The organism is Amycolatopsis halotolerans (genome assembly GCF_042647905.1).
Lineage (GTDB): Bacteria > Actinomycetota > Actinomycetes > Mycobacteriales > Pseudonocardiaceae > Amycolatopsis > Amycolatopsis halotolerans.
The window spans coordinates 172,522-227,374 of sequence record NZ_JBHRWI010000004.1 but is presented as its reverse complement, the minus strand read 5'-3'; the positions used below and the strand labels follow the sequence as shown (position 1 = coordinate 227,374).

57 protein-coding genes (1 of these 57 cut by a window edge) are annotated in these 54,853 nt (G+C 68.6%); 21 read left to right on the top strand and 36 right to left on the bottom strand.

Annotated elements, in window-relative coordinates; translation table 11 throughout:
* Window positions 1-295: 295 nt before the first annotated feature.
* The 6 genes from ACFORO_RS03615 to ACFORO_RS03590 form a co-directional block, all read right to left on the bottom strand.
* The gene (locus ACFORO_RS03615; protein ID WP_354751214.1) at window positions 296-904 is read right to left on the bottom strand and encodes a response regulator transcription factor; all 609 of its coding nucleotides are present in this window, start codon (window positions 902-904) and stop codon (window positions 296-298) included.
* Window positions 901-1,962, bottom strand: coding sequence for a sensor histidine kinase (locus ACFORO_RS03610; RefSeq protein WP_377869466.1), 1,062 nt, complete (start codon window positions 1,960-1,962; stop codon window positions 901-903). The genes ACFORO_RS03615 and ACFORO_RS03610 overlap by 4 nt, the downstream gene beginning before the upstream one ends.
* A 10-nt stretch (window positions 1,963-1,972) precedes the next feature.
* Window positions 1,973-2,380 carry a hypothetical protein gene (locus ACFORO_RS03605; protein ID WP_354751216.1) on the bottom strand — a complete coding sequence of 136 codons (408 nt, stop codon included), beginning with the start codon at window positions 2,378-2,380 and terminating at the stop codon, window positions 1,973-1,975.
* Window positions 2,381-2,523: 143 nt separating this feature from the next.
* Window positions 2,524-3,513 carry a hypothetical protein gene (locus ACFORO_RS03600; RefSeq protein WP_377869465.1) on the bottom strand — a complete coding sequence of 330 codons (990 nt, stop codon included), beginning with the start codon at window positions 3,511-3,513 and terminating at the stop codon, window positions 2,524-2,526.
* Between the two features lie 370 nt (window positions 3,514-3,883).
* A complete protein-coding gene (locus ACFORO_RS03595; protein ID WP_377869464.1) occupies window positions 3,884-4,573 on the bottom strand; it encodes an alpha/beta fold hydrolase in 690 nt (229 codons plus the stop codon).
* Between the two features lie 85 nt (window positions 4,574-4,658).
* Window positions 4,659-5,423: an AraC family transcriptional regulator gene (locus ACFORO_RS03590; protein WP_377869463.1), complete on the bottom strand. Its 765-nt coding sequence runs from the start codon at window positions 5,421-5,423 to the stop codon at window positions 4,659-4,661.
* Window positions 5,424-5,509: 86 nt separating this feature from the next.
* On the opposite strand from ACFORO_RS03590, the gene ACFORO_RS03585 reads away from it, so the two are divergent.
* Window positions 5,510-6,274: a sulfite exporter TauE/SafE family protein gene (locus ACFORO_RS03585; protein WP_377869462.1), complete on the top strand. Its 765-nt coding sequence runs from the start codon at window positions 5,510-5,512 to the stop codon at window positions 6,272-6,274.
* On the opposite strand, the gene ACFORO_RS03580 is transcribed toward ACFORO_RS03585, so the two are convergent.
* Complete coding sequence (locus ACFORO_RS03580; RefSeq protein ID WP_377869461.1) at window positions 6,267-6,623, bottom strand: ArsC/Spx/MgsR family protein; 357 nt, start codon at window positions 6,621-6,623, stop codon at window positions 6,267-6,269. The genes ACFORO_RS03585 and ACFORO_RS03580 overlap by 8 nt on opposite strands.
* Window positions 6,624-6,733: 110 nt before the next feature.
* Between ACFORO_RS03580 and ACFORO_RS03575 the strand changes: the two genes are divergently transcribed.
* Complete coding sequence (locus tag ACFORO_RS03575; RefSeq protein ID WP_354751222.1) at window positions 6,734-7,267, top strand: GNAT family N-acetyltransferase; 534 nt, start codon at window positions 6,734-6,736, stop codon at window positions 7,265-7,267.
* Window positions 7,268-7,761: 494 nt separating this feature from the next.
* Here the strand turns inward: ACFORO_RS03575 and ACFORO_RS03570 are convergent, their stop codons facing one another.
* Complete coding sequence (locus tag ACFORO_RS03570; RefSeq protein WP_377869460.1) at window positions 7,762-8,397, bottom strand: FMN-dependent NADH-azoreductase; 636 nt, start codon at window positions 8,395-8,397, stop codon at window positions 7,762-7,764.
* Window positions 8,398-8,481: 84 nt separating this feature from the next.
* Between ACFORO_RS03570 and ACFORO_RS03565 the strand changes: the two genes are divergently transcribed.
* Window positions 8,482-8,958: a MarR family winged helix-turn-helix transcriptional regulator gene (locus tag ACFORO_RS03565; protein ID WP_354748503.1), complete on the top strand. Its 477-nt coding sequence runs from the start codon at window positions 8,482-8,484 to the stop codon at window positions 8,956-8,958.
* A gap of 15 nt (window positions 8,959-8,973) precedes the next feature.
* A complete protein-coding gene (gene ligD / locus ACFORO_RS03560; RefSeq protein ID WP_377869459.1) occupies window positions 8,974-10,563 on the top strand; it encodes a non-homologous end-joining DNA ligase LigD in 1,590 nt (529 codons plus the stop codon).
* Here the strand turns inward: ligD and ACFORO_RS03555 are convergent.
* A complete protein-coding gene (locus ACFORO_RS03555; protein WP_377869458.1) occupies window positions 10,454-11,851 on the bottom strand; it encodes an MFS transporter in 1,398 nt (465 codons plus the stop codon). The genes ligD and ACFORO_RS03555 overlap by 110 nt on opposite strands.
* A 92-nt stretch (window positions 11,852-11,943) precedes the next feature.
* On the bottom strand, window positions 11,944-12,504 hold the full coding sequence (locus ACFORO_RS03550) for a helix-turn-helix domain-containing protein (protein ID WP_377869457.1): 561 nt from the start codon (window positions 12,502-12,504) through the stop codon (window positions 11,944-11,946).
* Between the two features lie 42 nt (window positions 12,505-12,546).
* Between ACFORO_RS03550 and ACFORO_RS03545 the strand changes: the two genes are divergently transcribed.
* Complete coding sequence (locus ACFORO_RS03545) at window positions 12,547-13,068, top strand: GNAT family N-acetyltransferase (protein WP_377869456.1); 522 nt, start codon at window positions 12,547-12,549, stop codon at window positions 13,066-13,068.
* On the opposite strand, the gene ACFORO_RS03540 is transcribed toward ACFORO_RS03545, so the two are convergent.
* The 4 genes from ACFORO_RS03540 to ACFORO_RS03525 form a co-directional block, all read right to left on the bottom strand.
* A complete protein-coding gene (locus ACFORO_RS03540) occupies window positions 13,065-14,054 on the bottom strand; it encodes a hypothetical protein (RefSeq protein ID WP_377869455.1) in 990 nt (329 codons plus the stop codon). The two genes, ACFORO_RS03545 and ACFORO_RS03540, sit on opposite strands and share 4 nt — an antisense overlap.
* The gene (locus tag ACFORO_RS03535) at window positions 14,051-14,614 is read right to left on the bottom strand and encodes a hypothetical protein (protein WP_354748513.1); all 564 of its coding nucleotides are present in this window, start codon (window positions 14,612-14,614) and stop codon (window positions 14,051-14,053) included. The genes ACFORO_RS03540 and ACFORO_RS03535 overlap by 4 nt, the downstream gene beginning before the upstream one ends.
* A gap of 63 nt (window positions 14,615-14,677) precedes the next feature.
* Window positions 14,678-15,517, bottom strand: coding sequence for an MBL fold metallo-hydrolase (locus tag ACFORO_RS03530; RefSeq protein ID WP_377869454.1), 840 nt, complete (start codon window positions 15,515-15,517; stop codon window positions 14,678-14,680).
* On the bottom strand, window positions 15,514-16,884 hold the full coding sequence (locus ACFORO_RS03525; RefSeq protein WP_377869453.1) for an APC family permease: 1,371 nt from the start codon (window positions 16,882-16,884) through the stop codon (window positions 15,514-15,516). The genes ACFORO_RS03530 and ACFORO_RS03525 overlap by 4 nt, the downstream gene beginning before the upstream one ends.
* 177 nt (window positions 16,885-17,061) lie before the next feature.
* On the opposite strand from ACFORO_RS03525, the gene kynU reads away from it, so the two are divergent.
* Window positions 17,062-18,348: a kynureninase gene (gene kynU / locus ACFORO_RS03520; protein ID WP_377869452.1), complete on the top strand. Its 1,287-nt coding sequence runs from the start codon at window positions 17,062-17,064 to the stop codon at window positions 18,346-18,348.
* Here the strand turns inward: kynU and ACFORO_RS03515 are convergent.
* Both ACFORO_RS03515 and ACFORO_RS03510 read right to left on the bottom strand, forming a co-directional pair.
* Window positions 18,323-18,619 (bottom strand): DUF6204 family protein, encoded by a 297-nt coding sequence (locus ACFORO_RS03515; protein WP_377869451.1) that lies wholly within the window; start codon window positions 18,617-18,619, stop codon window positions 18,323-18,325. The two genes, kynU and ACFORO_RS03515, sit on opposite strands and share 26 nt — an antisense overlap.
* Window position 18,620: 1 nt before the next feature.
* Window positions 18,621-19,256: a TetR/AcrR family transcriptional regulator gene (locus ACFORO_RS03510; RefSeq protein WP_377869450.1), complete on the bottom strand. Its 636-nt coding sequence runs from the start codon at window positions 19,254-19,256 to the stop codon at window positions 18,621-18,623.
* Between the two features lie 118 nt (window positions 19,257-19,374).
* Between ACFORO_RS03510 and ACFORO_RS03505 the strand changes: the two genes are divergently transcribed.
* Window positions 19,375-22,437, top strand: a complete 3,063-nt coding sequence (locus ACFORO_RS03505) for a BTAD domain-containing putative transcriptional regulator (RefSeq protein WP_377869449.1) — start codon at window positions 19,375-19,377, stop codon at window positions 22,435-22,437.
* Here ACFORO_RS03505 and ACFORO_RS03500 read toward each other — a convergent pair.
* The gene (locus ACFORO_RS03500; protein WP_377869448.1) at window positions 22,387-23,817 is read right to left on the bottom strand and encodes an MFS transporter; all 1,431 of its coding nucleotides are present in this window, start codon (window positions 23,815-23,817) and stop codon (window positions 22,387-22,389) included. The two genes, ACFORO_RS03505 and ACFORO_RS03500, sit on opposite strands and share 51 nt — an antisense overlap.
* A gap of 103 nt (window positions 23,818-23,920) precedes the next feature.
* Between ACFORO_RS03500 and ACFORO_RS03495 the strand changes: the two genes are divergently transcribed.
* The 5 genes from ACFORO_RS03495 to ACFORO_RS03475 all read left to right on the top strand — a co-directional run bounded on the left by ACFORO_RS03495 (window position 23,921) and on the right by ACFORO_RS03475 (window position 28,909).
* Window positions 23,921-24,766, top strand: a complete 846-nt coding sequence (locus tag ACFORO_RS03495; RefSeq protein WP_354748528.1) for a helix-turn-helix domain-containing protein — start codon at window positions 23,921-23,923, stop codon at window positions 24,764-24,766.
* Between the two features lie 39 nt (window positions 24,767-24,805).
* Window positions 24,806-27,067, top strand: a complete 2,262-nt coding sequence (locus ACFORO_RS03490; protein WP_377869447.1) for a hypothetical protein — start codon at window positions 24,806-24,808, stop codon at window positions 27,065-27,067.
* Window positions 27,068-27,136: 69 nt separating this feature from the next.
* Window positions 27,137-27,478: an alpha/beta fold hydrolase gene (locus ACFORO_RS03485; RefSeq protein ID WP_377869446.1), complete on the top strand. Its 342-nt coding sequence runs from the start codon at window positions 27,137-27,139 to the stop codon at window positions 27,476-27,478.
* Window positions 27,475-27,807 (top strand): hypothetical protein, encoded by a 333-nt coding sequence (locus ACFORO_RS03480; RefSeq protein ID WP_377869445.1) that lies wholly within the window; start codon window positions 27,475-27,477, stop codon window positions 27,805-27,807. Before ACFORO_RS03485 ends, ACFORO_RS03480 begins: the two co-directional genes overlap by 4 nt.
* 364 nt (window positions 27,808-28,171) lie before the next feature.
* The gene (locus ACFORO_RS03475) at window positions 28,172-28,909 is read left to right on the top strand and encodes a hypothetical protein (protein WP_377869444.1); all 738 of its coding nucleotides are present in this window, start codon (window positions 28,172-28,174) and stop codon (window positions 28,907-28,909) included.
* A gap of 57 nt (window positions 28,910-28,966) precedes the next feature.
* Here ACFORO_RS03475 and ACFORO_RS03470 read toward each other — a convergent pair whose 3' ends face one another.
* Window positions 28,967-29,956: a glutathione S-transferase family protein gene (locus ACFORO_RS03470; RefSeq protein WP_377869443.1), complete on the bottom strand. Its 990-nt coding sequence runs from the start codon at window positions 29,954-29,956 to the stop codon at window positions 28,967-28,969.
* 25 nt (window positions 29,957-29,981) lie between these two features.
* Window positions 29,982-30,461: a MarR family winged helix-turn-helix transcriptional regulator gene (locus ACFORO_RS03465; protein ID WP_377869442.1), complete on the bottom strand. Its 480-nt coding sequence runs from the start codon at window positions 30,459-30,461 to the stop codon at window positions 29,982-29,984.
* Window positions 30,462-30,561: 100 nt separating this feature from the next.
* Here ACFORO_RS03465 and ACFORO_RS03460 point away from each other — a divergent pair, with 100 nt between their 5' ends.
* Window positions 30,562-31,119, top strand: coding sequence for a YceI family protein (locus ACFORO_RS03460; protein WP_377869441.1), 558 nt, complete (start codon window positions 30,562-30,564; stop codon window positions 31,117-31,119).
* A 66-nt stretch (window positions 31,120-31,185) separates the two neighbouring features.
* Here ACFORO_RS03460 and ACFORO_RS03455 read toward each other — a convergent pair whose 3' ends face one another.
* From ACFORO_RS03455 to ACFORO_RS03435, 5 genes are all read right to left on the bottom strand, one after another.
* Entirely contained in the window at window positions 31,186-31,638 is a 453-nt protein-coding gene (locus ACFORO_RS03455) for a pyridoxamine 5'-phosphate oxidase family protein (RefSeq protein ID WP_377869440.1), read from the bottom strand.
* Between the two features lie 69 nt (window positions 31,639-31,707).
* Window positions 31,708-32,292 carry a TetR/AcrR family transcriptional regulator gene (locus tag ACFORO_RS03450; RefSeq protein ID WP_354748542.1) on the bottom strand — a complete coding sequence of 195 codons (585 nt, stop codon included), beginning with the start codon at window positions 32,290-32,292 and terminating at the stop codon, window positions 31,708-31,710.
* Window positions 32,293-32,325: 33 nt separating this feature from the next.
* Complete coding sequence (locus ACFORO_RS03445; RefSeq protein ID WP_377869439.1) at window positions 32,326-32,868, bottom strand: hypothetical protein; 543 nt, start codon at window positions 32,866-32,868, stop codon at window positions 32,326-32,328.
* Between the two features lie 71 nt (window positions 32,869-32,939).
* On the bottom strand, window positions 32,940-34,439 hold the full coding sequence (locus ACFORO_RS03440) for an alpha/beta hydrolase (protein WP_377869438.1): 1,500 nt from the start codon (window positions 34,437-34,439) through the stop codon (window positions 32,940-32,942).
* Complete coding sequence (locus tag ACFORO_RS03435; protein ID WP_377869437.1) at window positions 34,436-34,729, bottom strand: hypothetical protein; 294 nt, start codon at window positions 34,727-34,729, stop codon at window positions 34,436-34,438. The genes ACFORO_RS03440 and ACFORO_RS03435 overlap by 4 nt, the downstream gene beginning before the upstream one ends.
* A gap of 429 nt (window positions 34,730-35,158) precedes the next feature.
* On the opposite strand from ACFORO_RS03435, the gene ACFORO_RS03430 reads away from it, so the two are divergent.
* Window positions 35,159-36,550 (top strand): sugar porter family MFS transporter, encoded by a 1,392-nt coding sequence (locus ACFORO_RS03430; RefSeq protein WP_354748550.1) that lies wholly within the window; start codon window positions 35,159-35,161, stop codon window positions 36,548-36,550.
* 58 nt (window positions 36,551-36,608) lie between these two features.
* On the opposite strand, the gene ACFORO_RS03425 is transcribed toward ACFORO_RS03430, so the two are convergent.
* A complete protein-coding gene (locus ACFORO_RS03425; RefSeq protein ID WP_377869436.1) occupies window positions 36,609-37,409 on the bottom strand; it encodes an ABC transporter permease in 801 nt (266 codons plus the stop codon).
* On the bottom strand, window positions 37,406-38,239 hold the full coding sequence (locus ACFORO_RS03420) for an ABC transporter ATP-binding protein (RefSeq protein ID WP_377869435.1): 834 nt from the start codon (window positions 38,237-38,239) through the stop codon (window positions 37,406-37,408). Before ACFORO_RS03420 ends, ACFORO_RS03425 begins: the two co-directional genes overlap by 4 nt.
* Before the next feature lie 61 nt (window positions 38,240-38,300).
* On the opposite strand from ACFORO_RS03420, the gene ACFORO_RS03415 reads away from it, so the two are divergent.
* Window positions 38,301-39,071, top strand: a complete 771-nt coding sequence (locus ACFORO_RS03415) for a TetR/AcrR family transcriptional regulator (RefSeq protein WP_377869434.1) — start codon at window positions 38,301-38,303, stop codon at window positions 39,069-39,071.
* Here ACFORO_RS03415 and ACFORO_RS03410 read toward each other — a convergent pair.
* Together ACFORO_RS03410 and dinB are read right to left on the bottom strand one after the other, a co-directional pair.
* Complete coding sequence (locus ACFORO_RS03410) at window positions 39,052-39,234, bottom strand: hypothetical protein (protein WP_377869433.1); 183 nt, start codon at window positions 39,232-39,234, stop codon at window positions 39,052-39,054. The genes ACFORO_RS03415 and ACFORO_RS03410 overlap by 20 nt on opposite strands.
* A gap of 442 nt (window positions 39,235-39,676) precedes the next feature.
* Window positions 39,677-40,894, bottom strand: a complete 1,218-nt coding sequence (gene dinB / locus ACFORO_RS03405) for a DNA polymerase IV (RefSeq protein ID WP_377869432.1) — start codon at window positions 40,892-40,894, stop codon at window positions 39,677-39,679.
* Window positions 40,895-40,981: 87 nt separating this feature from the next.
* Here dinB and ACFORO_RS03400 point away from each other — a divergent pair, with 87 nt between their 5' ends.
* Window positions 40,982-41,572, top strand: coding sequence for an HAD family hydrolase (locus ACFORO_RS03400; protein WP_377869430.1), 591 nt, complete (start codon window positions 40,982-40,984; stop codon window positions 41,570-41,572).
* On the opposite strand, the gene ACFORO_RS03395 is transcribed toward ACFORO_RS03400, so the two are convergent.
* Window positions 41,569-43,065 carry a serine/threonine-protein kinase gene (locus ACFORO_RS03395; protein ID WP_377869429.1) on the bottom strand — a complete coding sequence of 499 codons (1,497 nt, stop codon included), beginning with the start codon at window positions 43,063-43,065 and terminating at the stop codon, window positions 41,569-41,571. The genes ACFORO_RS03400 and ACFORO_RS03395 overlap by 4 nt on opposite strands.
* Window positions 43,066-43,201: 136 nt before the next feature.
* Between ACFORO_RS03395 and ACFORO_RS03390 the strand changes: the two genes are divergently transcribed.
* A complete protein-coding gene (locus ACFORO_RS03390) occupies window positions 43,202-44,452 on the top strand; it encodes an MFS transporter (RefSeq protein WP_377869428.1) in 1,251 nt (416 codons plus the stop codon).
* A gap of 643 nt (window positions 44,453-45,095) precedes the next feature.
* On the opposite strand, the gene ACFORO_RS03385 is transcribed toward ACFORO_RS03390, so the two are convergent.
* Window positions 45,096-45,332 (bottom strand): hypothetical protein, encoded by a 237-nt coding sequence (locus ACFORO_RS03385; RefSeq protein ID WP_377869427.1) that lies wholly within the window; start codon window positions 45,330-45,332, stop codon window positions 45,096-45,098.
* A gap of 414 nt (window positions 45,333-45,746) precedes the next feature.
* On the opposite strand from ACFORO_RS03385, the gene ACFORO_RS03380 reads away from it, so the two are divergent.
* Both ACFORO_RS03380 and ACFORO_RS03375 read left to right on the top strand, forming a co-directional pair.
* Window positions 45,747-47,033 (top strand): GGDEF domain-containing protein, encoded by a 1,287-nt coding sequence (locus ACFORO_RS03380; RefSeq protein WP_354748568.1) that lies wholly within the window; start codon window positions 45,747-45,749, stop codon window positions 47,031-47,033.
* A 33-nt stretch (window positions 47,034-47,066) separates the two neighbouring features.
* The gene (locus tag ACFORO_RS03375; RefSeq protein WP_377869426.1) at window positions 47,067-47,483 is read left to right on the top strand and encodes a VOC family protein; all 417 of its coding nucleotides are present in this window, start codon (window positions 47,067-47,069) and stop codon (window positions 47,481-47,483) included.
* Here the strand turns inward: ACFORO_RS03375 and ACFORO_RS03370 are convergent.
* Window positions 47,480-48,370: a LysR family transcriptional regulator gene (locus ACFORO_RS03370; protein WP_377869425.1), complete on the bottom strand. Its 891-nt coding sequence runs from the start codon at window positions 48,368-48,370 to the stop codon at window positions 47,480-47,482. The two genes, ACFORO_RS03375 and ACFORO_RS03370, sit on opposite strands and share 4 nt — an antisense overlap.
* A gap of 80 nt (window positions 48,371-48,450) precedes the next feature.
* Between ACFORO_RS03370 and ACFORO_RS03365 the strand changes: the two genes are divergently transcribed.
* Window positions 48,451-49,686, top strand: coding sequence for an MFS transporter (locus tag ACFORO_RS03365; protein WP_377869424.1), 1,236 nt, complete (start codon window positions 48,451-48,453; stop codon window positions 49,684-49,686).
* Here ACFORO_RS03365 and ACFORO_RS03360 read toward each other — a convergent pair.
* The 5 genes from ACFORO_RS03360 to ACFORO_RS03340 form a co-directional block, all read right to left on the bottom strand.
* Window positions 49,661-50,416 carry an SDR family NAD(P)-dependent oxidoreductase gene (locus ACFORO_RS03360; RefSeq protein WP_377869423.1) on the bottom strand — a complete coding sequence of 252 codons (756 nt, stop codon included), beginning with the start codon at window positions 50,414-50,416 and terminating at the stop codon, window positions 49,661-49,663. The two genes, ACFORO_RS03365 and ACFORO_RS03360, sit on opposite strands and share 26 nt — an antisense overlap.
* 69 nt (window positions 50,417-50,485) lie before the next feature.
* A complete protein-coding gene (locus tag ACFORO_RS03355) occupies window positions 50,486-51,328 on the bottom strand; it encodes an SCO6745 family protein (protein WP_377869422.1) in 843 nt (280 codons plus the stop codon).
* Between the two features lie 90 nt (window positions 51,329-51,418).
* Window positions 51,419-52,435 carry a S1 family peptidase gene (locus ACFORO_RS03350; protein WP_354748580.1) on the bottom strand — a complete coding sequence of 339 codons (1,017 nt, stop codon included), beginning with the start codon at window positions 52,433-52,435 and terminating at the stop codon, window positions 51,419-51,421.
* Between the two features lie 338 nt (window positions 52,436-52,773).
* Window positions 52,774-53,076: a GNAT family N-acetyltransferase gene (locus ACFORO_RS03345; protein ID WP_101435558.1), complete on the bottom strand. Its 303-nt coding sequence runs from the start codon at window positions 53,074-53,076 to the stop codon at window positions 52,774-52,776.
* Window positions 53,077-53,116: 40 nt separating this feature from the next.
* Window positions 53,117-54,124 (bottom strand): LacI family DNA-binding transcriptional regulator, encoded by a 1,008-nt coding sequence (locus ACFORO_RS03340; RefSeq protein ID WP_377869421.1) that lies wholly within the window; start codon window positions 54,122-54,124, stop codon window positions 53,117-53,119.
* A 136-nt stretch (window positions 54,125-54,260) separates the two neighbouring features.
* Here ACFORO_RS03340 and ACFORO_RS03335 point away from each other — a divergent pair, with 136 nt between their 5' ends.
* A protein-coding gene (locus ACFORO_RS03335; protein WP_377869419.1) for an ABC transporter substrate-binding protein crosses the window boundary here: on the top strand, window positions 54,261-54,853 show its beginning. Its footprint extends 793 nt past the window's final position; the window shows 593 of its 1,386 coding nt (coding positions 1-593); its start codon is at window positions 54,261-54,263; its stop codon lies beyond the right edge, outside the window.

Sequence of the window (54,853 nt, the reverse complement as noted above, 5' to 3'; positions counted from 1 at the left end):
GTTGGTTGCATCGCATGCACCCAATGCCACATTGGGGCGCTACCTCCAGCCGCGAACCCAACGCGACCAGCCGCCCAACCCGCGCGCACCACTCACCCAACCGCCGCCGATGCACCCAACGTTCGAGGCACCCAGCCCCTCCCCCAACCCCGATACGAAGCCTCCCTGCGGTTCGGGGGTGCTTGTCAAGGCATCTTTCCCGCCTTGACAAGCACCCCCGAACCGTCAGCACAATCAACCTTCGGGGTGCCCCACGCACGCCAAGGCCGATGTCGCCGCCAGGCGACGAGCAGAATCACAACCACCCCCGATCATCAGCGACCCGAACCGCCCCCATCCGGTTCCTCGCCCCGGTCTTGGCAATAGCCCCAGACAAATAATTCCGCACCGTCCCCTCGGACAAATACAAACTCCCCGCGATCTCGGCAACCGACCCCCCGCCCCGAGCCGCGATCAACACATCCCGCTCCCGCGCAGTCAACGGCGATTCCCCCGCGGCCAAAGTCGCCACCGCCAGCGCCGGATCCACCACCCGCTCCCCCTGCATCACCCGCCGAATCGCGTCCCCCAACGCCTCAGCCGGAGCATCCTTAACCACAAACCCAACCGCCCCGGCCTCCATGGCCCGCCGCAAATACCCGGCCCGCCCGAACGTCGTCAAAACCACCACCCGGCACCCAGGCACCTGCTCCGCCAAAACAGCGGCCGCGGCCAGTCCGTCCAACCCAGGCATCTCGATATCCAGCAACGCCACATCCGGGGAACACTTCAACGCGGCCCCCACCACCTCGTCCCCCCGCCCCACCTGAGCGACCACCTCGAAGTCGTCCTCAAGATCAAGCAGAGTCCCCAACGCCTGCCGCACCAACACCTGATCATCCGCGAGCAACAACCGAATAGTCACGATTCCCCCACCGTCACCCGCAACCGCCACCCGCGAGGCCGCACTGCCCCCGCCTCCATCCGCCCGCCCGCAGCGAGCACACGATCCCGCAACCCGGACAGCCCATTCCCCGGATTCGCCAAAGAACCAACACCGTCGTCCCGAATCTCCACGGCATCCCCCGAAACGATCACCGCGCAAGCAGTAGCCCGAGAATGCCGAACCACATTAGTCAGCCCCTCCCGAACCACCCACCCGAACAATTCCTGATACGGCCCATCCACGGCAGTAGGAAAATCCGCGCTGATCCCCGCGGCCCGCAACAATTCCCGCCCCCGCGCGAGCTCCCCAGCAAGCGTCACGTCCCGATACCCCGAAACAGCAGCACGAACATCCGCGAGCGCCTGCCGGGACAACTGCTCGACCTCGCCAATCTCCTCGACGGCCCGCTCATCCCCCTTAGCCGCGAGTCGCCGGGCAAGATTGCTCTTCACCGTGATCGCGGTAAGCGAATGCCCCAGCAGATCATGCAAGTCCCGCGAGATCCGCGACCGCTCCGCATCCGCGGCCAACCGCTCCACCTCCGCCCGAGCCTGCACCAACGCCCGATTCGCCCGCAACGCCTCCGCGAACGCGACCACCACCAACACGGTGAACACCAGTGCGGCCGCCTGCGCCCAACCAGGATCCGTGTGCCAGACCACCCAAGGCACCAGCACAGTCACCGCGGCAGCGACCGGAACGACGGCCACGCCCCAACGCGGCAACCGCGGAACAGCGAGCGACACCACCACCGCAAGCAGGTAAAACGCGTTGGCTTGAGCGAGCGGCAGCAGCACGCCGAACAGCGCCGTCAACACCCCGGTCAGGATCCAGAAAGCCCGGCTCCGGAACTGGTACGCAGCGACCGCCGCCCCGATGTAGCAGGCACAGAACGCCAGCAGCACCACCACCGCCACCGACTGGTCGGCAGTCTGGGCGAGAACGATCAGCGGGTACACCAGGAGGCCGGCGTCCAGCACGAGCCGGCGCCAGCCCAGTACCCAGCGTTGCGCGTCGGAATCGGGGCCGCGGTCCACGTCCGGCACGCTACTCGGAGAACAGCGAGCGCACGTGCCGTCCGTTGACCAGGACGACCACCCCCAGCAGAAGCAGCCCGCAGACGCCCTGCTCAAGCCGCACCCACAGCGGCAGGAAGCCCGGAATCGACACGATGACGATGATCGCGACCGTCATCACCGCCGAAACGATCCGGAGCCGCAGCAGCCCTCGTTTCGATCCGCGCGCCGCGCTTCTCGCGAACAGGAAGGTGAGCAGCGCACTGGCGGCCACGATCGTGGCACGGACCCAGACGACGTCGGTGACCATCGACGGGTCGTTGCGGAGGAGGACGATCGCGCCGAGGGTGAGCACGCTCAGCGCCAGGTAGGCCCCGGTGAGGGCGCGGACCGCCCGGATACGAGGTTGTTCGGAAACCGTTGCGGGACGGGAGTTCATGACTGTCCTTTCCGGACCCTTGATCGGCCCGGTGGATCCGGAACCGCTTGCCCGTCCCATGGTGGGCGGACGGGCAAGCGGGCCGTAGTGTCACCGCGCATCGGCGCGCGATGACATTTGTCAGAACCCGGTCATCCGCGACATCAGCGGGCGGCGGTGAGCTTCGGCCCGATCGCCGCGCCGGCGACCACGAGCACGGCGCCGAGGACGAGCAGATACGCGCCGAGGCCGATCTTCGACAGGTCCTCGGAGAACATCGCGACGATCCCCGCGATGTGGAAGACCAGCATGAGGGTGGCCCGGCCCGCGAAGACGGTGCGGTACCACCAGAAGTTCGGCGGAGTGAGTTCCCGGCGGCGGATCCCGCTGAACCAGTACGCGGACCTCTTCGTGCGGAGCACGCCGAGCGTCCACGGGAGAGTGGACAACAACGTCGCGGCGATCAAGATGAAGGCGAGGAACCGCACGTACATCGCGGCGAAGCTGTCCGTGCCGGACGTCAGCTGGCTGAAGATGTCGATGAAGGTGACCGAGACACTTTGGGAGCCCCGGGTGAACGTGACCCAGGGGATGAAGAGGGCGACGATCTCGAGGATGCCTCCGAGAGCCACGGGAATCGCGCCGAGCCCCGGGGTGGTGAGCGGCTGGTGCTGGGGCAGGAAGCCCTGGCCGGGCTGGGGCGCGGCGTAACCGGAGCCCGGCTGCTGCTGGGGCGGGTAGCCCGGCTGTTGTGCCGGATAGCCCTGCTGGCCGGGGTAGGCCGCTTGGCCGGGGTACGGCTGGCCCGGCGGAAACTGACCGGGGTGCGGCTGGCCCGGCTGCCCCGGGTACTGCGCCTGCCCAGGCTGCCCGGGGTACTGCCCCGGCTGCGGCTGCCCGGCCTGGCCGGGGTACGAACCCGGCGCGGGCTGGCCCGGGTACTGCTGCGCGGGCTGCCCGTACTGCGGCGGCTGCCCAGGCTGCGGCGGATAGCCGGGCTGAGTTCCGGGCTGTTGCGGATAACCCGGCTGAACCCCGGGCTGCTGCGGATAACCGGCCCCGGCGCCCGGCGGAGGTGCCTGCCATCCCGGCGGGACCGCGCCCGGCTCCTGCGGCGTGCCCGGCTGCTCCTGTGGACCCCCTGAGGTACTCATGGCCGCCGATGGTAACTGCCCCACCGGCGCGGCGAACGGCGAAAATCCGGCTCGGCTATGACAAGTCCGCACAACGAGATCGGGTGACTCCCCGAGCGCCGCACAACTATGCCGCCGACCAGGCCAATCGCCGAAACCACGCCCGGTGGATCACGCGGCCGGACCGCCAGGCCGAGTCCGCCGCATCGCACCCCCGCACCACGATCTCCGCCCGCCGATCGGCGCAACGCACCCGCATGCGCACCTGCGCCAGGATCGCTCCGCGCGAACCGATGTCGCGCGTCCCGGCACTCCGCGCGATCCAGCGCCATGCGCCCGCGCTGCGCACCTGCCCCGCGCAGCGCGGACCGGCCTCACTCGCCCAAGGTCGTCACCGGGCAGCGCGCAGGATCAGTTCCGCCACGACGTCCGGCTGCGAAACCAGCACCGCATGCGAAGCGTCCGCCACCTCGACTACCTCCGCCTCCGCGCGTTCCGCCATGAAACGCTGCGCCGCGGGCGGGATGTTCTTGTCCGCGGTCGGAATGAGGCTGTACACCGGCAATCCCTTCCACGCCGGTGCGGGCGAAGCCTCGTCCAAGGCAGCCGCGGCGATCGGGCGTTGGCCTGCGGCCATCAGCCGAGCCTGCGCGGCGGGGACGTCCGCGGCGAACTGCTGGTGGAACAGGTCCTGCCGGACATAAAGGTCGACGCCCTCCGGCAGGTTGACCTGCTCCAGCGTCTCGCCGAGGGTCCCGCCGGGGAACTTTCCGGCCAGTTCGCCCGCGCTTTCGCCCTCGTCCGGGACGAAGCCCGCGATGTAGACCAGCGCCTGCACCCCGGGGTGGCCCACGGCGGCGGCCGAGATCACCGAGCCGCCGTAGGAGTGGCCGACCAGGACGATCGGGCCTTCGACGCTGTCCAGCAAAGACCGCACGGAGGCGGCGTCCTCGGCGACTCCGCGCAGCGGGTTCGCCGCGGCGATCACCCGGTGTCCGGCTGCTTGCAGCCGCTCGATCTCCCCGTTCCAGCTGGACGAATCCGCGAACGCGCCGTGCACCAGAACGACAGTGGCAGTCATGGGGTCCTCCTCAGAGAAAGTTCCGAACGAGGACAACAGTACAACTTAGTTGCGCACAATCAAGTTGCACTCAATGAGATCTGGGTCACGGCTCGCGGTAGGACCGGGGCGGGGCGCCGAGCAGGCGGCTGAACATCGTGGTGAACGCAGCCGGGCTTTCGTATCCGAGGGTGACCGCGACGTCCGCCACCGGAAGGTCCGCGGCGAGCAGCGGGAGCGCGTGCAGCACGCAGGCCCGCTCTCGCCAGCGGGCGAAGCTCAGGCCCGTCTCGGCACGGAACAGGCGGTGCAGGGTCCGTTCGCTGACGTGCAACTCCGCCGCCCAGCGCGACGGTGGGTCGTGGACGTCGGGAGCGTCCGAAAAGGACTGACACAGTGCGCGCAAGCCTTCGTGGCGCGGCCAAGGGAGTTCGAGCGGCAGCGGGACGCAGCGGGAGATTTCGTGCAGCAGAAGGGAAACCAGCGCGGCATCGCGGCCGCGGCGAGGGTATTCCGGGACGACGTCAACGGCTTCCCGGAGCAATTCGCGCAGCAGGGGCGAGACGTCGACGGTCTGGCAGCGGCGCGGGAACCACGGCACGGCGGACGGCTCCAGATAGAGACTGCGCGTGGTCACGTTCATCATCACGACGCTGTGGTCGGTCTCCGGCGGGATCAGCACCGCGCGCCGGGTCGGGACGGTCCACGTTCCGTCGGCCGTTCCGACGCGCATGGAGCCGGTGGCGCCGTAGAGGAACTGCGCGCGGCGGTGGCGATGCGGCGGCAGGAAGTGGTCCGGCGGGTAGTCCGTGCTGATCGCGAGCACGGCCCGTGGCAGGGCGTCGACCTCGGACAACGGAACGTTGCGCATGCCTCCAGGGTAGGTGTCCGAAGCTCGAAAGAACCTGGCGAATCTTCGGATGCGCGCCGCACCCGGCACGACCTACCTTGAAGCCAGTGTTGACCTCGATCCTGATTCTTCTGCTCTTCGGCTGCCTGAGCGGCGTGACGACCGTGTTGTTCGGCTTCGGCGGCGGATTCGTCACCGTGCCGGTGGTCGCGGCGGTCACGAGCCGCGGTGACGCGATGCATGTCGCCGTCGCTACGTCCACGGCGGTGATGGTCGTGAACGCGATCAGCGCGACCGTGATGCAAGCCCGGGCCGGACGGCTCCGTCGCGAGTACATCTGGCCGCTCGCCGCGTTCGTCGCAATCGGCGCCGTAGTGGGTTCGGTGGCCGCGACCTATACCGGGGACGGACTGTTGCGCGTCCTGTTCATCGCCTATCTGGCAGTGACCATTGTGGACAGCCTGGTGCGCGGCGGATTCCTTAAGCCGCAAGGGGAATCGAAACCGTTGAGCACGTTCACGACTACCGCAGGCGGGGTCGGAATCGGTGCGGTAGCGAGTTTCCTCGGGGTGGGCGGCAGCGTGATGACGGTGCCGTTGTTGCGCCGCAAGGGGCTTCCGATGGCGGACGCGGCCGCGATGGCGAACCCGCTCAGCGTGCCCGTCGCGGTGGTGGCGACCGCGGTTTACGCGACAGCCGGCGGCGGGCCGTCGGGGTATCTCGACCCGATCGCCGGCGCGGCGCTGCTGGCCGGTTCACTTCCGACGATCGCGCTCGTCCGGCGGGTCGCCGACCGGTTGCCGGACAAGGTGCATGCCGTCGCGTACTTGGTGCTGCTGGCGGCGGCGCTGATCGCCGTGGCGGTCAGCTGAGCACCGACCGCACGGTTTCCTCGTCACGGGCGACCACCGTGGTGCCGTCGTCGGCGGTGATGATCGGACGCTGGATCAGCTCCGGGTGCTTGGCGAGCGCGGCGATCCACCGTGGCCGGTCTTCCGGCGTGCGGGTCCAGGACTTCAGCCCGAGTTCCCCGGCGATTTTCTCGCCGGTGCGGGTGATGTGCCACGGGTCGAGGCCGAGCCGGTCGAGCACCGCGACGAGTTCCGCCTCGGTCGGCGGGTCCTCCAGATAGCGGCGCACGGTGTACTCCGCGCCAGCCTCGTCGAGCAGCGACACCGCCGAGCGGCACTTGGAACACCGCGGGTTCACCCAGATCTCCACGCGCGCAGTCTAACTCGCCCCATATCGGGAGGAGTCCTTGCCGGACAAGAGCCTTCGGTGCGTCCTGCATCACCTGCCCGGACCGGGTGGAACGGGCGTACCGTTCGTACATGACCCTGCCGCTGACCACCGACCGTCTCGTGATCCGGGACTGGACGGCTGACGACGCCGAAGCCGCGTTTCAGATCTACGGCTCTTCCGATGTGACGCATTGGCTGACCCCCGCCATGGACCGCGTCGGCGATGCCGCCGCGATGCGGTCGGTGTTGCAGGCTTGGCAGGAGGCGCAGCCTAATTTGATTCCGCCTCGGGGGAGGTGGGCTGTTGAGTCGCGTTCCGATGGGCGGGTTATCGGCGGACTGGGGATCCGGTTGTTGCCGCCTTATCGGGAGGATTTGGAGCTTAGCTGGCAGTTGCGGCCTGAGGAGTGGGGGCACGGGTACGCGACTGAGGCTGGGCGGGCGTTGGTGGAGTGGGCGTTTTCCCAGGATGGGACTGATGAGTTGTTCGCGGTGGCGCGGCCTAGTAATTCCCGGGCTATTGCTACTGCGGAGCGGATCGGGATGCAGTGGGTCGGGGAGACTACTAAGTATTACGATTTGAGGTTGCAGGTTTATCGGGTTCGGCGGGGGGATGTTGTTTGACTCCCGGCTCGTCGCCTGGCGGCGACATTGCCGTCCTCGGTTGCGTGGGGCACCCCGAAGCTTGATTGTGATGACGGTCTGAGGGTGGTTGTCAAGGCTGGAAAGATGCCTTGACAACCACCCTCAGACCGCATTTTGGCTTCGTATCGGGGGTGCGGGGGTGGTGTGGGTGCACCTCGAGTCGAGTGCATCGGCTGCGGTTCGCGGGTGGCGGGGAACAGCGCCCCAATGTGGCATTGGGTGCATGCGACGCACCCAATGTGGCGTTCGGTGCATGCGACGCACCCAATGTGGCGTTCGGTGCATGCGACGCACCCAATGCCACATTGGGGCGCATCCCGGCGAGTGGCGGGCGGGGTGGGTCGTGAGGGGAACCCTCAGGGAATCTGAGTCCCTCAGGGTTCCCCTCACGGACCATCGCCGTCTCTGAAGTCCGTGAAGGGCTCCTTGCGGGAATCAGATTCCTTCAAGGAGCCCTTCACGGACTTCGGTAGTCAGCGGGTGGCGTTGGCGGGGGTCCAGAGGGAGTCGATTTCTCGTTCCGCCGCTGCCAGGCTTTCCTCGGCGTGGGGGCGGAATTCGGCCAGGCCTGGGTTGACGTCTGCCATGGTGAATTCCGCGGTGATGAAGCGCGGTTCGAGGCCGGTCAGGGAGAGGCCGTGCGGGAGCCAGCCTTCTGCGTGGTCCCAGCCGTGCCGGGGAGTGCCTTCTCCGTAGCCGCCGCCTCGGCTGGCCAAGACCAGGAGTTCTCGGCCGGTGCCCAGCACTGACGGGTCGTCGCCGGCGGAGGCGATGAGGCGGTCTACCCAGGCTTTCACCGAGCTGGGGGCACCGTAGTTGTAGAGCGGCAGGCCCAGCAGGACGGTGTCCGCGGCCAGGACCTCAGCCGCCAATTCCGCGCCGATTTGTGCGGCTTCGAGGTGGGCCGCGGTGTGCTCGGACGACGGGGTGATGCGGGCTTCCCAGGCCAGCGGGTCCAGGTGCGGGACCGGGTTCGCGCCGAGATCTCGGTAGGTCACCGTCCCGTCTGGGTGGGCTGCGCGCCAGGCCTGAGCAGCACGGGCACTGAGTTTGCGGCTTACCGAGCGGTCGCCGTTGATGCTGGAGTCGAGGTGCAGCAGGTGTGCCATGTCGATGACCGTCCGTAGATAGTTTGTGTTGGACAAACCATTTATAGCACGGCAGCTACCCGGCGCGTCTCGTAGACTGGACACATGGCTCCGCTGCCGCTCGTCGCCCAGGCTCCGCGCAGGTCTGGTGCGTTGCTCGAGCACTTCGCGCGACGGATCCGGCTGCGCGCGGAAAGCGTGCTGGCTCCGTTCGGGCTGCGGCCTCGGCATCTGATCGCGCTGACGGTCCTTCAGACGCGCGGGTCCAGCACTCAGCAGTCCCTCGCGCAGATCCTCGAGATGGACAGCACCAACGTCGTCGGCCTGCTCAACGACCTCGAAAACGACCAGTTGATCGAGCGGCGGCGGTCGCCGGAGGACCGTCGACGGCACGTTGTCGTGCTGACTGAGCGCGGGGCGAAGGAGCTGGCTCGCGCGGAGGCGGCGCTCGCGGCGGTCGAGGACGAGGTTTTCGCGGCGCTTGACCCTGACCAGCGCGAACAGCTCTACAACTTGCTGTTGCAGGCGGCTTCGGGAACGGTCGACAGCAGCTCGTGCACGGAGGAACCTCCGGCCTGCTGAACGGGGGGCAGCGAAATGGACGGTGCCGCCGAGCGGCTCGCGAAGTATCGCGCGATGCGCAACTTCGCGAAGACCGACGAGCCGTCCGGTGCGAACGCCCCCAAGGAACCTGGTCACCGGTTCGTCGTGCAGCGGCATCGGGCGCGGCGGAAGCATTACGACTTCCGGCTCGAGCTCGGTGGCGTGCTGGTCAGCTGGGCGGTGCCGAAGGGGCCGACGCTTGACCCGAAGGCGCGGCGGATGGCTGTGCACGTGGAGGACCATCCGCTGGAGTACGCCGATTTCGAGGGCGTGATCCCGCACGGCGAGTACGGCGGCGGCGACGTGATCGTGTGGGATCGCGGACGCTGGGAGCCGGTCGACACCGACGATCCCGAGCAGGCGCTCGCGGACGGGAACCTGCACTTCGATCTGTTCGGCGAGAAGCTGGCCGGGCGCTTCGTGTTGATCCATCCGAAGCGGGACGGCGACGGGAAGCAGTGGTTTCTGCTGCACAAGCAGGACGACCACGCGACGACGGGCTGGGACGCGGAGGATCATCCGAAGTCGGTGAAGAGCGGGCTCACCAATGACGAGATCGCCGCCGCGCCGCCCGCGTTGTGGCGGGGCGATTTGCCTGCGGCCGAGGCGGAAGTGCCGTTGCATCCGGTGTTCGAGCCAGCATCGGAGGACGAACTCAAAGCGCTGAGCGAGCTTGGCAAGCAAGGCGCGTGGACGGTCGCCGGGCGGCAGCTGAAGGTCACCAACCTCGACAAGACATTGATTCCCGGCCGCGACGACGAAGCGCCGATCACCAAACGCGAGCTGATCGAGTACTACACCCGGATCGCGCCGACGATGCTCCCCTACCTCGCCGGCCGCGCGCTCAACACCAACCGGTTTCCCGGCGGCGTCGGCAAACCCGGCTTCTGGCACAAGGAAGTGCCCGACCACGCGCCGGAGTGGCTGCATCGCTGGCATTACGAGGCAGCCGACCCCGGCGACGTGCAGCAGTACCTCGTGCCCTCCGGCGTCGCGGATCTGGCCTGGCTGGCCAATTTCGCCGCGCTGGAGCTGCACGCCTGGACGTCGCGCACGTCCGACGTCGAGCATCCGACCTGGCTGCTGTTCGACATCGATCCCGGTTCCGAGACGTCCTTCGACGACGTGCTCGCGCTCGCCCGGCTGCACCGCGCCGCGCTCGACCACTTCGGGCTCGTCGGGCGGCCGAAGACGACCGGGCAGCGCGGCATTCAGATCTGGGTGCCGGTCGAGCCGCGGTATACGTACGCGGAAACTCGGGCGTGGGCGGAAACCGTGTCGAAGTCGATCGGCAAGACCCTGCCGGACCTGGTGAGCTGGGCGTGGCACAAGGACCGCCGCGGCGGGCTGGCGCGGCTCGACTACACGCAGAACGTGCTGAACAAGACCCTCGTCGCGCCGTACAGCGTGCGGCCGAAGCCGGGGGCGCCGGTGTCCGTCCCGCTGGAATGGGACGAACTCGACGACCCCGATCTCACTCCGGATCGGTGGACGATCCGGACGGTGCTCGATCGCGTGGCGAAGACGGGAGATCCGTTCGCGCAACTGCTCGACGTGCACCAACGCCTGCCGCAGCTGTCGTGAAAATCCCCGCCGCGGCAACGACGGCGAAGCCGATCAGCAGGTAGCGCGCGGACGTCACCATCGACGGTGCGCCCAAGTTCACCAGCAGACCGGCGATCGACGCACCGAACGCGGTCGCCATCGTCAGCACGGTCGCGATCGCGGCCGCCGCTTGCTGACCGCTGGCCATCGCCGCGACCGACAGGTGCGGCATCGCGATGCCGATCCCGGCGCCGCCAACCAGAAGCACAACCAGCCACGCCAAGACCGAAGCGTTTTCCTGCAGCAAGGCAAGCACGACGAACGCGAGAGCCAGCAGCGTCGGTCCGGCCAGGCAGAGCAGACGGACCCGGCGTGCTGACGAACTGACTATCTGACTCACCGACCAGCCGAACGACAGTGCGGCGGAGAAGAATCCCGCTGCGGCAGGCGGTAATCCGCCGAGGTGCTGGCCGAACAGCGGCAGGAACGATTCCACCGACACTCCGGCCGCGAGGCACATGATGGTCAGGTAGATCCACCTCAGCGACGAGCCGGGTTCGTAGGTCGCAGCGGGCAGCACGCGGATCGCAGCGCGCTTCTCGACGAGCAGAAATGCCAGCACGAAGCCAAATCCCAGCACGATGAACGCGGCCATTGCGACGACGTTCGTCAAGATTCCGGCAACGCTCACCGCCCCAACCGCGCCCACGACGGCTACCAGCGCGAAGGCTGGCACGGGGGCCGTCTCGCCGCTTCGCTCACTGCGCGGAAGCGCCCGCGGCACCAACGCCGCGATCACGACAGCCGCGACCGCCAGCACAACGAACGCCACCCGCCACGAACCGAATTGCGCGAACAGCCCGCCGAGCGCTGGGCCGACAAGATTGCCGACGCCGAACATCGCCGAGATCAACGCACTCCCCCGCGCCCACAACTGCTGCGGCAGCGCGGAATGAATCACCGCGAACCCGAGCCCGGTCAGCAATCCCGCGCCCAATCCCTGCACCCCGCGACCGGCCAGCAGCACCGGCATCGCCGGGCTCACCGCGCACACCACCGAGCCCGCCGCGAAAACGCCGAACCCGAGGTAGTACGCGGTCGCGTTGCCGAGCCGGGCGAGCGCCCTGCCGACGAACATCGTCGCGACGACCTGCGCGACCAGGAACGCCGTCATGTTCCACGCGTAGAGCCGTTCCCCGCCGATGTCCGCGACCGCGGTCGGCAAAAGGCTTGCCGCCACGTAGATGGTGACCGCGCCGACGAGCACCCCACCGGCCAGCACGACCGCGGTGCTGAAGTGCGCTCCCAATTCGCGCCACGAACCCACTCTCTTCTCCTCCCGGATGCTTTATGCGGTCGCATCATCTCCGGGCGGGAGACCCCGGTAATCAGACAAATCAGACGTGAACTGTGTCACATTCAGCGTTTGGTGAGCACTACCAGATAGCGGCAGGGCTGGGTGCCGGGATTCTCGTACGCACAGTCGACCGGGCGGCCCAACTGGAGGCAGTCACCTTCCGCGAGTTCGTGCACCACTTCGCCTTCGTGGAAGCGCAGTTGGCCGGACAGCACCCAGATCTGATGGTCGGCGAAGTCGTACGACACCGCCGGGAAACCGGCTTTCGCGCCGGGCGGCAGGTCGACCTCCACGAGTTCGGTCGCCCCGCGCCCCGGCGGCGAGACTGCGCGGCGCACGTAGCCAGTGACCGGGTCCTGCCAGGTCGCTTGGTCCTCGCGGCGAGCGAGGCGACGGTCGTCGTCGCCCTCCGCGCGGGCCACCAGTTCGGACAGCGAGAGCCCGAGCGCGGCGGCGAGCCTGCTCAGCAACACGGCCGTCGGCTGTGCCTCGCCGCGTTCGATTTTCCCGATCATGGCGCGGGAAACACCGGAGCGTTCAGCGAGCGTGCCTGCCGAAAGCTCGCGGTCCTGACGGGCTTCGCGCACCGCCGCGGCGAGTGAGACGGAGAGGGGATCGGTCACAGCGGTCGACTATAGCAGCGGTTCATGTCTACTATCGTGAACATGCTGATTCGACCTGCCGAAGAACGGGACGCCGAAGCCTGCGCGGCGATCTACGCGCCGTACGTCCGGGAAACCGCGATCACCTTCGAGACCGAACCGCCAACGCCGACGGAAATGGCGGCCCGCATCGCGAAAGCGACGAAGTCGTACGCGTGGCTGGTACTGGAAATCGACGGCTCAGTCGTCGGATATGCGTATGGCAGCCCGTACAAGGAGCGCGCCGCCTACCGCTGGTCGTGCGAAGTGAGCGTGTACCTGGCGCAGGATCGCCGACGCGCAGGTGGCGGAAAAGCCTTGTACGAAGCCCTTTTCGCCCGACTCGCCGAACGCGGCTTGCGCACGGCGGTGGCCGGGATGACCCAGCCGAACGAACCCAGCGTCGGGCTGCACAAGGCGATGGGCTTCGAGCTGATCGGAACCTGGCGGCGGATCGGCTGGAAACACGGCGCCTGGCGCGACGTCACCTGGATGCAACGCGAACTCGCCCCCACCACAGACGCCGCACCAGAAGAACCGCGCTAGTCCACCCCGAGGTCGAGTTCCTCGATGTCGTGCTCAAGCCGGGCCCGCCAGGACCACTTCGGTTCCGTCCAGTCCGTGTCCGACGGCGGCGGCTCCCCCAGCGGCAGCGCGGGATCGACCACGCCGTGCGTCACCCGGTAGGCCAGCGCGGACGTCGCCGCGCGGATCCACTTGTCGCCCGCCGCACCGGACGGGGGCGCGACTCCGAACGCGTGCGTGAACCACACCGGCAGCAGCGCGCTCGACCCGATCGCCTCGGTGATCCGCTCGCGCAGCCGGGAATGCAGCTCTTCCCAATCCCGTTCGCACTTCTCGATCTGCGGCAGCACCCGCGTCCGCGTCACCTCGTCCGCGGCCAGAAGTTGTTGCGCCGCTTCGGCGTCCTCCCGCGCGGCAGGCAACTGACGATCCAGCACACCGCGCCGTCGAGCGACCACTTCGGACAGTCGCGACTCCGCGTCGTCCCGTTCCGGCGTGCCGCGCTCGGCGGTCGCCAGCACCTCCAGCACGCCGATCAACGCCACTTCGCACTCCGCCAACGCTTTCTGCGCCTGAGGCAGCCGCGCGACGTCCTCTTCGTGCGGTCGGCGCTTGCTCGGCGTGAGCAGCTGCGCGGCGAGGCTGTGTCGCCGTTCCGCTTCGGCGGCGAGCTGTCGCAGCCGCGGGCCGACGTCGTCCAGATCGACCACCGGAACCTTCTCCGACACCCGCACCGCGCGTTCGAGCACCAGCAGCCGCTGCCGGAGCCGTTCCAGCTGCCGGGCGGTGTGGTCGAGGCGGGTTTCGTGCCGGGAATGCGTTTCGGTGAACGACTCGACGGTCTCGCGCAGCTCGGAAAGGTCGCGGACAGTGCGGCTTTCCAGATCGTCGACGGTCTCTTGCATACCGCCGACAGTGTCGGTGAGAGCAACCAGTTCCGGATCGGCCTCCGGGCCTTCCTCGGCCGGGTAGTACTCGGTGTCGCGGTAGTACTCGGAGTAGGTCACCGCGCCTCCTGCACCAGAAACGCCACGGTCGCGACCATGGCGAGCGCCGCCAGAATGACCATGATCGGCTGGACGGCCGGTCCGGCCCCGATCAGCGCGACCGCGGTGAAGATCGCCGCCAAAGCCCCGCTGTACGCCGCCCGCTGCCGCCGGTTGACCATCAGCGGCGTCGGACCGAGCGGCCCGAACGCGATCCGCAAGCCAGCGCCCAGCAACGGCAACGCGAGCAGCAGCCAGACCGGGTTGAGCGCACCGAACAGCATCATCGCACCGCTCACCATCCCGACCGCGACCGGCGCGACCGCCAGGTACAGCGTCGTCCGCTGGACCTTGCCGCGCTTCGCTTCCAACCGGGCGAGCCGCACCTGCTCGACGGCGGCGTCGACTTCCTTCTCGGTGCTCAGCAGCGTCTCCGCCCGCTCGACCAAGGCGTCGAGCGTCTGCGTGCGTTCGTCGTCCGCCTGGTCCGGCAGCTGCGCCAGACCCGCGCGAATGTCACGGCGGAGCGCGGACGCGCGCGCCATCACGTGGTCGCGCTGGTCCTCTGCGGGCGTAGTCACCTCGCCACTGTAGGTACCAAACGCACCGAAGCCGGGGAACGACGCGACTTCCACCGGATCCAGTCAGAGGCTCAGCAGGTCCTGGCCGACGACCACCTCACCGTCGAACCCGGCCGCGGCGTGCTCGCGCCATACGTCGTCGGGAATGTCCGCATCAGTCGGGACGAAATGCGACAGCACGAGAGTCCGGACGCCCGCTTCCTTGGCGAGCGCACCAACCCGGTCGACGCTCGTATGGCTCGCCAGCAGATGGCCCCGCAGCGTCGTGCCGTTGAACTGGCGCACCATCTCGTCGACTGCGGGGACGTACATGACCTCGTGCACCAGCACATCCGCCCCCTCAGCGAGCCGCACCAGGTTCTCGCACGGCGCGGTGTCGCCGGAGATCACGATGGACCGGTCGGCGGTGTCGACGCGGTAGGCGAACGCGTCGACGATCGGCGGATGGTCCACGCGGGCCGCGGTGATCCGCACGTTCTCGTCCTCGAAGACCACGCCGTCCGCCGCGATCTCGTGTGGATCGAGCAGCTGGTCCAGCGGACGCAGGCCCTCGTCGCCGACTCGGGTGTCGATGTCGAAGCGGTTCATCGCGAGGAAATGCCGGGTCATCTCCGCGAGCGGCGGCGGGCCGAACGCGGGGACTCGACGTTCCAGGTTGGCCGCCCAGGCCAGCAGGTAGAGGTTGCCGTAGTCGGCGTTGTGATCGGAGTGGTGATGGGTGATGCCGACCGCGCGCAGCGAGTCCAGCTTGATTCCCGCATGCACCAGCTGCCGGGCGACGCCGTTGCCGCAATCGATCACGTAGGTCGCGCCGTTGACGACGATCGCCTGCGCCGGAGCGCTCCGGGTGCGTTTCGGCGCGGGACCGCCCGCCGTGCCGAGAAGGATCAGTTGCGTGGTCATCCGCGCTCGCTTTCGAGGTTGAAGGAATCAGTTCGCGACCGGCGCGCCAGCCACACTCCGAACCCCAGCACACTCCAGGCTGCCAGCGCGAGGAGCGCGGGCGGCGTGATCTGCTTGAGCAGCAACCAGGTCTGCCCGCCCAGGATCGCGACGCCGAGCACGGACAAAACGGCGTGCGACGTCCGGCGCATCCGGAACGGGGCCGCCGCGTGCAGTTCCGGCCGCAGCCGGCGCACCCGCCACGACGCGATGATCAGCAGAGTCAGCAACGGCCCGGTGACGATCGACGTCATGGCCGCGATGTTCGCGACGCTGAACCCGGCGAGCACCGGGACTACGCCGATCAGGTAAAGGATCGCCAGCAGCCAGTGCGGAGTGCCGAACCGGCGGTTCACCGCGCCGAGCCCGGCGGGCAGCCAACCGTCCCCGGTCGCGGCGAGCACGGGTTTCGTCGCGGCCAGCAGCAGCGAATTGATGTGCCCGATCACCGACGCCATCGCGCCGCCGAGGATGAAGAACGCGAACCCGCCCGGGGACAGGATGTGGCGGGCGACGTCGGACATCGGCTTGCCCGCCGACGCCTCCGCGCCGAGTACGCCCACCGACGGGATCGCCACGATCACGTAGATCACCGCCGCGACGAGGGTTCCGCCGACAACGGAAAGCGGGAGGTCGCGACCCGGACGCTTCATCTCGCCGCCGATGTCGGCGATGAGGAACGCGCCCGTGGTGGCGAAGGTGAGCATGGCCGCGGCGTTGAGCAAGCCGCCGATGCCGTGCGGAGTCAGGTTCCCGAACTCGCTCCACCGCACCTGCCCGGCACCCGCGATCCCGTACAACAGGAAGGCAGCGAGCATGACGACCGCGAGCACAAGGCCGACTCGGCTGGAGAACGTCGCGCCCGCCAGGTTCGTCAGGAAGAACACCGTGATCAGGGCGATCGCGAGCGGCCGGACCGGAACGCCCGGCACGAGCGCGCTGACGTAGTTCGCCCCGGCCAGCGCCATCAGGCTGAGCTGGATCACCGATACGGCGGACAACCACATCGACGCGAATCCGGCTCCGGGCGAGACCAGTCGCGCGGCGTAGGTGTAGCGGCCGCCGGTGACTGGCATCGCGCTGCCGAGGGACGCGATCGGCAGCGAATAGACGATCACCGCGAGCGCCGCGAGGGCGAAGGCGATCGGCGCGCCGGCCCCGGTCAGCGCGATGGCGGTGCCCATCAATGCGACGACCCCGCCGCCGACTACCTGGTGAAACGAGACTCCGACGGCTTGGAAGAGGGAGATGCTTCGCTTGAGGTTCGCGTCTGCGGGTTCGGTCGGCATCGTGATCACTGCCTTCTGCTGGCCGTTGTCGATCGGCACAGCGTCACCCAATCCGCGGCAGTGCGGAAATGCCGAATGCCTGCCGCGGCATAGCTGTTCGGGAATACCGCTGGGATAGCCGGGCAGGCATGGCAACGAGCGAATCAGGCATTGGACGGGCATGGCGTCCGGCAAGAACGATGAGGGGCCCGCGTTTTCCGATTTTGGGGAGTTCCCATGACTGAGGCCGCTGCCCGCGATCTCGACGCTCAGGACCCGTTGCCGACGTCGCGGGCGCAGTTCCACGTCCCGCCCGCGACCGGCGGCGACTACGCCGAGACGGCCTACTTCGCCGGGAACTCCCTGGGCCTGCAGCCGATCGCGACTCGCGCCGCGCTGGACGCGGAACTCGACGACTGGGCGCGGCTCGGCGTCGAGGGGCATGGCGAGGCCGAGCGTCCGTGGGTCTCCTACCACCAGCAGTTGCGCGATCCGACGGCGCGGCTCGTCGGTGCGCGGCCGGGCGAGGTCGTGATGATGAACTCGCTGACGGTCAACCTGCACCTGATGATGGTCAGCTTCTACCGGCCGACCCCGGAACGGCACGCGATCCTCATCGAGGACACCGCTTTCCCGTCCGACAGCTACGCGGTCCGCAGCCAGGCCGCGTTCCACGGCTACGACCCGGACGAAGCGGTCATCCGGCTTTCGCCGCGTCCCGGGGAATCGACGTTGCGCAGCGAGGACGTCACCGGCTGGCTGGCCGAGCACGGAGACCGGGTCGCGCTCGTCCTGCTGGGCGGGGTCAACTACTACAGCGGGGAATTCCTCGACATCCCGGCGATCACCCGTGCCGGGCACGCCGCCGGAGCGGTCGTGGGCTGGGATCTCGCGCACGCGGCGGGCAATGTGCCGCTGCGGCTGCACGACTGGGGCGTCGACTGGGCCGCTTGGTGCACCTACAAATATCTCAACAGCGGTCCGGGTGCGATCGCCGGAGCGTTCGTGCACGAACGGCATCTCGCCGATCGGTCGCTGCCGAAACTGGCCGGTTGGTGGAGCACCGACCCGGACGTGCGGTTCCGCATGCATCCGACGGTGACGCCGGTCGACACCGCCGACTCGTGGCAACTGTCGAACCCGCCGATCCTCGCCATGGCCCCGGTGCGGGCTTCGCTGGAAATGTTCGACGCGGTGGGCATGGATGCCTTGCGCGCCAAGAGCATCCGGCTGACCGGCTACCTTGGGACGCTGCTCGACGAGACCGGCGCGGGGCGTCCGATGGAGGTCCTCACGCCCCGCGAGCCAGACCGCCGGGGAGCGCAGCTTTCCGTCCGGCTACACGGTTTGGACGCCGATGCGGTCAGCGCCGCGCTGCGCACCCGGCACGGAGTCATCGCGGACGCACGCCGCCCCGACGTCATCCGCCTCGCGCCGGTGCCGATGTATTCCACCTTCCACGACTGCTGGCGCGCGGCGACCGCGATGGCGGACGTCGTCAGCGGTTCTTGCGCCGGATCTTGATCGCGCGCAAGTCGGTGACCGCGTAGTTCAGGTCCCGATACGGCAGTCCGTGCTCGGCCAACGCGGCGGTCGCGCCGTCTTTCGCCGCGCGTTCGTCGTCGTCCGGACCGGCCGGGACCTGGCAGCGGAAGGTGAACGCCGTCGCGTTGACGTCGTAGCTGAACGTACCTTCCTCAGTGAAGGCCACGTCGGTCTTGGCCTCCAACGCAGCGCGCGCACTCTCGTCGAGAGCGTCGAATTTGCCGCGGATGATCACACGGAACGCGTCCATGTCAGGCGTCCTTTCGGGTCGCATAAGTCAGTACTTGGTCGCTGAGCAGGCCCTCAATCGCGTCGAGGAGGCTCAACGCCGCCTCCGCGATGTCGTCCGGCCGCTCGCCGGCGACGGTGCGTTTGCCGATCTCGCCGTACAGCAGGCTGTGCACCCACCCGATCTGCGCGGCGACCAGCCCGGGCACCGGATCCCCCTGCGCCGCATCGGTTTCCGCGGTCAGCAGATCGGCGAGTTCGGCGACCATCTGCTGGCCGAGGTCCTGCAGCCGGGCGGCGAGCGTGGGCGCGGCCAGCATCATCGGCAGCACCCGGCCGAACCCCGGACTCAGCCCGATCGTCCTTGAGCGCTGCTCGATCTCGCCGCGCAGACGGTCCAGCACCGCGCGCGCCGCGGACACTCCTCGCCCGCGCGCTCGCACGATCTCAGCCAGCCGTCCCGCCGAGGCTTCCGACGGCGGCAGCACCAGGTCTTCCTTGACGCGGAAGTGGTTGTAGACCGTGTTGACCGCGACGTCGGAAGCCTCCGCGACCTCGGCGATCGTCACGGCGTCGAATCCGCGCTCGACGAACAGGCGCAGCGCGGTTTCCGCGATCCGCCGCACCGTGTCCTGCTTCTTCCGCTCCCGAAGTCCCACGCCGAAGAGTGAAGCAGACTCCAAACTTGGTGTCGACTCCATTTTTCTGCTCGAAGCTCCTGGATATCGGGGAGATCCCGGAGGACGGGACGGCCGCCGACCCGGCATCATCGACGAGGTGCGGATCGGCTTGCTGGGCCCGCTGGAGGTCCGGAACGACGACGGTGCCGCGGTCGAGATCACCGGTGCCCGATTGCGGACGCTGCTGAGCGCCCTCGCGCTGGAGCCCGGCCGGGTCGTCTCGGCCGGGCGGCTCGTCGACGCCGTCTGGGGGACGCGTCCGCCAGCCACGGCCAACGCGCTGCAGGCGCTCGTCTCGCGGCTCCGCCGCGCCGGGACGCGGCTCGACTCCACACCGTCCGGCTACCGGCTGCCCGAGGCGACCGTGGACGCGGCGCGCTTCGAGGAGTTGGTCACCGCAGCCAGGACGGCTCCGGACGAGGAGCGAGTCGTACTGCTGCGCGAGGCGCTCAACCTGTGGCGCGGCCCGGCACTCGGCGACGTCTCTGACGCGCAGTTCTTTCAGGGCCACATCGTGCGGCTGAATGAGCTGCGGCTTTCCGCCACCGAGGAGTACGCGGAAGCTGTGCTCCGGTTGGGGCACGGCGCGGATCTCGCCGAGGAGCTGTCGAAACAGCTGGCCGAACATCCGCTGCGCGAACGGCTGGCGGCGGCGTTGATGCTCTCGCTGCAAGCTGCCGGACGACCAGCCGAAGCGTTGCAGGTGTTCGCGCGAACCCGAATGGCGCTGGCGGATGAACTCGGCGCCGACCCCGCCCCGGAGCTGTCCGCCGCGCACACCAAAATCCTCCGCGAAACGGTGGCCGACGAGGACGAGGCGCGCACGAACCTGCGAGCCGGGCTGACCAGTTTCGTCGGCCGGAACACTGAGATCACCCGCGTGGCCAAGCTGATCGGCGAGTACCGGCTGACCACGCTGACCGGACCCGGCGGGGCCGGAAAGACCCGGCTGGCCACGGAAACCGGACGGCATCTGCTGTCCGAACGCAACGGCGTGTGGTTCGTCGAACTGGCCCCGCTCACCGACGGAGCGGACGTTCCGCAGGCCGTGCTCGACGCGCTGGGCCTGCGCGAGCAGATGTACCCCGGGACGCTCGCCAGCGGCACTCCGCGCGAGCGGGCGACGAGAGCGCTGCGCGATCGGGACGCGGTACTGGTGCTCGACAATTGCGAGCACGTCATCGAAGCCGCCGCGGAACTGGCCGACCACCTGCTCGGCGAATGCCCGCGGCTGCGCATTCTCGCTACCAGCCGGGAACCGTTGGCAGTGACCGGCGAAGCGCTCTGGCCAGTCGAACCGCTGACGCTGCCTGCGGAGAACGCCACGCCCGTCGAAGCGATGTCGTGCGCTTCGGTGCGGCTGCTGGCCGACCGCGCCGCTGCCGTCCGGCCGGGCTTCACCGTCGATGAGTCCACTGTGGACGACGTGGTGCGGATTTGCCGAGCGCTCGACGGAATGCCCCTCGCGGTCGAACTCGCCGCCGCCCGGTTGCGCTCGCTGACCGTGTCGCAACTGGCCGCCCGGCTCGACGACCGGTTCCGCCTGCTCACCGCAGGAAGCCGGACCGCGCTGCCGCGGCATCGCACGCTGCGCGCGGTGGTCGACTGGAGCTGGGACCTGCTGGAACCGGACGAACGGCAACTGCTGCGCCGGTTGTCGGTGTTCTCCGGCGGTGCGACCGCGGAGGCAGCGGAAGCGGTCTGCGGCGGCACGTCTGAGCTGCTCAGCGCATTAGTCGACAAATCGCTAATCGCTATTTCCGGGGACGCCGAGCCGCGTTACCGGATGCTCGAGACGATCAAGGCTTACGGCCTGGAACAGCTGGCTGTGGCCGACGAACGCGAGGAACTGCGCCAGGCGCACGCCGAGTGGTTCGCCCGATTCGCCGAGACCGGCGACAAATACCTGCGCCGCGCCGAGCAGATCGAATGGCTGGCGCGCTTCGCCGCCGAACACGGCAACCTGATCTCGGCGGCACGCGGCGCGATCGCCGCTGGCGAGGCCACGACGGCGCTTCGGTTGGCGACGTCGTGCGCGTGGTTCTGGATGCTGACCGGGCACAAAACCGAGGCGCAGGAACTGATCGAGGCGGCCTTGGCGTTGTCCGGCGAGGTGGATCGCGAACTGCGCGCGATGGGGTACGCGATGGCCGCGTTGCTGCTGACCATCGGCATGACCTCCGAAACCTCCGCCGACGCCTTGGGCCGCAAAGCGCTCGAACTCAGCCGCGACAGCAAGAATTCCTTGCTGCGGTCCATCATCCCGGTGTTCACGCAGACCGCGGACAGCGGCACGATCAAGTCCACATTGGACGAATTGCTGGCCGACGAGAACCCCTGGCTGCGCGCGCATGCCCGGCTGCACCGGGCGCGGACGCAACTGAACCTCTGGCACGCCCCGGCCGCGCAGGAAGCCGACATCCGCGAGGCCGTCCGGCTGTTCCGGCTGTGCGGGGAACGCTGGGGAACGTCACTGGCGCTGAACAGCCTCGCCGATGTCGTCGGCCGTCGCGGCGAACTGGAGGAAGCCGTTTCGTGCTATGAGGAATCGATCCAGGTCGTCTCGGAAATCGGTTCGGCCGAAGACGTCCGGTTCGCCCGCGGACGGCAAGCGCACCTGTTCTGGCAACTCGGCGACGAGGCAGCGGCGTCGGCCGCGGTAACCGCCGCCGAACGCGACGCGCGGAGCGTGCCGTTCCCTGATTCGCTCGCGTTCCTGGCCCAGACGAAAGCGGACCTGGCCCGCTGGCGCGGCGATCTGGCGGAAGCGCGGCTGGAACTGAACCACGCCGAAGCGCTGTTGAGCGAATCCGAGCCGCATCCGTTGTTCCGCGCGATGATCCAGCATTCGCACGCCTACCTGGACGCCCAAACCGGCGACCTGCCCGCAGCCCGGGACCGCCGCCGCGAAGCACTCGCCTTGGCCGCGGAAGCCGGTGAGGTGCTGTATCTGGCGATCATCCTCCTGGGCATCGCCGACCACGCCCTGCGCGTCAACCGCCCGGTCGCCGCCGCCGATCTTTTAGCCGCCGCCCACCGCCTCCTCGGTGGTCCGCACCTGGCGCTGCCGGACGTGACCGCCGTCGAAGCCGCCGTTCAGGCCGAACCCTCAGGCACAGTCGACGACCCGATCGCCCTCGCTTACGACGTCCTCAGCTGACACGGGAAGCCACCGCAACGCAAGCACCCCCAGCCCCGCACAAAGCACCGCCGCAACCCCCATCGCGACATGCAACCCACTCACCACAGCCTCCTTCTCAGCTGCGGCCCCCTCCGGGGCCAGCAACCGAAAAACGAACGCCGCCACCGAACCCAGCAACGCGATCCCCAGCGCATGACCGATCTCGTTGGCCGTCTCGCTGATCGCTCCCGCCGAACCGGCCCGATCCGCCGGGACCGCGCCGACCGCCGTGTCCGCGACCAGCGAGAACGAGATCCCGTAGCCGAAACCGGCGACCACGGTCGAGGCGACGAACCATCCGGCCCCGCCGGTCACCGTGGTCGCCAGCAGCAGCGCGAGCCCGAGCGCGATCGCGAAATGGCAGGTCACCAAGGCCGCCCGGCTCCCGATCCGCGCCGCGAGCGCCGGGGTGAGCACGCACGTCGCGGTCAGGGCGACCGCGCCCGGAAGCGCGAGCAGCGCGGCGTGGAGCACGGACAACCCCAGCACGGATTGGAGGTAGACCCCGGTCAGATACGCCGCCGCCGACCACGCGAACAGGGACAGCACCCCGGTGATCACCGCGACAGTGAACACCTTCTCGCGGAACAGACTCACGTCGAGGAGCGGGTACTCCAACGTGCGCTGCCGCAGCACGAACCACGTCAGCACCCCGGCCCCGGCGACGCCGGCGAACGCGACCGGCCAAGAAGGACCGTAGGCGGCGAATTCCTTGACGGCGTAGACCGCCAGCAGCAACCCGCCCGCGGACAACGCGATGCTGAGCAGATCGACCTTGCCCGGCCGGGTCGTCCGGGCCTCCCGGAGCACCACCGGCGCGGCCGCGAGGAACACCGCGACGACCGGCAGGTTGACCAGGAACACCGACCCCCAGCCGAATCGGCTCAGCAGCAGCCCGCCGAGGATCGGGCCGATCGCGAAACCCGCGGCGAACGTCGCGGCGAAAATCCCGATCGCCCTGGCCCGCCGCCTCGGTTCGGGGAACAGTTCGCTGAGCACCGCGAGCCCCGACGGCAACAGCGTCGCGCCGCCGAGCCCCATGAGCACGCGGCAGCCGATGAGCCATTCCGGCGTCGGCGCGAACGCGGCGCCCGCGGAACCCGCCCCGAAGACCGCGACGCCGATCATCAGCAGTTTCAGCCGCCCGTACCGGTCGCCGAGGTTGCCGAACGCGATGAGCAGCGAGCCGACCGCGAAGCCGTAGCTGTCGAGGATCCACAGGGCCTGGTCGGCGGTCGGGGCGAGGGCGCGGGTGATGGTCGGCATGGTCAGGAACAGGATCGAACCGTCCATCGAGACCAGCAGGACCGGTCCGAGCACCACGAGCAGTCCCAGCCAGGCGCGGCGAGTTTCCGTCATGCCCCCGATCCTCGGAACCCGCGGCCGCACTCGGCCAGCACCGGCGATGAGTACCCCTCGCAGGTGCAGGCACGGTTTTGCCTGGTTGCCTACGATCGAGATCATGCAGACCGAAACCCTCGGCGTGTTCCTCAAGACCCGCCGTGACCGCGTGACGCCGGACGCCGCCGGGATGCGGACGTACGGCACGCTCCGCCGGGTGCCCGGTCTGCGCCGGGAGGAACTCGCCCAGCTCGCGGGCGTGAGCGCCGGCTACTACACGCGGCTGGAGCAGGACCAGTCCGGCACCGCGTCGCCGCAGGTGCTCGACGCGCTCGCGCGGGTGCTCAACCTCGACGAGACCGAGTCGAGCCACCTGCACAACCTCGCCCAGCGCTGCGGAGTCCCCCGGCTGGTGCGCCCCGCGCCGGAAACGCTGGACCCGCACGTCGCGACCCTGCTGCACGCGCTGAGCGACAGCGTCCCCGCAATCGTCCTCGGCCGCCGCGGCGACGTACTCGGCTGGAACCGCACCGGCCACCTCCTGCACGCCGAACACCTCGACTACGCCGCGCCGGACTCGCCCGAAACCCGCCCGTCGATCCCGCGGATGTTCTTCCTCGACCCGTTGCACCGCGACCTGTACCGCAACTGGGCGGAGCTCGCCCGCACCCATGTCGGCTACCTGCGCCTGATGTCCGGCAAGCACCCGACCGACGCCCGGCTCGCGGAGCTGATCGGCGAACTCGCCATGGGCAGCCCGGAATTCGCCGCGCTCTGGGCGACCGGCGACGTCGTCGACTGCACGAGCGGCCCGATGGACCTGCGCCACCCGACGCTCGGCACCGTGAACATCGACTATCAGGTCTGGCTCCAGCCCGACAGCCCCGACCACCAACTGGAGGCGTACACCCCGCGCGACGCCGCTTCCCGGGACGCGTTGCGGCTGTTGGAGGTCGCTTCCCGCTAACCGGCCTGCCCAACGCACTTCGTATGGCATCATCCGCCGGTGACCGGCGAGCGGAGCGACCCGCACTCCATCGGGGAGGAAGACCTCGAGGACTTCGACTCCTGGACCGCGCAAGCCGCGCTCGCCTCGCTCATCGACGAAACGCTCGGCTCCCCCGCGGTCACCCAGCTCCTCGCCCGCGAATCGCTGCGTACCGAAGTCGTGCGCGAAGAGCTGTTCGCGAACGAGACGCTCCTCGCGAAGATCCGGACGCTCCAGGACCAGGTCATGGCCGAGGGCGACCGAGGGTTCCGTCCGCGAAACCGCGCGATGTCGCCGCGCGAGGCGAGCTGGCTGGTCGTCGCCGTGCTGCTCGGATTCGCCTACCTCAGCCTGATGACCGCCGCGTGGGCGCAGCTCCCCCTGTTCTTCCGGATCTTCGCCGGCCTGATGATGCCGTGCGTCCTGTTCGCCACCGGCGCGCTCGCGGTCCGCAAAGTCACCGCGTTGCGCGAGTGGACCAACCCGGACGCCATGCAGTTCCACGAGGAGCAATTCGGTCTCGGGCCACGCCGTTCGTTCGCCGCGCGCGAGATCGTGCTGCCCGAGGTCCGCGACGTCATTTCCGCGCACCGGCGGCTGCACTTCGGCACGACACTGGTTTTCGACCAGCAACACGACCTCGGCGAGGAGGACAGCAGCCGAATCGTGCCGACAGCGGCGGCGAAACGGCTCCGGCGCGTCCTCGAACGCGCGGGTTCCGGCGCGGTCGCGCTCGGCGGGCAGCGCGGGTCAGGCAAGACCACCGCGATCCGTTCCATACAGCGAGGTCTGTTGCACGGCAGCGAAAACCCGGCGCCACTGGTGGTGGTCGCCTCCGCGCCGGCCACCTACGACGCCCGCGATTTCGTGTTGCACCTGCACAAACTGCTGTGCCAAGCCGTACTGGTCCGGGTCCGGCAGGTAGTGGGTCCGGGAACCGGCTGGCGCTGGTGGGCCCGCCGGGTCCTGCGCGGAACGGTCGACCTCGTCGTGTCGGCCACGCTCGGCTGGGCGATCGGCGGCCTGCTGTGGACCGGGAAATTCACGCACTTCCCCGCCGAACTGTGGCAAACCGTTACCGGCGTGCAGTTCCCTGAGCTGATTGGTCCTTTATGGACAGATCAGCCGGTGAGCAACCGGATCGCACTGGCCGCAGTCGCCGTCCTCGCGCTCCGCTGGGTAGCGAAACTCCTCACCGCAACGGTCGGCGCGCTGGTAATCCTCCTGCGGCGGAAGTCGTCAGCCGGACCGCGCGCCCTGCAAGCCGAAGCCCGCCGCCAGCTGCTCCGGATCCAGTATCTGCTGACCTACACCACCGGCTGGTCGGGAAAACTCGCCGTCCCGGCAGGCGGCGAACTGGGCCGCACCCGCACCACGCAACGGGCCGAACAGCAGCTGACCCATCCGGAGGTCGTCGACGAGTTCCGCGCGTTCGCCCAGCTGACCGCGGAGTCGTTGCGCGAGGAAGGGATCACCGACCGGGTCGTGGTCGCCATCGACGAGCTGGACAAGATCGGCGAACAGGACAAGGCCCAGCAGCTGGTGAACGACATCAAGGGCATCTTCGGGGTGCCCGGTTGCCTGTATTTCGTGGCGGTGTCCGACGACGCGGTCCTCAGCTTCGAGCAACGCGGCCTGGCCGTGCGCGACGCCTTCGACAGCGCGTTTTCCGAGGTGGTGCGCCTGGAATCGTTCACCCTCGACGAGAGCAGGCTGTGGATCGCGCAACGGCTGCCCGGCGTCCCGGAGCAGTTCTGCTACCTCGGCCACTGCCTCTCCGGCGGCCTGCCGCGCGACCTGCGCCGCACCACCATCGACATGGTGGACGTGACGACCGAACACTACGAGCCGTCGCTGTCGACCGTCACGAGCATCCTGGTCTGCACCGACCTGGCAGCCAAGTCGAGCGGCTTCATCGCGCAAGCCCGCGGGCTCCCGCAGACACCGGAGCTGGCGGAACTGTGGCCGAAACTGCTCCGCGTCCCCGACACCCGCGAAGCAGTCGAACTCGCCGAACTGGCCGCCTCGTTGCATGAAGGAGCAACACCCGACCTAGCCGACGCGGTCAACCGGCTGCGCCTGCACAGCAGCGCGTTCGTCCTCTTCTGCGCCACCGTCCTGGACATGTTCACCGACGCCCTCACCCAGTCCCGCCTCACGCCGAGCCTGCACGAACTGGCCATCGCCCGACGGCGACTCGCGTTAGACCCGCACCTCGCGTGGGCCGCCTTGAACGACTTCCGCAAAGCGCACGACCTGCCGCTACCCAGCCGGGCATAACCAACCCTTCTGGATCACGGAAGAACCAGCTCTTGGACTTCTCGCCGCGCGGCTTCTAGCGTTGCGCCCATGACCGCCTACGTCCTCGTCCCCGGTGCCTGCCACGGCGGCTGGTGCTTCGACCGGCTCACCGGCCAACTGCGCGACCGCGGCCACCGCGTGCTCCCGCTGACGCTCACCGGCCTCAGCGAACGGCAGCACCTGCTGAACGGCGGGGTCAACCTCGAGACCCACATCGAGGACGTCGTGCGCGCGATGCAGGCCGAGCAGGTCGAACGCGCCGTGCTGGTCGGCCACAGCTATGGCGGGATGGTCATCACCGGTGCCGCCGACCGGGTGCCGGAACTGGTCGATTCGCTGGTGTACCTCGACGCTTTCGTCCGGAAAACGGCGACTCCTGCTGGACTTTGACCGATGACCGGCAGCGCGAGTGGTACCTGAGCGTCGGCGAGACCGGATACGCCGTGCCGCCGCTGCCGTTCTTCGACCCGCGTGCGTCGGCGCATCCGCTGGCGTCGCTGCTCCAGTCGATCCGGCTGGACACCGACCTGAGCCGCTTCCGCCGCCGGGACTATGTGTACGCGACGATCTGGGACGGCGGGTCGCCGTTCGAGCCGACTTACCGACGGCTTCTCGACGATCCACAGTGGAATGTCCACGCGCTGGACAGCAAGCACGACGTGATGCGCGACGCGCCGGAAGAGCTGCTGCGAATCCTTCTCGACGTTGGGGCTAAGTAGGAATAACGCGTGATCACGGTCCATCGATTCGCACTGGACCCACCGTTACCTTGAGGCCCAGCAACCAAATTGAAACACCGATTACCGCAGCGGAACCGGCTATGATCAGCAGAAATCGAACCGTCGATCCCCAGTCCCCGAGAACGTGCCTAAAGACAGCGACGAGCCGGTCGTTTTTCGTTCTGCCAACCTTGCGGTTGCACCGTTTACCCACGCTCTCGTTCTCCTTGGTGAACTGCATCAGGGACCCAGTTCAGCCCCTTGGCCTGCAACCGAGTCTGCCCTGACCGGCAAACTTGCGCCAAGTCCTCATGTGTACACATCGAATGCGTTGACCCTGGCCGTACCGTGCTAGCTTCACGCCATGTTCGACGAGGTACCGTTGCTCATCGAGACGGAGATCGGCGTCCGCGAAGCGCGCGTCAGGTTCAAGGAACTGATCGAGGATGTGGAGCTGAGGAATCGTGTCGTCCACCTGACCCGGCGAGGCAAGCGAGTCGGGGCGATTGTCAGTTCAGATGTCGCGGAAGGGATCGCCGCCATCGAAGGCCCAGGCGGCCCGATCATTCCCGGCGATTTGCCTACGGCAATAAAATTGGTGGAAGGCCTGCTTTCCGACAACTCCGCCAACGCCCCGGTAATAGACCCGGATCAGGTCGACTCGCGGGCGTTGGTAGGAGCATGCTTGTACTTTGTCGATCTCATGCTCCCTGGCCCTACGCTTTTCGGCGGAGAACTGCCCATGGCCGACCCTATCGACGGTGAGGACGTCAAACTCGTTGCCGACCTGCTCGTCCGCAAGCTGTACAAGCGGCTAGGCATCAGAGATATCGCCAGCAAGGAGTTCCCGCTTATCGCAGGCGCACTTTGGGCAGCCCAGACGCAGGAGTCCGCAGTGGAATACCGTTTGCGCATCCCCATCGGGATCTCGCCGGAAGAGTCATACATCTGGATCATGGCACTGTACGAATTGTGCGATCTCATCAACGTCATCCACGGCGACGGCACCGCACAAGAACAGATGTATCGAATAGAAGAGACGGAAGAATCATTTCCGGACGAACTCGGCGATGCGGGGCTCGAGCCGGAACCACGCCAATGATTCCGGCTCGCCGGAAACAGCTCACTGGGCACAGCGAGCGCGACGCACCCCAAGCCGTCACCCTTCCAACTCAGGAACCCGCTCCCCCACCGGCGGCGCCCCAGGCGGCGTCCCGTCCCCGAACGGCCTCCCGCCCAGCTCCTCCCGCCCGTGCGGCGTCAACCATCCCGTCTCCACCGGCCCCAGCGGCACCACCCCGGTCGGGTTCACGTTCCGGTGCACCACGTAGTAATGCTCCTTGATCTGCCCGAAATCGATCGTGTCCCCGAAACCGGGCGTCTGGAACAGATCCCGCGCATACGCCCACAGCACCGGCAGCTCCGTGAGCTTCTGCCGGTTGCACTTGAAATGCCCGTGGTACACCGCGTCGAACCGGACCAGCGTCGTGAACAGGCGCACGTCCGCCTCGGTGATCGTGTCCCCCACCAGGTACCGCTGGCCGGCCAGCCGCTCGGAAAGCCAGTCCAGCCGGGAGAACAACGCGCGGTACGCCTCTTCGTAAGCCTCCTGCGACGTGGCGAAACCCGCTTTGTACACCCCGTTGTTCACGTCCCGGAACACCTTCTCCGCGACGTCCTCGATCTCGTCGCGCAGCCGCTGCGGGTACAGCTCCGGCGCGCCGTCCCGGTGGTAGGCGCCCCATTCCAGCGACAGGTCCACCGTCATCTGCTTGAAGTCGTTGGTCACGATCTGTCCACTCGGGACATCCACAATGGACGGCACGGTGATCCCGCGCGGATAGTCCGGGTACCGCGCGAAAAACGCCTCCTGCAGCCGTTCGATGCCGAGCACCGGGTCCCGGCCGCCGGGGTCGAGGTCGAAGGTCCAGCTGCGCTCGTCGTGCGTCGGGCCGCACAGGCCCATCGACAGCACCTCTTCGAGACCCAGCAGCCTGCGCACGATCGACGCGCGGTTCGCCCACGGGCACGCTCGCGCGATCACCAGGCGATAGCGGCCCGGCTCCACCGGCCAGCCGTCGCGGCCGTCGGCGGTGACGCGGTCGGAGATGTAGTTCGTGTCGCGCTTGAACTCACCCTGGTCGGGCATCGGAAGCCTTTCGTCGGGGGCGGGTCTAGTCGTCCGGGCAGGCCGAACAGTCCGGCGGCTCCAGCGCGGCAGCCAGCCGGGCGAGGATCGGGCCCGCGGCGCGGACCTCCTCGGGCGAGAGGTGGTCGAACAGGAACGATCGCACGCGCTCGAGATGCCCGGGGTACGCGGCGGCGAGTTTCGCCCGCCCGAGGTCGGTGAGCGTCGCGTGCGCGGCCCGGCGGTCCTGCGGGCACTTCACCTTCCGCACCAGGCCGCGGCGCACCATCGCCTCCACGACCCGGCTGATCCGGCTCAGCGACAGCGCCGTGGACTCCGCCAGATCGGTGAGCCGCAGCCTGCCTTCGGCCGCTTCCGACAGCGACACGAGCACGGAGTAATCCGTCAGCGAGACGCCGTTGTCGTGCGCGAACTGGTCGTCGAGAGCCCTCGGCAGGACTGTGACGACACGCATCAGCGGACGCCACACTGCCTCCTCTTCGCTGGTCAGGGGGGTTCTGTTCACCACAGAGGGGGAGTATATCCGACACTTGCTCGCGCAATCAGTTATTGTGGGCTACAGTGCTAGTTGAACACTCAACCAAGGACCCGAAGGAACGGAACACATGACCAGCGCGACCACCTACGCCCACCTGACCGGCACCTACACGATCGACGGCTCGCACAGCCGGATCGGCTTCGTCGCCCGCCACGCCATGGTCACCAAGGTTCGCGGCTCCTTCAACGAGTTCGAGGGTTCGTTCACCCTGGACGGCGAGAACCCGGCGAACTCCAGCGCGAACATCACCATCCAGACCAAGAGCGTCGACACCCGCAACGCGGACCGCGACGGCCACCTGCGCGCCAACGACTTCCTGTCCTGCGACGAGTTCCCGACCATCACCTTCACCTCCACCGGGATCACCCAGACCGGCGAGGACACCTTCGACGTGACCGGCGACCTGACCGTCAAGGACGTCACCAAGTCGGTCACCGTCCCGTTCGAGTTCGGCGGCTCCGCGAAGGACCCGTTCGGCAACGACCGCGTCGGCTTCGAGGGCTCCACCTCGATCAACCGCAGCGACTACAACGTGAAGTTCAACGCCGCGCTCGAGACCGGCGGCGTGCTGGTCTCGGACAAGATCACCCTCGAGTTCGAGATCTCCGCGATCAAGAACGCCTGAACGAACAGCCGGTGAAGGGTTCCGGAATCGGGACCCTTCACCGTGTCGCGGGGCAGTCGCGGGGTCTCAGACGTCGAGCGCGGTGCCGTAGAGCCGCTCGACCTGGAGCCGGATCACGACACGCCGCTCCTCCACCTGCTGCTTCAGGAACGCCGCCGGGTCCTCGGGCCGCGCGGCCTCCGGAAGCATCGCGAGCAACTCCTGCCCCACCGCGTCGCCGGGAACCTCGGTGACTTCGGAAACCTCCGCCTGCCCCTCGGCAACAGCGAACGACCACACGTCGCCGCCCTGAACGTGCACCGTCGCCCGCGGGTTGCGGCGCAGATGGCCGACCTTGCTGCGGTCGGCAGTCGTGGAGAAACGCACCGTCCGGGTGTCGGGATCCCAGCTGTACAGCATGGTCGTCAGATGCGGCTGACCACTGCGTTTGATCGTCGCGAGCGTGCCGAACTGCTGCTGGCCAAGCAGGGCCGAGAGGGCTTCGTCAGACAGCTGCCGGGGTGCGGGTCCTTGACTCATGCCAGGCCCAACTCGCCGCCGGCCCAGCACATTTCCGCCAGCTACCCCTATTTCGGGGACCCCTATTTTTCAGGCGCGCAAACCCGCGATCCCCACCTCGAGCGCCGCCTCCAGATGCTCCGCCTCCCCGGTGGTCAGCAGCATCAACACCCCGCCCTGCACCCCCGCCAGCAGCGCCGAGGCCGCCTGCTTCGGGTCCAGCCCAGGCCGGACCTCCCCCGCCGCGCGCAGGTTCTCGATCCCTGCGGTCAGCTCGCCGAGCCACCGCTGCATCAGCTGCGTCACCACCGCCTGCGCGCCCGGCGTGTTGCGGCCGATCTGCGACATCACCACGTTCAACGGACAGTGCCGGCCCTGCTCGGTGTAGTGCCCGAGCACCACCTTCTGCCACGTCCGGAAATCCTCCCAGGTGCGCAGCGTGCCGAGCGACGGCTGCTGCACCTCCAGCACCCGGCCCGCCTCCCAGCGCGCGACAGCCAGCAGCAGTTCTTCCTTGCCGTCCGGGAAGTAGTGGAACAGCTGGCTTTTGCTCGTCTTGGTCCGCGCGCGGACGTCGTCCAGCGTCGTCTCGAGCACGCCGCGCTCGCGGATCACGTCGGCCGCGCCCTCCACGATCCGTTGCCGCGTGGCCTCGCCCTTGCGCGTGAGCGTCATCGACTGCCTCCTGACTGGACCTGCTAGTCCACTCTAGAACGCAGCGCCCCCGTCGGACCAGGACGTCTGGCCGAAGTCCTCGTCGTCCACCGGCGCACGACGCGGTCGGGGCCGTTCAGGTTCTGGAGCTTCCGCGACCTCAGGCTCCGGCTCCTCGACGACAGCCTCAGCTTCCGGAGTCCCCTTCGGCCAGACGCAAGGCGACGTCGCACCGAGATAGAGCTTCCCGAGCTCATTGGCCTGCAAAGACATGTCGAAGCCGTCCCGCTCATTGCGCGCGAAGACGTACTGGTCGGTGGGCCGCCGGTCGGTCAGCACGGTGAAGCCGTGTCCCTGCCACCACTTCACGACGGCCTCGAACTGCGCCTTGAAAGTGTCCGGTTCGAGGCCGGTCACCTCATAGGTCGCGGAGATCTCGAACCGCCCCGCCGGACCGTTGTCGGTCGGGTCGGTGCATTCGGAACGGTTGCGGGAGAACAGTTCCCGCCCGGCGGGCGTGGGCAACGCGGAGAACGCGCCGCGCACGTAGTCCTCGACCTGGTCGCGTGCTTCGTTTTCGGTGATCGTGGGGTTCATGGCTGCACCTCCTGGGGAGCAGGCTACGAGAGGAACGGCGGCGAGGCAGGCCAGCGCGGTGCGGCGCGCCGTCACGCCGGCAGCCCGGCGATGATCCGGCCGAAGCTGCGCAGCGACGGGTTGTTGTCCTCCCAGTATTGGCTGTGCGCGGCCCCGGACAGGCCGCCCTCGTACCACGGGCCTTTGTCGCCCGGCGCGGATTCGAAGACCTGGCCGCCGAAGCCGTCGCCGGCGGGGCTCGGGCCGAGCGGGTCGTGACCGGGGAGACCGATGTTGGTGATCTTGATGAGGTCGTGCTGCGCGACCGTCGAGTGCACATGCTGGGCGACCTGGTCCTGCGGCACACCGTCGAGATGCAGTTGATTCGCGTGCTCGACGCCGACACCGGGACTGCCGACGAAGATCAGATCGTCCGCGTTGAGCCCGCCGTCTCGAGCCGCGTGGCCGATCACCGTCGTGCCGTAACTGTGACCGAGCACGGTGTTATGCGACGGGGAGCCCTCATGCGACGCGCGCAGGCCGTCCTCGAATTTCGACAGCTGTTCCTTGCCGCCGTCGGCGTATTTCTCACTGGCGGCGTCGACAAGCTCATTCGGCGCGTCATAACCGACCCAGGTGATCACCGACGTCGACGGCGAGCCCGCCATCGTCGCCGACTGCCACATCTTGTCCGACCGGCCGAGGTCGCCGCCGATCTTGGCCAGCTCGCTGCCGGTGCCAGGAACGTACGTCGCGACATTCGCCGCGGTATCCGGATTTCCGGCGGCGACCACCGCTGTGCCGTCGCCGCTGACGTCGAGCGAGACCAGGAAAGCCGGAGGTTTGCCGTCGCCGGTGGCCGCGAGCCGGTCACGGATCGCGGTGAGGCCGCGCAACTGAGCGTCGTCGCCCTTCCGCTTGTCGATTTCCTGTTGCAGCACAACGCGATTCGCCGCGTCGCGATCGACCACCGGGATGCCGTCGAGATTGCGGATCAGGTCTGGGTTGTCGCGCAGGATCGAGGACTGCGCGGAGTCGGACAGGCTGTCCCACCACGCCCGGTTCTCCGCCGGGGTGCCGTTCGGTTTCGGCTGGCTGCTCGTCGCCATCGCCAGCGCGACGACCCCGGAGCCACCGCTTTCGCCGTTGGTCGCGCGGTCGAGCACGACGGTCAGATCCGCGTCGACCCCGGTGGCCGCACGGAGAATCTGGCCGACGCGATCGGCGACTTCAGCCTGTCGCTCGGGTTCGCCGCTGACGCCGCCACCGTCGTCGATCCGCATTCCGTTGCGTGCGGCGAAATCGTCTACCTCGCGCACCGCCGAACTGATCCGCTCGACCGCCAGCTGCGCGTCGTGCACCCCGCGCCGAACCGCCGACACATCAGTGGCCAGCTGCCGCAATTCCGTTGCCAGCGCAGTGCCTTTGGCCGTTGCCGCGTCCGCCGCGTCGCCTTGCCAGGAGCCGAACTTCGTCATGGCTTCGGCATCGTCGTTCGCCCCGGTGAGCCGAGCGGCCCGGGCACCGAGCGCGTCGACTGCCGAAGCGAGGTCGGCGGGGTTCCAGCGCCGGACGTCTCCCCAAGTGATCATCGGCCCGCCGCCGCGATCTCGCCGGTCGCGTTGTGGTCGGTGTCGCGGTAGCCGGCCGCGGCCTGGTCGAGGTTCCCGGCATAGGACTCGGTGTCGGCTGTCCACTTCGGAACGGCCCGGCCCCAGGTGTCGGACAGGCGATCCGCCGCGGCCACGCTCGTGCCGCCGGACAGCCCGACCCCGGCGAGCGCGCCCGCGAGGTCGGCCGCCCGCACGGTCGCCGCCGCCTGCCGCGCCCGTCCGGCCGCGGTCGCGACCTCCGCCGGAGCGACCTCGAAACCCGTTCCCATGCGCATCTCCCCCACCGCGGCGACCGGACGACCCGTACGACGGACGGCCGCGGCACCCGGTTCCCCACAGTTCGACCTTCGCGAAAACTCCTGCCATGATTCCCCCGCCAAGGCTCTGACCTGCGCAAACCCTCGCCTAGCTTGTCCACATATGTGAACGCTAGTCACGTGACTGAATAGTTATCAGCCCGCGTCTTGCCCGCCGCTGACCAGCGTGTGACTGTGTACGGCGAAGTTCGTACCGGAGCGGGCCAAGCCGGCACGCGACGAGGAAAGGCGTTGCGCGGCGGCGGGTTCGGCCGTTCCGCAGTGCTGGACCAGTCCGGCAGTCCTTGTCCCTCGACCCCCACTCGTCCGGCCCGGACGGCGCTGGCCTTCCGGTCAGCGGACCAGGACCGGCCGGCCATCCCGGAAAGAGACGGCTCGGCAATGACACAGACAGCCGCGGCGCGGCGGCCCATCGGCAGAACGACGCTGTACTTCTTCGGTGCCCTCGGCGGCATCCTGTTCGGTTACGACCTCGGCGTCATTTCCGGGGTGTTGCCGTTCATCGGGAAACTCTGGGGCCTGTCCGGATGGGACAAGGGCGTCATCACCGCGAGCATTTCGATCGGTGCGATCGTCGGTGCGAGTTTCTCCTCCCGGCTCAACGAAAAGCTCGGCCGCCGCCGGACGATCATGGTCGCGGCCGTCGTCGTCATCATCGGCACGATCGCGGCCACCTTTTCCCCGACGTTCGCGTTGCTGATCGTTTCCCGGCTCGTGATCGGCGTCGGCATCGGCCTGTCGTCCTCGACGGTCCCGACGTATCTGTCGGAACTCGCTCCGGCGCGGCTGCGCGGGGCGATGGGCGCGCTGAACCAGATCTTCATCGTGCTCGGCATCCTGATCGCGTTCCTGGTCAGCTACGGGCTCGGCACGTCGGGCAACTGGCGGCTGATGTTCGCCGGCGCGATCGTGCCCGCGGTGATCCTGCTGGCGGGCTTGGGATTCCTGCCCGAAACGCCGCGCTGGCTCGTCGCGAACGGCCAGGAGGAACAGGCCCGCGCGGTCCTGCTCAGCTCGCACGGCGGCGGCGTGAACGTCGACGAGGAGATCGGCACGATCCGCGAGGTGATCCGGCTCGACTCGGAATCGGCGAAGACCCGCTTCCGCGACCTGCTGACGCCGACCGTGCGGCCGATGCTCGTGGTCGCCCTGCTGCTCGCGATGGGCCAGCAGTTCAGCGGCGTGAACGCGGTGAACGCGTACTTCCCGACGATGCTGATCGGCCTCGGTTTCGCGACCCAGGCGGCGTTGCTGTCCGGCGTGCTGCTGGGCGTCACCAAGTTCCTGTTCACCGCGTGGGTCGTGTTCGTGGTCGACCGGTGGGGCCGCAAGCCGCTGCTGCTGATCGGCAACGTGCTGATGGTGCTGACCCTGGTCGCGGCCGGGTTCATCGTGCTGGAAGTCCACGACACGGCGACCAAGGGCATCCTGATGCTGGTCGCGATGGTGCTCTACCTGGTCGGCTACGAACTCGGCTGGGGCGCGGTCGTCTGGGTGATGATGGCCGAGGTGTTCCCGCTGAAGGTCCGCGCGGCGGGCATGGGCGTGAGCAGCGTCGTGCTGTGGGCCGCGACCGGCATCATCAGCGCCGTGTTCCCGATCATCTCCGACCCCGGCGCCCTCGGCCTCGGCGGCTCGATGTTCCTGTTCGCGGGCATCAACGTGGTCCTGTTCTTCCTCACGAAGTGGCTCGTCCCGGAAACCAAGGGCCGGAGCCTGGAGGAAATCGAACTCGACCTGCGCGGCCGGACGCATTCGAAGGCACGCGCCTGAATTTCTCCTCGGGGTACGGCCGGGCGGCAGGGGATTTCCCTTGCCGCCCGGCTGTTTTCTAACGCCCGAGCATGCGGTACCGCCGGGTGGCGAGCGGCAGGAAGATCAGCGTCAGCACCGCGGGCCACGCCATCGCGAGCAGCACGGAATGCTCCGCCGCCCAGCCATTCGCGGCCCACGCCGGGTTACCCGCCAGCTCGCGCACCGCGGAAGCCGTTGCGGTGAGCGGATTCCAGGTCGCGACCGCACTCAGCCAGGCAGGCATGGTGTCCGGGGAAACGAAAACTCCGGACAGGAATCCGACCGGCCACACCAGCACCTGCACCGAAACCGCCGATTCCGGGGTCTTCAGCAGCAGCCCGAGGTAAATCCCGACCCAGACAAAAGCGAACCGCAGCCACAACAGCAGCCCGACCGCGCCCAGCACAGACATCTGCTGCGGACGCCACCCCAGCGCCAGCCCGGCCCCCATCATCACGACGAGCCCGGCGACCGCGCCGATCAGGTCGGCGAGACAACGTCCGGTCAGCACGGCGAGCCCGCTGACCGGCATCGCGCGGATCCGCTCGGTGACGCCCTTCGAGGCGTCGGAAGTCACTGCGAGGACAGTGGATTCGAGCCCGAACAGCATGGTCATCGCGAGCATGCCGGGGATGAGGAAGTCGATGTACGCGCCGCCCCGGATGGCCATCGCGCCGCCGAAAAGCTGGCCGAACATCACCACGATCAGGACCGGGAACAGCAGCGTGACCGCGATCGAGAACGGACGCTGCTTCCAATGCACCAGGATGCGCCGGGTCAGGACGGCGGTATGTGTCGGCCAGGACACGCGCGCGGGTGCCGCGGCGGGGATGGTCATCGAACCTCCTCGGAGACGGCGGGCGAGGTCTTCCGGGAAGCCGCCTGCCTCCCCTCCTCGGGCGTGCGGGCGTGACCGGTCAGGTGCAGGAAAACCTCGTCGAGCGTCGGCTTGCGGACGACCGTCTCGACCCGGTCCGGCCCCACCTTCGCCTTCAATTCGTCCGGCGTGCCCGCGGCGACGACCCGGCCCGCGTCGAGCACCGCGATCCGGTCGGCGAGCTGATCAGCCTCCTCCAGATACTGCGTGGTCAGCAGCACCGTGGTCCCGGTCCCGGCGAGCGCACGGACGTCCGCCCAGACGTCGATGCGAGCCGCCGGATCGAGCCCGGTCGTGGGCTCGTCGAGGAAGAGCACCTGCGGGTTCAGCAGGAGTCCCGCGGCGAGGTCCAGCTTGCGCCGCATGCCGCCGGAGTAGCCCGAGACAGACCGCCCCGCCGCTTCGCCGAGACCGAACCGCTCCAGCAATTCCGTCGCCCGCGCCCGAGCCGCCCGCGACGGCAACCCGCCGAGACGGGCGAACAGTTCGAGGTTCTGCCTGCCGGTCAGGATCTCGTCCACCGAGGCGTTCTGCCCGACCAGCCCGATCCGCCGCCGCACCTCGTCCGGCTCAGCGACCGCGTCGAAACCGGCGACCCGCACTTCGCCAGCGTCCGGCCGCAGCAACGTCGTCAGGATCCGGACCGCCGTCGTCTTGCCCGCACCGTTGGGACCGAGCAGGCCGAACACCGTCCCCGGCTCCACCCGCAGGTCAAACCCGTCCAACGCCGCCCTATCGCCATACCGCTTCCGCACCCCGCGCGCCAGCAGCCCGCCTTCTCCGTATGCCATACGAAGAAGGCTAGCACAAAACTCCGTATTGCCTACGGAGTAAAGTTCCTATGCTGGTCACGTGACGACTGACGGCACCAACGGCGACCCCGCCGCGACGATCGCGCTGCTGTGGGGCACCCGCCAGCTGCCGAAGCGCGGCCCGAAGCACGGCCTGACCCCCGCGCGGATCGTCGACGCGGCGGTCGAGGTCGCGGACACCGAACAGGACCTGGCGACGCTGTCGATGCGCCGGGTGGCCGAGTCGCTGGGCGTCGGGACGATGTCGCTGTACACCTACGTCGCGTCGCGCGCGGAACTGGTCGAAGCGATGGTGGACGCGGTCTACGGCGAAGCGGTAGCCGAACTGTCCGAAATAGACGCCGACGACTGGCGCGACGGACTCCGCCGCGTCGCAGCCGTCAACTGGGCGATGCACCTGCGGCATCCGTGGCTGCTGCAGGTCTTCTCCGGACGTCCGACGCTAGGCCCCAACGCGATCGCGAAGTACGACCTGGAACTGGCTGCCGTCGACGGCATCGGCCTGGCGGACGTCGAAATGGATTCGACGATCACCCTGGTGACCACGCACGTCGAAGGCCTGGCGCGCCGCAAGGTCGAGGCCGCGCGCATCGTGCGGCAAACCGGGATGACCGACCAGCAGTGGTGGGCCGCGACCGCGCCCGCCCTTGCCGAGGTCTACGAACCGCGGCGCTTCCCCGTCGCGGACCGGGTCGGCACCGCTGCCGGGCAGATCCATCAGGCTCCTTACAGCGTCGACCACGAGTACGCGTTCGGCCTGGACCGCCTGATCGAAGGCATTGCCGCGCTGGTCAACCGATCTGCTGAGTAACTGGCGCTTCCTTCCGCCCGACCACCGCCCCGGCGCTCGCGAGGCCCACGCAAGTCAGCGCCACCCACTGCACCGCGCGCAAATGCTCGCCGAGAACCAGCACCCCAGCCAGCCCCGCACTAGCTGGCTCGAGACTGGCCAGCACCCCGACCGCCCTGACCACCTCGCCGAGCACCCGGCATCACAGCACCGACGCACCACGGCACCGTGCTCGCATCCCGGCAAGCAAGCGCCAAACTTCGCCCAGCACACTGCCCTGCCGGGCTCGACCGAACTCGGTCACGCTCCACCGGACTCAGCCAGGCTCGGTCGGACTCGACCGGACTCGGTCACGCTCAACCTGACTCGGTCACGCTCGGTCGGGCTCGACCCGACTCGGTCGGACTCGGCCAAGCTCGACCGGGCTCCGTCGGATTCGACCGGACTCGGCCAGGCTCCGTCAGACTCAGCCAGGCTCCGTCGGGCTCGGCCAAGCTCGTTCGGACTCAGCCATGCTCAGCCAGGCTCCGTCGAACTTCGTCCGGCTCAGCCAGGCCTCATCGGACTCAGCCGGGCGCAGCTGGGAAACAGCCCTCGCGGAAGCACCGCGGGGCCACCGCAATCGATCAATCCGGCAGCATAGGCATCTCCACCCCAGCGTCATGGCTCAACAGCGCCGCCCGAGTCAACGCGGCCGCACCGAAGCGGTTTCGCAGGGCGTCCACCGCTGAGTCCAGGGCGGTGGCTTCGGCGGACATCGCGGGGCGAGAAGGTTGGTCCAGCGGCAACGCCAACTGCACCGCACCATGGCTGTCGAGGTTTGAGAACGACAGGCCCAGCAACGTCAAACCCCGGTCGTACACCAGTGGTTGCGCCGCGGACAGCAGACCGCGGGCAGCGCACAGCAGCGTTTCCGTGTGGTCGGTGCTGTCGGCGAGCGTGTGCGACCTCGTGGCGCGAGTGAAGTCCGCGAAGCGCATTCGCAGCACTACCGTTCGGCAGACCCTCGACGCGCCGCGCAGCCGACGCGCTAATCGGTCCACAATGGACACTACGATCTCGTCCAGCTCGGCTGGGGAGCGGGAGCGGCGGCCGAGTGCGCGTTGGGAGCCGATTGAGCGGCGGCGTTTTCCTGGCTGGACCGCGCGTGGGTCGCGGCCGTGCGCCAGGGCGTGCAGGTGGCGGCCGGAGCCTGGGCCCAGCATCGAGATCAGTGCGGCTTCGGGCAGTTCGGCGACTTGGCGCACGGTGCGGACGCCTCGCTCCCGCAGTTTCGCCGACGTCACCTTTCCCACTCCCCACAATCGTTCCACTGGCAGTGGGTGCAGGAATTCCAGCTCAGCGTCAGGCGGTACCACCAGCAGGCCGTCCGGTTTCGCGACGCCGCTCGCGACTTTCGCGAGGAACTTCGTGCGCGCCACCCCTACCGTAATCGGCAGCCCGACTTGCGCCAGCACCTCCGCGCGCAAGCGCACCGCGATCTCGGACGGACGCCCGGCGATCCGCCGCAGGCCGCCGACATCCAGGAAAGCCTCGTCGATCGACACTCCTTCCACCGCCGGCGTCGTCCGCCGGAACACCTCGAACACCGCCTTGCTCGCCGCGCTGTAGACCGACATCCGCGGCGGCACCACCACGGCATGCGGGCACAATCGCCTCGCCTGCGCGCCGCCCATCGCGGTGCGCACGCCCAGCGCCTTCGCCTCGTAGCTCGCGGCCAGCACCACGCCACCGCCCACGATCACCGGCCTGCCGCGCAGCCGGGGATCGTCGCGCTGCTCGACCGAGGCGTAGAACGCGTCGAGGTCGGCGTGGAGGATCGGTCCTTCGCTCGTCACGAACATATGTTCGCATCGAACACCGACAAAAACCGCGATCCGTTCACTCGAACGGAGTAGAAAAATCTCCCAGAGCCCCGGCGGAACGCGCTAATGTCTCTCCCCGTGCGGCTCGTCCTGTTCGACCTCGACACCACGCTCGTCGATCGCGCGGAAGGCTTCCGCCGCTGGGTGTGGGAGTTCTGCGCGGAACACCGGCTCGCCGAAGCGGACGCCGCTTGGCTCGTCGCCGCCGACGATCGCGGGCGCGCCGACCGGGCGACGTTCTTCAAGAATCTCCGCGAACGCTTCGACCTGCACGAAGCCGACCTCGAAGACGCCTACCGCGAACGCCATCCCGCGCTCGTCCCTGCCGCGCCCGGCGTGCTGACCGGCTTGCCCCGGCTGCGCGCGGCGGGCTGGCGGATCGGCGTCCTCGGCGCGGGCGAACCGCAGCTGTCCACCCTGCTGTGCACCGGAATCGCCGGGCTCGTCGACGGCTGGGCGCTCGCCGGGCCGGACGGACTGTCCACATCGGACCCGAAGCTCTTCGCGCTCGCCGCCGAACGCTGCGAAACCACCCTCGACGGAGCCTGGCTGGTCGGCGCGGATGTCGAAGCCGGGCGGTCCGCTGGCTTGCGGACGGTGCGAGTCGGCCCGGACCGCGACACCGCCGCCGCGATCTCGCTGCTGCTCGAGAGCTAGCTCTCCACGTCGATCTGCCAGGTGCCGTTGTGCTGCGACATCTTGTAGTGGTGCGTCTCGTTCGACACGCCGCCACTCGCACGGTGATAGGTGATCTTCGCGGTGAGCGTGTTCTCGCCGGTGACTTGGACGTCGTTCGCGGTCACCGAACTGAACTGGCTCCACCATGACTTGTACCGGTCGAAAGTCTGGCCTCGCGACGAGCGGAACCCGTCGCTGAGCATCGCCCAGCCGCTCTCCAGATTGCTCGGGAGGTACGAGAAGTAGGTACGCAGCGCGGAAGCCATCGCGTCCGGCGAGTTCGCCGCGGAACTGGACGACGGAGGGCTGCTCGACGAAGGCGGAGTCGACGGCTGCGTCGATGGTGACGGCTGCGAAGCGGACGAAGTCGCCGGAGCACTGGAAGGCGCGGAAGTCCCAGAAGCAGGCGGCGGGTTTGCGGCCGGGCTCTCTTCACCGTGGTTGCGGGTGAGGACGACGGTGACGATCACGGCGATCACGACAAGCAGCGCGCCCGCCCCGGCAAAGATCATCCCGCGGCGTCTTCGGTCCGAACCCGCGGGCGGCGCGGCAGCGGCTCCCTCGGCCGGAACCGCGACCGTGGTCGGCACGACCGGCGGTTTGGCTTCGGGCAGCGTCGGCGGTTCGGGAACCGTCGCGACCGGGGTGACGCCGCCGTCGAGCTTGCGCAGCTCCGCGACGACCTCGGTCATCGACGGCCGGTCCTCCGGCTTGAGCTCCAGCAGCTTCAGCAGCAGCGGTTCCAGCTTCCCGGCCTGTTTCGGCGGGTTGATCGAACCGCTGGAAACCCGGTACAGCAAGGCGATCGCGTTGTCCGCGGTGCCGAACGGCGGATCGCCCTCCACCGCCATGTACAGCGTCGCGCCGAGGGCGAACACGTCGGAAGCGAAGGTCGCGTCCTCGCCTCGGGCGACCTCCGGCGCGAGGAACGCGGGCGTGCCGGAGATTTCGCCGGTCGCGGTGAGCGTGACGTCGCCGACCGCGCGGGAGATGCCGAAATCGGTCACCTTGACCGTGGTGCCGTCGTCGCCGAGCAGGACGTTGCCCGGTTTGACGTCGCGGTGCACGATGCCCGCCCGGTGCGCGGCGGCGAGCACGCCGGCCAGCTGCACGGCGAACGGGATCGCCTCGTCGACGGTCAGCGGGCCGTCCTCGCGCAGTTTCACCGCGAGGCTGCGCGAGGGCAGGTACTCCATGATCAGCCACGGGCGGTCCTCGTGCTCGACCACGTTGAACACCGAGATGGCGTTCGGATGCTGCAGCCGGGCGGCGATGCGAGCCTCGCGCATGGCGCGGTTGCGGGCTTCCTCGACCTTGTCCTCGCCCTGGTTCACGGGCATGAGGAGTTCCTTGACCGCGACGACGCGGCCGAGGATCTTGTCCTCCCCGCGCCAGACCATCCCCATCGCGCCGCTGCCGATCAGTTCGACGAGCTCGTAGCGACCGGCGACCTGCCGGCTCTCCTCGGTCAACGGAAAACCCTTCGGTGCGACATCATCCACGGACGGCGATCACCCAGTTTTCCACGGACGGCCGGAGCCGGATCCGCGACCCACCCGCGTTCGGCCGGGGTTGCTCCGGGTGGCCGAGTCACGACAGGGTGAGCACATGACCACGACGGCGCCGTCTTTCCGGAGCGTGTTCCGGATGGGCGAGTTTCGTGCGCTTTGGCTCGCGCACGTGCTGTCGGTGGCCGGTGATCAATTAGCACGAGTCGCGCTGACTGTGTTGGTGTTCAACCGAACGGCATCCGCGGGATGGGCCGCTGGGACGTACGCGCTCACCTATTTGCCGGACCTCCTCGGCGGTGCGCTCGGCGGGCTCGCCGACCGGTTCCCGCGCCGCACCGTACTCGTGGTCGCGGATGTCGTGCGCGCACTGCTGGTCGCGTTGATGGCGATTCCCGGCATGCCCTGGCCGGTCGCCGCGGGACTGCTCGTGGTCGTGCAACTCGCCGCCGGGCCGTTTCAGGCCGCGCGGCAAGCTGTCCTGCCGGACCTGCTCGGCGAGGAGAAACTGGCGACCGGACAAGCGATCCTCTCCTCGACGTACCAGGCCGCCTTGGTGATCGGCTTCGGCGCGGGCGCGGCAGTGGTCGCGTGGCTCGGGGTTTCGGGCGCGTTGTGGGCGGACGCGGTGACGTTCGCGGTGTCGGCAGCCGCGCTGCGCTGGGGATTGCGGCTGTACCCGGTCTCGAAGGTGGCCGAGCACGCGCCGCAGTGGGCTTCGTTGAAGGCTGGCTGCCGGCTGGTCGCGCGGGACCGGAAACTGCGGTCGCTGCTGGCGATCGCGTGCTGCTGCGGGTTCTACGTGGTGCCGGAGGGACTGGCGGTGCCGGTGGCCGCGCAACTCGGCGGCACCGGAGTGCTCGGCTGGCTGCTGGTGGCGAACCCGGTCGGGACGCTGCTCGGGGCGTTGCTGATCAGCCGGTTGCCGCGGGCGCGGCAGGTGCGGTGGCTGGGCCCGCTCGCGGTGGCGAGCAGTCTCGTGCTGCTGCCGACCGGCTGGACGCCCGCGTTGCCGGTGGTCGTGGCGGTCTGGACGGTGTCCGGGATGTTTTCCGCGCACGATTTGATCACCCAGGTCCAGTACAGCCTCGCCGCGCCGCCGGAACAGCGCGGCCAGGTGATCGGAGTCGCGATCGCGGCGTTGCGGGCGGCGCAGGGCCTGACGATCGCTGCCGCGGGCGCGTTGGCGCTGGCTTTCACGCCGACGACGGTGGTCGCGATCGCCGCCGTGGCCGGAGCCGGGTGCGCCGGGCTGGCCGGGATCGCGTGGGCGCGGGCGGTGCGAGCGGACCGCGCGGTGCGGCCCCGCCGAACTCCCCTCGACGGGGCCACCCCACCTCCCGCGCCGTAATCCGCGGGACGGGTGTGCCGCGGGACTGGTTCGGATCACGTCCAGTTGTTGTCACGCATGCCCTCTCACCTCCTCGTGGGGCGGGCTGGGGGCGGTTCAGCGGGTCCAGTTGTTGTCGCGCACGGCGGCGGTTCCTTTCGTGGCTCGGCGAGTGGTGGTTGGTGGGGCTCAGCGGGTCCAGTTGTTGTCACGCACGGCAGCGGCTCCCTTCGTGGCTCAGCGGGCGGCGGGTCGCGGGGTCTCAGCGGGTCCAGTTGTTGTCACGCATCGCGGCGGCTCCCTTCGTGAGTCGATGGCCGGTGGTTGGCGAGGTTCAGCGGTTCCAGTTGTTGTCACGCACGGCGGCAGCTCCCTTCGTGGCTCGATGGGCTGTGGTTGGCGGGCTCAGCGAGTCCAGTTGTTGTCACGCACGGCAGCGGCTCCCTTCACGGCTCGACGGACGGTGGTCAACGAGGCTCAGCGGGTCCAGTTGTTGTCGCGCATCGCAGCGGCTCCTTTCGCGAATCGACGGTCAGTAATCGGCTGGATTCAGCGAGTCCAGTTGTTGTCGCGCACAGCGATCTCCTTCCTCGTCGTCAATCGGCGGACAGCGGGTTTCAGCGGTTCCAGTTGTTGTCGCGCATCGCGGCAGCTCCTTCCCGGATCAGCGGTCAGTGATCAGCAGGTTCAGCGAGTCCAGTTGTTGTCGCGCATGGCAGTCGCTCACCTCCTTCGCCAGCACTTCGCCCAGCGGTTTCAGCCGTTTCACCGGTTCCAGTTGTTGTCGCGCACCGCACACCTCCTTTCCGATCACCCGGGCCGTTATCAGCGGGTCCAGTTGTTGTCGCGCATCGCGCCGCCTCCTTTCCGCATCCCGGATTCCCGGCTCAGCCGCGTTCACCAGTTGTTGTCCCGCACGGTGGGCATCTCCTTTCCTCAGCGAGGGCCGAAAGTCTCGACCTCGAGTCGAGACCGCGAGGGCGACCTACGTCACCGAATCGCCGTCCAGTTGTTGTCGCGCACGGTTGTCACCTCCGTTTCAGAGTCGCGCCTTCGGCGGTTTTCGCACGTCAGCACCGGTGGGACGGTCACCGAAAGTGGCCATGGAGGTCCAAACGGGACCCTCGCGGATCCCCTGGTCCGGCCCGGATTCGGAGCAGCTGACCACTACCCACAGTGGCCACCTCCCCTCGCCGGCCGGCCAGCGCTGGGCTGTCCGGGCGAAATCGCCCCGGCGCTTCCCAGAGTCCGGACGACAGGCAGCACACAACGCGCCTCGTCGTTTACCGTAGAAGCCAATCGGGTGAGGTGAAGAGTGCGCGGACGAGTTGCCGGGTGGTTCACAGGCTGGCGCCTATGGCGGTTGCCCTCTCACGTCCGCATGTATGTGCTGCTGGTGAACGTCGTGGCAGTGGGCACCACCCTCGCCACCGCGTGGCTCGCCCCGGTGCACCGGATCGATCTAGTCCGCTTCGGCGTTCTCGCGGTGTGCGCGGCGCTGGCGATCGAGGCGACCCGGCACATCGAGCGGCAGCGTGAGTACAGCCGCGCACCGACAGTCGCGTACGTCGACACCAAGGCCGTCTGGAGCATCGCCGCCGTGGTGGCGTTGCCCGCGATCCTCGCGTCGGCGATGGTCGTGCTCACCTACGCCGTCGCCTGGTGGCGGGTCTGGCCGCACGAACGGCCGGTTCTGCCGCACCGCTGGATTTTCTCCTGCGCGACCGTCCTGTGCGGCACGCAGGCCGCGGTCGCGGTGCTCGCGCTCGGCATGCACGAATACCCGGGGGTCCTCGCGGGCGGATTCGGTCCGGGTCTGCTTGACCTGGTCGTGTTCGTGCTCGCCGCTGGGCTGCGCTGGGCGATCAACACCGCGCTCGTCATGGTCGCGATCGCGCTGTCGAGCCCGCCGCGGTCGTTCGCGGACCTGTTCTCCGGTTTCGGCGACCAGCTGCTCGAAGCGGGCGCGATCGGTCTCGGCCTGGTCACCGCGGCGCTCCTGCTGCTGGCCAACCCGCTGCTCCTGGCGGGCGTCGTGATCGCGCTCGTCGCGCTGCACCGCGGGCTGCTGCTCACCCAGTTCCAGCGCGACGCGCGCACCGACGTCACGACCGGCCTGGCCACCAAACGCTGGTGGCGCACGGTCGCTGAGCGCTACCTCGAACGTGCGCGGGCGAACCAGGACAGCGTCGGCGTGCTGCTGCTCGACCTCGACCACTTCAAGGCGATCAACGACACCTACGGCCACCCCACGGGCGACCTGGTGCTGCGCGAGATCGCGCTGTCGCTGCGGGACGAGGTCCGCGAGCAGGACGTGTGCGGCCGCTGGGGCGGCGAGGAGTTCGCGATCGCGCTGCCGGACATCCCGAGCGCCGAGCACCTCGGCCACATCGCCGACCGCATCCGGCGGCGGGTCCCGCAGGTGGTCGTCGCGCTGCCGGACCAGGATTCGGTGATCAGCGACCTGACCGTCTCGATCGGCTGCGCGCTGTATCCGGCTGAGCATCTCGCCAGCGTCGACGACGTGCTGGTGGCCGCCGACGCCGCGCTGTACCGGGCCAAGCAGGCAGGCCGGAACCGCGTGGAGCTGGCGAGCGCTTGACCGCCTGCTCGGGCCACCGCTAGAACTCCTCGCATGGACTGGACTCTCGAGGTCGTCGTCGTTCCCGTCACCGATATCGACCGGACGAAAGCGTTCTACGCCGACCAGGTCGGCTTCCACCTCGACCACGACATCGCCCCCGGGCCGGGACAGCGCCTGGTGCAGCTGACTCCGCCGGGATCGGGCTGTTCGATCGTCCTGGGCAAGGGCGTGGTGCCGGACATGCCGCCCGGGTCTCTCAAAGGTCTGCAGCTGGTCGTCGCCGATGTCCGGAAAGCCCGCGAGGAGCTGGTGGAACGCGGCGTCGAGGTCGGCGAACTCCAGGTTTACGGCTCGGATCCGGGCACCGGCGCGCTCGAAGACCTGGACAACATCGGGTTCATCCACTTCTCCGACCCGGACGGCAACAGCTGGTCGGTGCAGCAGATTTCCGCCCGCGCCAAGGGCTAGCCCGCGACGGCGGCGGCCAGTTCGGTGCGCAGGGTCCGGGCTGCTGGGGTTGCGGCCTGACCGCGCGGCAGCACGAAGTCGACGCGGCGTTCGAGGGTCGCGTCGGTCAGGGTTCGAGCCCAGACGCCGGACTCGCGGCCTTGTTCGGCGACCGCTTGCGGCAGGAACGCGAGGCCCGCGCCACCCGCTACGAGGTCGAGGGTGATGCCCCAGTCGTCGACCTCGAAGGCCCGCCTCCGGCGCAGGCCAGCGTCCCGGAAAAGCCGGTCCAGGTCTGTCCGCACCGCCCAGTAGCGCGGCGGTTCGATGAACCGTTCATCAGCGAGGTCGCGCACGCTGATCGACGACGCGCGGCCCAGCGGGTGACCGCTCGCTCCGGCCAGCACGATCGGTTCCACGGCGAGCGGCGTGATCTCGAGGTCCCGCGGCGCAGGCTCGGGTGCGGACAGCACGGCGCAGTCCAGCTGTCCGGCGCTGAGCAGGCGCAGCATCTCCTCGGTGGGCAGTTGAGACAGGGTGACGTCGAGGTCGGGATGCAGCACGGCCATCCGCGACAGCACCCCGGCCAGCGGGACTAGATGCTCGACGTGGCTGAACACGCCCATCCGCAACCATCCGGTGAGTCGGCTGCTGACCTGACCGACCGCGTCGTACACCGCGGTGAAACTGCGCAGCGCTTCCCGGGCGGCGGGGACGAGTGCGCGGCCTTCGGCGGTCAGCCGCGGCGGGCGGGTGCCTTTGACGTACAGGTGGACGCCGAGGTCGCTTTCCAGCGCGCGGACGGACGCCGAAATTCCGGACTGCACGATGAACTCACGGCGGGCCGCCTGGGTGAAGCTGCCTTCCTCGGCCAGGGCGAGGAAGTGCCGTAGGTGCCGGATATCCAAGGTGCATCATCTCTGATTCAGATAGTAGAGATCTTCAACTGCTCTGCCACGGATACTACGGGCGGAACACCATGGAAGACATGCACAACTCCACGCTGTCCACCGCGAAGGGACGGCATCTGTCGCATTCCGTCGGGTTCTGGGTGGTCGCTTCCGCGTACGCGGCACTCAGCGCGTTCGGCACCGCGCCGACCCCGCTTTGGCCGATCTACCAGCAGGCCGACGGGTTCGGCCCGGTGTGGGTGACGGTCGCGTTCGCGATCATGGTGGTCGGGATCGTCGGGAGCCTGGTGTTCCTCGGGCACCTCTCCGACCGGCTCGGCAGGCGGCGGATCATCGCGCCCGCGCTGTTCGCCGCACTCGCCGCGAGCTACGTTCTGATCGCCTCCACCAGCCTGGCCGGCCTGCTCGCCGGACGGCTCCTGACCGGGCTCGGCATCGGTCTGATGGCCGCGAGCGCCACCGCGTATCTCGCCGACCTGGACCGGCAGGCCCGGCCGCACGTCGTGGTGCCGAAACTGCCTGGGCTCGTCGCGGCCGGGGCGAGTCTTGGCGGTCTCGCGCTCGGACCGGTGATCGCCGGGGCGCTCGCGGAATGGCTGCCTGATCCGTTGCGGATGCCGTACGTCGTGCTCGGTCTGATTGTGCTGCTGTGCCTCGCGTTCGTGCTCGTGACGCCGGAAACCGTCGATCTTGCCGCCGCGGCGCCGACAGTCGCTCCCCGGATGAATCTCCGTCCCGGTCGACAACGCGTGTTCACCGGGGCCGCACTGCTCGGGTTCGCGGCTTTCGGGGCCACCGGAGTGTTTTCGTCGGTCGGGGCGCTGGTGATCCGGAACGATCTCGGGATTCACGACGTGTTCGTCGGCGGCATGGCCACGTTCGCCGTGTTCGGTGCTTCCGCTGCGGCGCAACTGGTGCTCAGCCGATTCGGACCGCGGCAGCTCGTGATCCTCGGTTCGGCGTGCTACCTCCTCGGTCTCGCGGCGACGGCAGTGTCCATTGCGGACCCTTCGCTCGCGTTGTTCCTGATCGCCGCCGCCGCGACGGGGTCGGGTGCCGGGATGCTGTTCAAGACCGGGCTTTCGCACTCGGCCGAATCCGCGGTGCCCGCCTCCCGGGCCGGGGTTCTTTCGGTGTTCTTCGTCGTGGCCTACCTCGGGATGGGGCTTCCGTCTGTCGCGTTTGGACTTTTGGTCGGCAGTTTCGGCTCCACCGCGACGATTGTCGCGGTGAGTGCGGTGCTCGCGGTACTCGCGACCGCTGGCGCCGTGTTGGTGTCGAAACGACCTAGTCCACCAGCGCGCCACAACTGACATTCACCGTCGCGGCGGTCATCGTGCGGGCCCGATCGGACGCGACAAAAGCCGCCACCGCGCCAACGTCGGCCAGCGTCGCGGTGCGGCCGAGCATGGTCGGTTCGGCGAGTACCGCGGTGAGTTCTTCGGCACCAGGGAAATCAGCCGGGATCGTTTCCGGGACGCCGCCGGTCCGAAGTGTCACTGTGCGCACGCCGTGTCGGCCCAGTTCGGCAGCGAGTTGTCGGCGCATGGCTTCCAGGGCGGCGAATCCGATTTGCAGGCCGCCGACCGCGTGGTTGCGCACGGGGTCGCCGCCGCCGCCGAAGAGGAGGACTACGCCGCTGCCTTGGCGTTTCATGTGACGGCCAGCCGCGCGCATGGTGAGGAAAGTGGTACGGACGCCGTTGACCACCGGTTGTTCGTAGTCCGCCAGCGACATCTCGACCATGGGGGTTCCCTGGACGTCGCCGTGGCTGATCACGTTCACCGAGATGTCGAGGCTGCCTGCGGCTTCGACGACCGCGTCGGCGTGGGCGTCGACGGATTTCTCGTCGAGCGCGTCCACTACGGCAACATCGGCGGTGCCGCTGGCTGCGCGGATGTCGTCGGCTACGAGGTCCAGCTTTTCGCGGGTCCGTCCGGCCAGGAAGACGCGCGCGCCCTCCTCGGCGAAAGCTCGGGCGAACGCGCCGCCGATTCCTCCTCCAGCGCCGTACACGACCGCGTTTTTGCCTTCCAGCAGCATCTTCAGGGCTCCCTTCTCGTGGCTGTCACTAGTGCGTCGAGCGGGGAGCCGGAGAATCGACACCGTTCCTTAAGGTCGTTTCGCCCCCATCGGGTTGGGGATGGGGACGCCGCCGCGGTCGATGACTCGTCGGCTCAGCGGGGTGGCCAGCTCTAGTACTCGGTCGACTCCTTCTGGGCCCAACGCTTCGAGCGGGGCGGCGGCTAGGCGATCGGTGGTTTCTTCGACGGTGCGGCGGATTTCCGCGCCCGCCGGGGTCAGGCCGCCCGCGTCGATCAGACCGCGATCGACCAGGTTCGCTGTTGCGGCGGACCATTCTTCGTCGGTCCAGCCCCGGGCGCGCTGGACTTGTTCGCGCGTGGTGGCTCCGGTGGCGAGATGAGTGAGGGTCGTTTCCAGGCCGGTGAGGCCGGAGGCGACTGCGGCCAGGACGTGGCCGTCGCCTCGGTGTTCGCGCAGGACCGCAGTCGCCAGCCATAATCGGGCCAGCGGCCGATCCGGGCGAGGCACAGCGGACCAAGCAGCGGCGAGTGGTCGCGCATCGAAGTGGCAGGCGGCGACTGCCTGTTCCAGCAACGTGACTAGCTCGTCCACAGTGTCCGGCCCCAACAGTCGCGCCAAGGCCGCCTCGACTGCTTCCACTCGGGTGCGCAACACATCGTCAGGCGAGGCGAATGTCCACGCGTCAGGAAGCGCTCGCGCGACCATCCCTGGTGCGAACCCGAAAAACATCGACGTGACCGGTTCCGGGCCGATCGGGCCGAGTGGTGCCGCCCGGCCCGCGAAGTAGCCCATCCACCAGCCGCGCAGACCGACGTCCTTCGCCGCGGCGGCGGGTTCCGGGGCGAAGTAGACGACTGCGTGGAGGGGTTCTGTTGCTGTCCATAGGTTTCGGGCCGGGCTCGGCTTCATGCGGGCAACTCTAAGCCTCGGGTACGACAAAAACACACAAGAAGCCCGCCGCCCCGGAAGGGGGACGGCGGGCCGAAAAACGACAGAGCCTCAGGCGAGCTCGAGGCCGTAGGACTGCAGTTCCAGAGTCAGCGGGTAGAAGTAGCTGGTCTGGGTGTCGCCGCCGGAGAGGGTGCCGAGGCCCTTGTCCCCGTCGAACGCCGGGCCGCCCGAGTCGCCGTGGTCGGTGTGGGCGGTGGTGCCGAATTCGTGGTTCAGGACGCCCACGTCGAAGTTCACCGACTCGTCGACCGAGGTGACCTGGCCGCTGCCGCCGCCGGTGGTCTGGCCCATCTTCTCGATCTGCTCGCCGACGGTCGGGGTGCCGGCGCTGGAGATCTTCTGGCCGGTGTTGATCGCGCCGTCACCGGTGCCGTTCGGGCGGGTCAGCAGGCCGGAGTCGGCTCCGGGGCAGTCGCTCTGGACGACCTGGGCGCCGGAGACGTCGCCGCCGGACCAGGTGCCGCCTTCATTGGTGCAGTGGCCCGCGGTCAGCATGTACGGCTGGCCGCCCTTGGTCACGTTGAAGCCGAGCGAGCAGGTGAACTGCCCGTTGTTGATCGAGTCGCCGTCCGCGATGTAGGTGGACAGCTTGCCCGAGCGCTGCTCGACGCGCGCCGCGTCGCCCAGCTTCGCCGCCGCCGCGGCGACCTTGTCCTTCGTGGCCTGCGACGCCGAGTCGTAGATCTTCACCACGACCTGGTTGGTCTTGGTGTCGATGCCCCACGACGTCTGCGGCACGTTCTTGACCGTGTCCATCTGGTTCTTCGCGCCGGTGAGGGCGGTGAAGCTGTGCTTGACGAGCTTGGTCGCGAAGCCGGCTGCCTCGGCCTTCTCCTGCGCGGCGGCGTCGGTGACGTTCAGCACCGCCTTGCCGCGTTCGAGGTAGATGCCGCCGTTTCCGGCGCCGAGCGTGTCGGCGACCTGCGTCGCCTGGGTGATCGCCTGTGCCTGCATCTGGGCGAACGCCATCGGGCTTGCCGAGGCGGCGTTCACGCACATGCCCGCGGTCAAGGCCGCGGCAGACAGTGCGGTGAATCCCGCGACGAGCGTCTTCCGGGAAGTCATGGATCTTCCTCCAGGTGGGATGAAACCGACCGGTGGGACGCCACACACTTTTGTTGCCCGGCAACCAACGCGAAACCGACGAAGGTTGGTTAATAACCAAAAAAACGGGCCATTCGGACACGGTTGCGCCGTTCGGACCACCTGGAATAACCCGAACGGCGCTGCCGACCTGCGTCAGTGGGATTTTCTCCGCGGTGCGGTGCGCGGCGGGCTCGGCGCGAAGTCCGTGAGGGGAACCCTGAGGGAATCTGATTCCCTCAGGGTTCCCCTCACGACCTCGGCATCGCGCGCCAGGCCAGCCGTGCGGCGCGAGAACCCCGCGCGCCGCTGCGCAAACCTCAGTGCTGTCCAGGCCACCGGACGTGCTCGGCGTAGCCCTCGTTCTTGCGCAGGTACCCGGCGATGAACGGGCACACCGGAACGATCACGCCGCCGCGCGCCACGACGTCGTCCAGCGCGGCCTTCGCCAGTACCTTGCCGAGACCGCGGCCGCCGAACTCGTCGCCGATCTCCGTGTGGGTGAAAACGGTTTCGGTGTCCTTCGGGGTGAATTCGGCGAAGCCGGCGAGCTTGCCGTCCGCATACACTTCGTAGCGGTTTTCGCTGTCGTTGCGGGATACCCGGGGTTCTTCTTCGCTCATTCCCGCATCCTCACACACCACCGGAATCCGCGCGCCGCGCTCAGCCCGTGCTCTCCCTCGCGAGCAGCTTGTGCGGCGCGACGAATTCCTCGGCGGGAAGCCCCGGATTCTCGATGCGCGCGGCGAGACGGGACACCGCGGTCCGCGCGATGAACGGAGTGTCCAGCGAAACGGTGCTCAACGACGGTCGCGAATAGCGGCCTTCCTCGATGTCGTCGATGCCGATGATCGCCACGTCCTCCGGGACGCGCAGCCCGGCGTCGAACACCGCACGGATCGCGCCCATCGCCAGCAGGTCGGAGTAGCAGAAAATGGCGTCCGGGCGGGGAGATTCGCGAAGCAGCGACGCGGTGGCCGCGTAGCCGTCCGCCCGGCCGTAGTGGGCGGCCGTGGCCTGCAGCGCGTTCACCGGTTCCAGGCCGTGTTCGTCGAGCGCCTTGCGGAATCCCTCGGTGCGCTGCAACGGCGTCGCGTACATCTCCTTCGGCTGCGCGCCGATCGCTGCGATGCGGGTACGGCCGCGGTCGAGCAGGTGCGTCGTCGCGTCGTGGGCCGCGACGACGTTGTCGATCGCCACGTGGTCGAACCTGCGGTCGAAGACGTGCTCGCCGAGCAGGATGAGCGGCGACGAGCGCGCCGGGTCCACGTCGCGCAGTTCGTCGCCCGTCGCGAGCGGCGCGAACAGCATGCCGTCGAACAGATTGCGCCTGCCCCCGCCGCGCAGCAGCTGGCGTTCCCGCTCGTGGTCGTGCCCGGTCTGGTCGATCATCACCTGGAAGCCGAGGTCCGCCGCGGCGTCGATGACCTCGCGTGCGAGCTGGCTGAAGTACGGCACGTCGATCTCTGGCACCACCAGTGAGAGCAGGCCCGTTTTTCCGGTGCGCAGCGTGCGGGCGACCGGGTTCGGGATGTAGCCGAGTTCCTCGATGGCCCGCAGCACGCGCTGGCGCATCTTCTCGCTGACGTGCTCGTACCCGCTGACGACGTTCGACACCGTCCGCACCGAAACCTGCGCCCGATCCGCCACGTCCCGCAACGTCGCCGCCATGGAGCCCCCTTCGCCGGAAGTCATCCTACCTTTTGCAACGTGTGCAAGCATGTCGTACAGTTTGCCTACGTTGGCAAATCCACGGCGAGCCCCTCTCCGCACGCCGCGTTGCCGCCGTCCCGCACAAAGGAGTGCCATGAACCCCACTCTCCGACGGAGCGGACGGACAGCCCGCCTCCTCCCCCGCCGCGGAGCCGCCGTCGCCGCCGCGGCCCTGCTCGTCACCGGGCTGAGCGCCTGCGGCCCGGACATCAGCTCCGACGCACCGGCTGCGGGCAACGCCGTGCTGCAGGCCCCGTCCGACGAGGCGCCCAAGGGCGAGATCACCGTCTGGGACCGCTCCGGCGACCTGTACAAGGTCTTCGACGCGGCGATCAAGAAGTTCACCGCGAAGTACCCCGGCGTCACGGTCAAGCACGAGGCCGTCGACATCGACTCCAAGCTGCAGAACACGCTGATCACCGGCACCGACGTGCCCGACGGCGTCTTCCTCGACGACGCCAAGGTCGGCGGTTACGTCAGCCACCTGTGGAATCTCAAGGACGTGCTCGCGCCCTACACCAAGGACATCGCCAAGCAGAAGGTCGACGTCAACACCGTGGGCGGCGGCATCTACGGCGTGCCCTTCGACCTCGACCCGGGGCTGCTGTTCTACAACGCGAAGGCGCTGAGCGCGGCCGGGATCGACCCGAACGGCATCAAGACCTACGATGATTTGCTCGCCGCGGC

What these genes read in the sequence shown, in the direction of transcription:
- ACFORO_RS03475 (WP_377869444.1), top strand. Translation starts at nt 28,172, where the DNA reads ATGTTCGACGAGGTACCGTTGCTCATCGAGACGGAGATCGGCGTCCGC.
- ACFORO_RS03470 (WP_377869443.1), bottom strand. Translation starts at nt 29,956, where the DNA reads ATGCCCGACCAGGGTGAGTTCAAGCGCGACACGAACTACATCTCCGAC.
- kynU (WP_377869452.1), top strand. Translation starts at nt 17,062, where the DNA reads ATGACTGAGGCCGCTGCCCGCGATCTCGACGCTCAGGACCCGTTGCCG.
- ACFORO_RS03420 (WP_377869435.1), bottom strand. Translation starts at nt 38,239, where the DNA reads ATGGCATACGGAGAAGGCGGGCTGCTGGCGCGCGGGGTGCGGAAGCGG.
- ACFORO_RS03500 (WP_377869448.1), bottom strand. Translation starts at nt 23,817, where the DNA reads ATGACGGAAACTCGCCGCGCCTGGCTGGGACTGCTCGTGGTGCTCGGA.
- ACFORO_RS03390 (WP_377869428.1), top strand. Translation starts at nt 43,202, where the DNA reads ATGACCACGACGGCGCCGTCTTTCCGGAGCGTGTTCCGGATGGGCGAG.
- ACFORO_RS03565 (WP_354748503.1), top strand. Translation starts at nt 8,482, where the DNA reads ATGGCTCCGCTGCCGCTCGTCGCCCAGGCTCCGCGCAGGTCTGGTGCG.
- ACFORO_RS03595 (WP_377869464.1), bottom strand. Translation starts at nt 4,573, where the DNA reads ATGACTGCCACTGTCGTTCTGGTGCACGGCGCGTTCGCGGATTCGTCC.
- ACFORO_RS03355 (WP_377869422.1), bottom strand. Translation starts at nt 51,328, where the DNA reads ATGAAGCCGAGCCCGGCCCGAAACCTATGGACAGCAACAGAACCCCTC.
- ACFORO_RS03360 (WP_377869423.1), bottom strand. Translation starts at nt 50,416, where the DNA reads ATGCTGCTGGAAGGCAAAAACGCGGTCGTGTACGGCGCTGGAGGAGGA.
- ACFORO_RS03435 (WP_377869437.1), bottom strand. Translation starts at nt 34,729, where the DNA reads ATGGGAACGGGTTTCGAGGTCGCTCCGGCGGAGGTCGCGACCGCGGCC.
- ACFORO_RS03530 (WP_377869454.1), bottom strand. Translation starts at nt 15,517, where the DNA reads ATGACCACGCAACTGATCCTTCTCGGCACGGCGGGCGGTCCCGCGCCG.
- ACFORO_RS03485 (WP_377869446.1), top strand. Translation starts at nt 27,137, where the DNA reads ATGACCGCCTACGTCCTCGTCCCCGGTGCCTGCCACGGCGGCTGGTGC.
- ACFORO_RS03605 (WP_354751216.1), bottom strand. Translation starts at nt 2,380, where the DNA reads ATGAACTCCCGTCCCGCAACGGTTTCCGAACAACCTCGTATCCGGGCG.
- ACFORO_RS03600 (WP_377869465.1), bottom strand. Translation starts at nt 3,513, where the DNA reads ATGAGTACCTCAGGGGGTCCACAGGAGCAGCCGGGCACGCCGCAGGAG.
- ACFORO_RS03365 (WP_377869424.1), top strand. Translation starts at nt 48,451, where the DNA reads ATGCACAACTCCACGCTGTCCACCGCGAAGGGACGGCATCTGTCGCAT.
- ACFORO_RS03425 (WP_377869436.1), bottom strand. Translation starts at nt 37,409, where the DNA reads ATGACCATCCCCGCCGCGGCACCCGCGCGCGTGTCCTGGCCGACACAT.
- ACFORO_RS03460 (WP_377869441.1), top strand. Translation starts at nt 30,562, where the DNA reads ATGACCAGCGCGACCACCTACGCCCACCTGACCGGCACCTACACGATC.
- ACFORO_RS03455 (WP_377869440.1), bottom strand. Translation starts at nt 31,638, where the DNA reads ATGAGTCAAGGACCCGCACCCCGGCAGCTGTCTGACGAAGCCCTCTCG.
- ACFORO_RS03345 (WP_101435558.1), bottom strand. Translation starts at nt 53,076, where the DNA reads ATGAGCGAAGAAGAACCCCGGGTATCCCGCAACGACAGCGAAAACCGC.
- ACFORO_RS03590 (WP_377869463.1), bottom strand. Translation starts at nt 5,423, where the DNA reads ATGCGCAACGTTCCGTTGTCCGAGGTCGACGCCCTGCCACGGGCCGTG.
- ACFORO_RS03350 (WP_354748580.1), bottom strand. Translation starts at nt 52,435, where the DNA reads ATGACTTCCCGGAAGACGCTCGTCGCGGGATTCACCGCACTGTCTGCC.
- ACFORO_RS03445 (WP_377869439.1), bottom strand. Translation starts at nt 32,868, where the DNA reads ATGAACCCCACGATCACCGAAAACGAAGCACGCGACCAGGTCGAGGAC.
- ACFORO_RS03400 (WP_377869430.1), top strand. Translation starts at nt 40,982, where the DNA reads ATGTCTCTCCCCGTGCGGCTCGTCCTGTTCGACCTCGACACCACGCTC.
- ACFORO_RS03495 (WP_354748528.1), top strand. Translation starts at nt 23,921, where the DNA reads ATGCAGACCGAAACCCTCGGCGTGTTCCTCAAGACCCGCCGTGACCGC.
- ACFORO_RS03430 (WP_354748550.1), top strand. Translation starts at nt 35,159, where the DNA reads ATGACACAGACAGCCGCGGCGCGGCGGCCCATCGGCAGAACGACGCTG.
- ligD (WP_377869459.1), top strand. Translation starts at nt 8,974, where the DNA reads ATGGACGGTGCCGCCGAGCGGCTCGCGAAGTATCGCGCGATGCGCAAC.
- ACFORO_RS03340 (WP_377869421.1), bottom strand. Translation starts at nt 54,124, where the DNA reads ATGGCGGCGACGTTGCGGGACGTGGCGGATCGGGCGCAGGTTTCGGTG.
- ACFORO_RS03575 (WP_354751222.1), top strand. Translation starts at nt 6,734, where the DNA reads ATGACCCTGCCGCTGACCACCGACCGTCTCGTGATCCGGGACTGGACG.
- ACFORO_RS03450 (WP_354748542.1), bottom strand. Translation starts at nt 32,292, where the DNA reads ATGACGCTCACGCGCAAGGGCGAGGCCACGCGGCAACGGATCGTGGAG.
- ACFORO_RS03440 (WP_377869438.1), bottom strand. Translation starts at nt 34,439, where the DNA reads ATGATCACTTGGGGAGACGTCCGGCGCTGGAACCCCGCCGACCTCGCT.
- ACFORO_RS03545 (WP_377869456.1), top strand. Translation starts at nt 12,547, where the DNA reads ATGCTGATTCGACCTGCCGAAGAACGGGACGCCGAAGCCTGCGCGGCG.
- ACFORO_RS03515 (WP_377869451.1), bottom strand. Translation starts at nt 18,619, where the DNA reads ATGGACGCGTTCCGTGTGATCATCCGCGGCAAATTCGACGCTCTCGAC.
- dinB (WP_377869432.1), bottom strand. Translation starts at nt 40,894, where the DNA reads ATGTTCGTGACGAGCGAAGGACCGATCCTCCACGCCGACCTCGACGCG.
- ACFORO_RS03570 (WP_377869460.1), bottom strand. Translation starts at nt 8,397, where the DNA reads ATGGCACACCTGCTGCACCTCGACTCCAGCATCAACGGCGACCGCTCG.
- ACFORO_RS03375 (WP_377869426.1), top strand. Translation starts at nt 47,067, where the DNA reads ATGGACTGGACTCTCGAGGTCGTCGTCGTTCCCGTCACCGATATCGAC.